This window comes from Bradyrhizobium sp. UFLA06-24 (genome assembly GCF_054967145.1).
Genome location: NZ_JADFUE010000025.1, coordinates 1 through 57513 on the forward strand (window position 1 = coordinate 1; position 57513 = coordinate 57513).

Below are 57513 nucleotides of genomic sequence, written 5' to 3' on the forward strand. Positions count from 1 at the left end.
AGGAACCGCCGAGCACGCGGCCACGCGGCCAGACGATGGCGCGACCGCCGCTCCCTTCCGAGGGCTCGGTCCTGAACAGGCGCGAGAAGCGTTCGTTGTAGATGGTCCGGTAATAACCGACCGGAAGTTTGAGCCAGAAATTCCGATCCGATCCGCCGGCCTCCAGCAACAGCACGCGGCAGGACGGATCGGCCGACAGCCGGTTCGCAACGACGCAGCCGGACGAGCCCGCGCCAACGATGATGTAGTCATAACCCCGAGCTGACATCAGATCGTCCGGTATTGTTCAATTGAGGCGAGATCGGGCGTGATGCCGAGGCCTGCCTCGTCGCCGAGCGCGATCGTTCCGTCGCAGACGTCGAGCACCGGACCGCAGAAGCGGTCGCGCAGCGGGTTTTCATTGCAGTCGACTTCGAGCAGCCCATCGCCGCCGACGCCGGCGAGAAGATGCGCGGATGCCAGGAGACCGATGCCGGCGCCGAGATAGTGCGGGCAGAACATCTTTCCCGACGCAAGGATATCGCCCGCGATGCCAGCGCAAGCCGACAGTCCGCCCCATTTGGCGATGTCCGGCTGGACGACGCCGAGCACCGGCTCACGCAGCACCTCGGCAAAGCCGGCATGGCTCGCGATGTTCTCGCCGGCCGCGAGCGGAAAGCGGATGACCTCGCGCAATTGCGCCCATTCCCACCGGGGACGATCGGCGCGCATCGGCTCCTCGAGCCAGGCGAGACCGAAGTGCTCCAGTTGCGGCGCGAGTTCCAATGCCTGCGCAATGGTCCAGCCCTGATTGACGTCGGCGGCCAGCAGACCTTCGCCCACAACACGGCGCAGCGCGGCGAGATTGGCGCGATCACCCGCCGGATCGAAGCCGATCTTCAGCTTCAGCGCGCGATAGCCGCGCCCCAGGGCCGCTTCTGCCGTCCGTTCGGACCCGACCGGATTGATGCCGCTTGCGTAAACCTTGATCGTGCGACTCGCCCCGCCAAGCAGCCTCCACAGCGCGACGTTCCGTCGGTGCGCGTAAAGATCCCAGACGGCAAGATCGATGCCAGCAATCGACTGCGCAAACGGGCCGGCTTCTCCGGATTGCAGCGCGAGCACGGAAGTTCCCTGCGTGAGGCGCTCGAACGCGGCGGGCGGCTCAGGCGCGCTGAATCCGACGAGGGCCGGCGCGAGCACGTCGTTGACGAGCCGAACACGATGCTCGGCGCCTGGTGCCGGGAAATTGCACCACACTTCGCCCCAGCCGACATTTCCGTCGGTGTCTTCGACGCGCACGAAGACAGCAGGCCGATCCTTCATCCGCCCAAAGGACGTGATGACGGGCGCGGTCAGCGGGTAGCGATAGCCAAAGGCCTGGACGCTTCGGATGGTGAAATGCGGCGATGTCATGCGGGAAAGCCTGCGACGCCTAAGACCAAAGGCGCCACTTGTATGGTCATCCTATTTATAATATGACCTCTGAAAACATCAACCGCAATCTGGGTGGACGCGTCGAATGAACGGAGCTGGCCTGAGACGCCTCGGTCTCGGATTGATACCGTGGCTCGGTGCAATCCTGCTCTGGTACGCCGTGCGCTGGAGCGGCTTCGTCAACGTCTCGCTGATCCCCGCGCCGCACCAGGTCGCCGCAAAATTCTTCGAGCTTCTCACCAAGGAAGGCCTGCTGATCGACATCTTCGCCTCGACTAGGCGCGTCTTTCTCGGCGTCGCGCTCGGCATCCTCGTGGCCGTGCCGGTCGGATTTCTGCTCGGGTGGTATCGTCCCGCCCGCACCTTCGCCGACCCCATGATCAACTTCTTTCGTGCGCTGCCGCCGATCGCGCTGATCCCGCTGGTGATCGTCTATTTCGGCGTCGACGAGCTCGCAAAGCTCGTCATCCTGTTCTACGCTTCGTTCTTCTCCGGCGTGATCGTGATGTATGAGGGCGTCTCCCAGATCACGCCGCTCTACATCCGCGTGGCGCAGACGCTCGGCGCCAACCAGACCGAGATCTTTCGCAAGGTCATCATTCCCCTCACCGTCCCGCACATTCTCACGGCCCTGCGCGTGGCGCTGGGCGTCGCCTGGGCGACGCTGGTCGCATCTGAGCTGATCGCGGCGCAGCGCGGGCTCGGCGCCATGATCCAGAATGCCTCGACCTACTTCCTGCTCGACGTCATCTATGTCGGCATCATCTGCATCGGCCTGATCGCGCTGATCATGGATTTGATCCTGCGCAAGATCACCGCGCGGCTGTTGGTCTGGCAGGATCGGGCCATCGCATGAACAAGCGCGCGCAGTTCGACAAGGTGTCGCTGTCCTTCGAGACGCCGAAGGGGCGTCTCAACGTCGTCGAGAACGTCAGCTACGACATCAACGACGGCGACTTCATCGCGCTGATCGGGCCGTCCGGCTGCGGCAAGACCACGATGATGAGCATGCTCGCCGGCTTCCAGAAGCCGACGACCGGCAAGGTCCTGTTCGACGGCCGTCCCGTCGCCGGTCCCGGCCCCGAGCGCGGTGTCATCTTCCAGGAATATGGCGTCTTCCCCTGGTTGACGGTGAAGCAGAACATCGCCTTCGGCCTGACGCTCAACGCCAACCACGTCCCAACCGCCGAGCGCGACGCGATCTGCGATCACTATCTCGGCCTGATGGGCCTGTCCGACTTCGCCAATTCGTATCCGAAGCATCTGTCCGGCGGCATGCGACAACGCCTCGCAATCGCGCGTGCCTATGCGGTGAAGCCCCAGTTTCTCCTGATGGACGAGCCGTTCGGGGCGCTCGACGCCCAGACCCGCTCGAACATGCAGAACCTGCTGCTCAAGGTGCTGGAGACCGAAGGCAAGACCGTCATGCTGATCACTCACTCTGTAGAGGAGGCGATCTACCTCGCGTCTCGCATCGTGGTGGTGACGGCGCGGCCGGCGCGGATCAAGGAGGTTATCGACGTTCCCTTCGCCTACCCGCGCGACGAGTCGATCCAGGAGCGTCCGGAATTCACCGAGCTGCGAAGCCATATCAGGCAGCTCGTGATGGACGAATATCGTGCCCAGCAGGCGCAGATGCGCCCCGCCTCATTCTCAGAATAACAAGCAAAACGGAGGAAACATCATGGATCGGCGGCAATTTCTGACCACGACGGCGGGCCTTGCGCTCGGTACCTTCACGGCCTCGGCACCGGCGATCGCACAAGCGAAAACCAAAGTTCGCGTCGGCTACCTCCACACCGTCGCCGTCGACGGCCAGATCTGGACCGGCATGGATCGCGGCTCCTTCGAAAAGCAGGGCCTCGAGCTCGAGCTGCGGCAGTTCAACACTGGCCTGGAAATTTTCCAGGCCTTGATCGGCGGCAGCCTCGACGTGCTGGCGACCGGCGCTGTCCTCTCGAACTTCCCGGCGCGCGGCCAGGGCAAGGTATTTCTTATCAACGACATCGAGGTCGCGACGGCGCAGCTCTGGGTTCGCGGCGATCAGGGCATCAAGTCGTTCGCGGACCTGAAAGGCAAGCGCATCGCGACCGCGACCGGCACGACGGCGCACGTGTTCCTCGACACCGCGCTCCGGGCCAACAAGGTCGATCCAAAGGAGGTCGAGCTCGTCAACCAGACCATGCCGGCGGCCGTGACCGCCTTCATCTCCGGCGCAGTGCCTGCCGTAGCGCTCTGGGTGCCTTTCAACGTCACGGTCCGCGACAAGGTCCCCGGCGCGACCATGCTCGCGGATGCGTCAGCCTACTATCCAAAGGCAGCAATCATTGGTGGCTGGGCCGCTGCAAACGACTATTACGAGCCTAACAAGGAGACTCTGGCCAAACTGATCCGTGGCTGGGCGGATGCCAACGACTATATCGTCGCGAACAGCACCGAGGCGATGGAGAAGCTGCAAAAGGGGCATTACAGCCAGACGCCACTGTCCGACATCAACGAGTCATTCAAAGCGCAAAAGATGTTCACGTCCAAGGACTGGAAGCGGATGTACTCGGACGGGACCGTCACCAACTGGCTGCAGCAGTCGACAGACTTCTTCATGGCTAATGCGGGCATCAAGGACTTCACGCCGGCGAGCAAATACTTCGATCCGGGCCTGTATTTGAAGACGATCGCTTAGATACCAAAGCACTGAGGGACTAGGTGTTCGCGCCGGACGCTTCATCTGTGCGGCGCGATCCAGTTGTCTTCAATCCGGCCCATGATTTGCTGACGTACCAAGCATGTATTGAGCACCGAAGCGAACACCTGTCCCTTCCGCACGCTCAACTGCGCTTCTGCACTTCCCTGCTCAGAGCGGTATGGACTGTCGCTCCAAACAGGCTAAGCTCGTCAAGGTCCCTTCGTCGCAGTCTCTTGGAGGCGAGAGACATTCCTAAGCCTACGCCAAGCTACGCGTTAGCTGCCTGCAGCACTACTCCCACTCTATCATTTCGAACCACGCTTCGCCGGTGGTCTGCAAGCACAATTTCTCCTGTCTGACGGACAAACGCCGACGGTATACCCGCCGCAATTATTCGGTCTTAAATTCACAGAAAATTCGAGCCGCTTGCGATGCAAGCTATTCCGCCAACTATCGGAGTCAATCGACTAATCAGGGCTGCCTGCGTAGCCAGGAGATGCCCGTTCAAGTGCAGAGCCGCTTCAAACCGTCACAGATCAGGACGCGCTGATACGTTCTTGGCGAACGCCTGGCGGTATTCGCGACCACATGTAGCGCATGCGGCTTTCGAGCTCAGACAACCTTAGGACCTGTTGAAGGCTCTCGTCTCGCGTCAGCGGACTGACGAAAGCAGCCAGTGCAGCAGCGAATACGGCCGCTCCGGATGGGGATGGTGCTCGAAAACGCCTTCCACATCCGCGCCGATGGACACCACCTGCGCGGGATCGCCGAGCAGGTTGCCGACCATCCTGATGCCGCCGGCGTGCGAGATTTCCACGAGCACGGCAAGATAGGGCCCCTGCTGCGTCAAGGCGGCGTGGGAGGGGTGCCAGACCCGCTCCCAGCTAAAGATGCGCCCGAGCGGCGCGATCTCCGTCCAGTCCGGATCGAGGGCATGGCAACGATGACAGATCCATTCCGGGCCAAACTGCCATGTGGCGCAATGGCGGCAGCGCTGCACCAAGAGGCGGTTCTGGCGCAGCCCCTGCCAGTAGGGCGCCGACAGGCCGTCGGCCTCGGCGACTGGGATCGGCAACTCCTGCGGAAGGTAGGTTCGGCCCGCCTCGCCGCTCACAGCGTCGCCTCCGAGCCGAGAAGGAGATTGCTAACCGGCGTGACCATGGGTCCGCCGATCACCATGGCCACATCGCTGCGCTTCGCTTGGCTCGTGGACGTTCCGCGCACCTGACGCACGGCCTCCAGCACGAGTTCGAATCCATGCATGTAGCACTCGGCCAGATTGCCGCCGCTGGTGTTCAGCGGAAGTCGCCCCGATGGCGCAATGAGGTTGTCGAAGGCGAGATAGTCGTTGGCCTCCTCTGGCGCGAAGAAGCCGTGCTCCGCGAGCGCCATCACGACGCCGCCGGTGAAGTTCTCGTAACACTGGACGACGTTGACTTCGGATGGACCGATTCCAGCCATCGCATAGAGATTGGCCGCAACGGTTTCGAAGCCGGCGCTCGCGTAATGCGGCGAATTGTGCGGGATCGCGCCCGCGCGATATCCGGATCCAACGGCGGCCCCCAGCACATAGGCCGGCTTGTTGCGAAATTCCGTCGCGCGCTCGGCAGCCACCAGCACGAGCGCGGCAGCGCCGTCGTTCTCCATGCAGCAATCGTAGAGGTGAAACGGCTCGGCGATCCAGCGAGAGGCGTCATACTTGGCCGCGTCCAGCGGCTTGCCGTGCATGACGGCCCGCGGGTTGGCCTGCGCATGATGATAGGAGGCCAGTGCGATCGCCCGCAGCGCCTCCTGCGTGACGCCGTGCTCATGCATGTAGCGGCGCACGCGCATGGCGAAGCGCTGCGGCGGCGCCAGCACACCGTAAGGCATCAGATACGCTTTCTCGCCAGAAATCGTGTCGATGCCCGTTGTCTGCCCGAACCGGCCGTATTGCCCCTGCGCGAGCGAGCGAAACACGACGACACAATCCGCAAGGCCCGCGACGATCGAAGCCGCCGCATTGGCAACAGCCGCGCAGCAGCCGCCGCCTCCTCCGCCCATTGCATGGTCGCGGCACGAAGCCTGCGCGTGCCGAGCGCTGCGGCAAGCCTGGACGCTTCGCTCCGCTCCTCGCTGTAGGAGGCAAAGCCATCGATGTCGCGCGGATCGATGCCGGCATCGTTGCACGCCGCCAGGATCGCCTTCAGCGCCAGCTTGAATTCCGGATCGGGCGACGCGCCGTGCCGGTAATAGTCGGTCTCGCCGATCCCGACGACGGCGACGCGGCCTCTGAGCGTGCGATCGGCGGGCGCCTTCGCGCTCACGGTCGTCCCTCCTTTACCGGCGCTGCCGCGGTCTCGCCGAAGACGCCGGCCTCGGCGAGCTGCGCCAGACGTGCATCGTCGTAACCGAGCAGGTCCTGCAGCACGGTCTCGGTATGCTGGCCGACCGCGGGCGCAGCCACGGGATCCACGACGGGCGTCGCGGCATAACGGATCGGCAAGCTGACATTCGGAATCCAGCCCAGCGTGTTGTGCGGAATACGGGTGACGAGACCGCGCTCCCGCGCTTCGGGTGACCGGATCGCCTCCCCGACCGTGCGGACCTGCCCGCACGGAACCCCTGCCACTCGCATCCGCGCTTGCCAATGGCTCCACGGCCGGTGCGCAAAGGCCTCGCCGAGGATCGCAAACAGGTCATCCCGCCGCTGGATGCGATCGGGGCCGGTCGCATATATCTCGGCAGCGGCCAGGTCGGCGCGGTCGAGCACCTGAGACATCAAGCGCTGGAAGATCTTGTCGTTTCCGCAATTGATGTAGAAGGCGCAATCCTGCGCCTGGAACACGCCCGAGGGACAAGTATCGGGGCTGGTGTTGCCGTGCCGCCGCGGATCGGCGCCGGTGAAGAGATGTTGCATCGTGGCGTAGCCGGTCATCAGCACGGCATTGTCGAACAGGGACACCTCCACCGACTGTCCGAGCCCGCTGCGCTCGCGGGCGACCAGCGCGCCGAGGATGGCGTTGGAGGCCATCATCGCCGTACTGATGTCCATCACCGGCGACAGCGCCCGCACGCCCTCGCGGTCCGCATAGCCGTTCATGGACACGAACCCGCTCTCGACCTGCGCGATCGGATCGAAGCCGAGCCGGTCCGCGAAGGTCCCCTCGCGTCCATAGGCTGACACCGAGCAGTAGATGACATCCGGCTTGATCGCGCGACATGCCGCATAGTCGAGCCCGAACCGCTCCATGACGCCGGTGGAGAAATTCTCGACGACGACGTCCGCCGTCGCGATCAACTCCCGCACCACCGCGACGCCCTCCGGCGACTTGAGGTCCAGGGCCACGCTTCGCTTGTTGCGATTGGTCCAGACGAACGGCGCCCCGGCCTTGAGTTCGGGGTGCACCGGCGGGTAGCGCCGGAGATCGTCGCCGCGGCCCGGCGCTTCGATCTTGATGACCTCGGCGCCCATATCGGCCAGGATCATCGTGGCGAAGGGGCCCGCAATGAAGTGGGAGAAATCCACGACCCGGATCCCCGCGAGCGCCCGCGGCGCATCGGAAGGCCGCGGCGCGTAGGCGGGGAAGTCGGCTTCGATGTTGTCCAGCATGGTGCATCCATCATGTTTTGCGCGGCAGCTCTGGCGGACCAGGTCGCAACCGCCGTCAATTGCCCCTGGCCTGCTCGACCATCGAACATCCGCCCTGGTGGATCGGGCGGAATGCCTCGGGCCCGCTCAGGACGCCGACGTTGTCGAGCAGATCCCACTTGCCTTTCGACGCCTTCGGCTCCTTGACCTCGAAGATGTACATGTTGTGGATGGCGCGGCCGTCCGCCCGCACCACGACCGGGCCGAACAGCGCGTCATCGATCGGCTGCTCCTTCATCTTGCGGATCACCGCCTGCGCGTCGTTGGTTCCCGCGGCCAATGCGGCATTCAGATAGGCCAGCACCGACGAATAGACGCCGGCGTGAAACGCGGTCGGCGACTGATCATGCTGGCGCGCGCTGAACTTCGCCGACCAAGCCCGGCTGGCCTCGTTGAGGTCCCAATAAAACGGCTGGGTGATGATCAGGCCCTGCCCGACCGTCAGGCCGCTGGCCTCCACGTCGCTGGTCGTCGTCAGCATCGCGGCAAAGGTCCGACCCTTCTGTTTCAAGCCAAACTCTGCGGACTGCTTGATCAGGCTGACGGTATCGCCGCCGGCCGTGGCGAAAGCGATCACGTCGGCACCGGAGGCATCCGCCTGCAGGATGAACGAGGCGTAGTCGGCATTGTTGATGGGAACGTTGACCGATCCGAGCACGGCACCGCCGCCCGAATTGATGACGGACGTTCCGTCGCGGACCATGGACTTGCCGAGCGCATTGTCGGTGGCGATGAAGTACCATTTCTTGCCGCCGTGACGGACCAGGTAGTTGCCGATCGTGTGCGACGCCGCCCAGGTGTCGAACGTCCACTGGATCGTGTTGGGCGAGCAGTATTTTCCGGTCAGGTCGGATGATGCCGCGCTAGAGGCGATCAGGGCCGCCTTGCCGCCGCGAACTACCTCGTTGACGGCGAGGCCGACCGCGGAGTTCGGCACGTCGGCGACGGCGTCGACCTTCTCCTGTTCGATCCAGCGACGGGCGATCGCCGCCCCGACATCCGCCTTATTCTGGTGATCCGCCGAGATGATCTCCACCTTGAAGTCGGGATGCTGCGCCATGAAGTCCTCGGCCGCCATCTTCGCCGCGGTGACGGAGCCCTCGCCGGCATTGTCGGAATAGGGGCCCGAAGCATCATTGAGGACGCCGATCTTCATGGTGCGCGTTGCGGCCGCCCATACGGGCGAACCCAGGCCGGCGAGGAGCAAGGCTATTCCGGCAACGCGTAAAGCGACTTTCATGTTTTCTACCCTGTTACGAACTTTTCTGTTGTTAGAGGTCCAGCACCAGCGCGCCTGACTTCGCGCCGGAGCAGCAGATCATCATCGTCTTGTTGGATGCCTGCTCGTCCTTGCTGAGAAACTGATCGCGATGATCCGGGATGCCTTCGAGCACGCGCGTTTCGCAGGTACCGCAGACTCCTTCCGAGCAGGCATGGTTGGCCGCGATCCCGGCATCGAGCAGCGCTTCGAGGATGGTCTTGCCGGCTTCGACCGCAATCGTCCGGTTACTGCGCGCGAGCCTCACCTCGAACCCGCCAGCGGTTGCAGGAACTTCGGTCGCCTGGAAGTACTCGACGTGTACGTGATCGGCCGGACGACTGGCGGCCGCGGTTTCGAAGGCTTCGAGCATCGGCTGCGGCCCACAGCAATAGAGATGAGCCTGGGCCGGCGCCCGGTCGATGACGGCCCCAAGGTCGAACAGGCGCCCGGAACGCTGGTCATCAAAATCCAGGCGTACCTTGAAGCGCCCCTTCGCCGCGAGCACCTGGAGCTCGTCGAGGAATGCCGCCGCACGCGGCGCCCTCGCCGCATAGAACAGCTCGCAGGACCGTCCGAGGGCATCGAGGCGACGGGCCATGGACAGCAACGGCGTGATCCCGATGCCGCCTGCGATCAGGACCGAATGCTCCGCCTGTTCGCAGAGCGCAAAATTGTTGCGGGGCCGCGACACCCTGACGATGTCGCCCGCCCTCAGATTGTCGTGCAGGAAACATGAGCCACCCCGCCCGGCCGTGTCCTTGTTGATCGCAATCACGTAGCGATGGTGCTCGCGCTGATCGTTGACCAGGGAATAGCTGCGGACCATGCCGTTCGGCAGATGCAGATCGATATGCCCGCCGGCCGTGAAGGGATCGAGATCGCGGCCGGTCGGCGAGATCAGTTCGTAGGAATTGACCCCGTCCGCCTCGTAACTGATGCGCTTGACGCGAACGTCGAACAAGCCATTGCTCATGGCGCACGCCTCCGCGGGGCTGGCATCGAACGGCTCACATCTCGTATCCGAAATCGGCACCGAGCTTGGCACGCATGAAGGGCGCGCCGATATCGACCCACGACTCATCCGGCGGCAGCCGCATCGACACCGCGCGGACCATGAACACGTCGGGATCGGTCACGCCTTTCGGCTTAGTTCCGTGGTCGCGATAGGCCCCGAGCGCCTCCAGGATGAATCGCCGCGTCATCGCGATGCCGGTGTCGCTGGAACAGAGATTTTCCTTGGTCCGGTCGAAGATCGGCGATACGCCGCTCTGGCAGGCGCCATCCTGCACCCACAAGCCGGGCAGGCCCGAGAACCAGGTCGTCTGCTGCGCCTGATAGTCGAACTGGAAGCCGTTCTGCGGATTGTACTTCGTCCAGTACCCGGCATAAGGCACCGTCACCGGCTGCTCGACCAGCGCATGGCGGCTGGCATGCCCGCTCTCGCGACCGTTGTGTCCTTCGGAGAAGACCTGCCGGGTTTTCGGAAGCAAGGGTTGCGAGGGGTGATACGAGAACATGATGCAGAGCGTGTTTTCATCGTCGATCGGCACCCAGGCATGGCCGCTAAGATCCGGGAATGGCATCAATGGCGGGACCAGCGTGTAGAACGGCAGCATGAACTGATTGACGCGCCAGTACAGCGTATTGGCATCATAGTTGCGCCGCGCCGCGATGCTCATGCCGAAGTCCTGCTTGATGCATTCGAATGTCGGACGCAGATCGCGTTTCTGGATCCAAGTGCTCGTTGTGCCCTGTGCATCGAGGCGCCCGTGCAGCAGCGGCGCGTGGGCGGAATCGATCTCACCCTCGACCGCCTGAAGCCAATTGCACTCCTGCACGCGCAGCGAGATGTGCACCTGTTCCTGCGGCACCAGATTCCATTCGACGTTCGGCAGCGGCGGAAGATCGGCTTGATCGGGCCCCATATAGGTCCAGATCATCCCGTTGCGCTCCCGGCACGGATACGCCTTGATCCTCACGCGCTCCTTCAGGCGGCTGCGGACCGGCTCGGCCGGCATATCCGTCGTGGCGCCCGTGACGTCGAATTTCCAGCCATGGTAGACGCATCGCAGGCCGCAATCCTCGTTCCTCGCAAACACCATCGGCGCGCCGCGATGCGGACAGGCCTGGTCGACCAGCCCGACGTGTCCCTCCGAATCCCTGAATGCGACAAGGTCCTCTCCGAGAAGCCTGATCCGCTTCGGCTGGCCGTCTTTGGTCAGATCCGCCGACGGAAGGAACGGAATCCAATAGAGGCGGAACAGGTCTCCGAGCGGCGTGCCCTTGCCGACCCTGACGAGCCGTTCATTGTCTTCGCGTGAGAGCACGTGCTTCCTCCTTCAATGGCAACCCGTCGCCGCCTTGCTCTGTGGCAGTTCCCAGCAGCGCTGTGACACGCGCCGACAGCCCGAGATCGCGTGCGGTCCAGAGCGGATCGGCCGAAGCCAGTGGCTGCCGTGGCATGGGCGGCATTGCGCCGGCCTCGAAGAGGCTGAGGATCGTCTCGACCCGGCGTCGCTCGAGATCCCGCAGGACGTCCTCGACCACCGCGCCTTCCGCGCTGCAGCCGGGCAGCTCGGGATAGATCAGGCGCACGAGCCATCGGCCGGGTTCGGTTTCGACCGCCTCGGCTTCGAGAAGATAGGGAATCGACAGGAGCTCACGCAGATCCAAGCAGTCCTCCCCGGCAGCGCAGTTCAGCGCCCTTCTTGATACGTATACGTACTATCTGAGCGAATGGTTTGCAATAGCAAATCTGGTCTCGCCGGCATTTCCGGGCGCAGCGCTCACAAACGCGCATTCCGCCAAGGGGTTGAGAGCCGTCGGGCAAGCTGCTAACGCCTGAGCCGTTCTCGGAGAATTCAGGTCAACGACGCCATGTCAGCGCCCAAGGGAAAGAGTGCGAGCGCGGTGGAGATCGCGCGCAACTGGCGCCTCGAAGGGGGCGTTGGATTTCTGCTTCGACTGCTCGAGGCCCGCTATGACCTGCTCTACCAGGACTTGACCGGCCAGAGCGACATCACGCCAAGGCAGTTCGGCGTGTTGATCGCGCTCTATCAGGATGGCCCCCTCACCCCGTCCGCCCTCGCCGTGCGAATCAGCAGCGACCGCAACACGCTCAGCGAGATGCTTAAGCGCATGACGGCGCGCAAGCTGATCGCGAAACGAAGCAACGCGGAAGACCGGCGGTCGATCCAGGTCCAGATCACCGCCAAGGGCGAGGAAGCCCTTCTCGGGGTCATCCCCGCCGCGGCCGAGCTTCAGAATACCCTGCTTGCGCCCCTGAGCAAGGAAGACCGCGTCCACTTCCTCAACTGCATGCTCGCGATCGCCAAGGCCGCGGCGCCCTCGTCCTCCGGGACCTGACTCTGTCCCTGTCTTCGAGGGCGCTCCCCGCGCCGCGATGCTGCCCTATCGCACCGAATAGCGGACCGGCAGGCGTTTCACGCCGCCGAGAAACGAAGTTTCGGTCCACGCCGGGGCGCCCGCGAGCTCGACCCGCTCGATCCTGCCGAGGAATTCCCGGAAGAAGGCCACGATCTCAGCCTTGGCGAGATGACGGCCGATGCAGGCGTGAATGCCGAAGCCGTAGCCGAGATGCCGGTTGGGCGACCGATCGGGAATGAACTGAAAGGGCCGATCGAAGGCCTCCTCGTCCCGATTGCCTGAGGGATAGCTGAGGAGGATGCTGTCGCCGGCCCTGATCGTCTTGCCGCGAATGTCGTAGTCGGCCGTGGCGGTGCGGAAGAAGTGTTTGACCGGAGACACCAAGCGCACCATCTCCTCCGCGGCGTCCGAAAGGAGCTCGGGTTCGCGCTGCAGGCGGGCCATGCTCTCGGGGTTCTCGATCAAGGCAAGCAGACCGCCGGCGATCGTCGCGCTCGTCGTGTCGTGTCCCGCGCTCGCGAGCGCAACGTAGTACGAATAGGCCTCGAAATCCTCGATCGGCCGGCCGTCGATCTCGGACGTTGCGATCACCGTCGCGACATCGTCCTGCGGGTTCTTCCGTCTCTCCCGCGCGACGTCCTTGAAATAGTCGACATAGGCGATCGTGGCGTCGATCAGGTCGGAGCCCTTCTGCATCTCCGGATCGCCGCCGCCGAAATAGGCCTGGGTGATCTTGAGCAGGCGTTCCTCGTCGCTGCGCGGCAGGCCGAGGATGGCCATCAGGACCCGCAACGGATAGTAGATCGCGATATCGTTGTAGAAATCGCACTGGTTGCCCATCGCCACGAGACGATCGACGCTCTCCTTCGCCAGCGCCGCCATGCGCTCGGACAACGTCCGGATGTGCCGGGGCTGAAACCACGCGTGGGTCAGCTTTTGATACTTGCCGTGATCGGGATTATCCATCTGCGGCAAGGCCCGGACCAGCATGGGCTTGCCGCTCATCGCCTCCCTCACCTTGCTTTCGAATTCGATGCTGAGAAGCTTCGTTCGCGGCGCGTTGATGAAGCGATCGGCCTGGCGCTCGATCTCGATGATGTCGGCGTATTTGGTGATGGTCCAGAACGGACGGTACCCTTGAGGTTGCGTCCAATGGACCGGATCGTCGCGCCGCAGCTCGCCGAACAGCCTGTGCTGCAGACCGACATTGCCGTAGGTTCTGTGATCGGCGATGGCATTATCCGTTGCGATGTCGAGCATCGTTTCTCCTCCCTGCTTGTTTATGTCTTGTTAGGCGCTCCCAATCCCCGCCATGGTCAGAACGGGCTTGACCACGCGGCCGCTGCCCAGGTCTTCAACGGCCTCGTTAATCCTCGCGAGCGGGTAGGTCTTGACGAATTTGTCGAGCGGCAACCGGCCCTCGCGGAAGAAGCCGATCAAGCGCGGAATGAACAGCTGGGGATTTGCATCGCCCTCGACCACGCCGCGGATGGAGATTCCCCGCCCGACCAGGACACTGGCTTCAGCCGCGTACATCGTTCCCCGAGGCGGGGCCGCGACCTGCGCGCTGACGCCTCGCGCGCGGAGGCAATTGACCGAGCTTGCCACGGCCGCCGGCACGCCCGTCGTGTCGAGCGAGACATGCGCACCGCCCTGCGTGAGCTCGGCGATCTCCGCTGCGGGGTTCTCCGCGCGGCCGGACACCGCATGCGTCGCGCCCAGCTCGCGCGCAACGCGCAGCCGTTCCGGCACGACATCCACGGCGATGACGGTCGAGCAGCCGACGATCCGCGCGGCGATGATGGCGGACAGGCCGACCGCGCCGACGCCGAACACCGCGATCGAGGTCCCGGCTTGCGGCCGCAGCACGTTCATGACCGATCCCATGCCGGTCTGGATGCCGCATCCGAGCGGCGCAAGAAGATCCAGCGGCAGATCGGCATCGACCTTGACGATGTTCCTGGTGGTGGCGATCGCGTGGGTCGCGAAGGCGGATTGCGCGAAGAAATGACCGCCGAGCTCGCTCCCGCCGCGTGACAGCGCCGAGCCGCCAGACCTGTTTCCGAACAGGTTGATGGCCCGAAAATGGTCGCAATATCCGAGCGCGCCGGCGCAACAATTCGAGCATTCGCCGCAGGAGCCGAAGCTCATGAGCACGTGGTCGCCGGGCCGGAACGACGTCACGCCGGGGCCAACCTGTTCGATCACGCCCGCGCCTTCATGGCCCAGAACCTTCGGCATCTGCACCGGGATGTGTCCGTACTTGACCGCCAGATCGGTGTGACAGATACCGCACGCGTGCACCCGCACCAGGACTTCGCCGGCGCGCGGCGCCGAGAGTTCGCAAGGGACGATCTCGAAGGGATCGCGCGGCCCATTTGCTATCGCAGCGATGATCTTCATGGACGGTTGCCCTCCGGCGCGCTGATGTGAACTAACCTTTCGCCTGGGCGCTGGCGCTTCCAAACACCCCGGCGTCAGCGAGGCCGGCGATGGCCTCGCTTGACAGGCCGAGGACCCGGGTCAGCAATTCATCCCGGTGCGCCCCGACCGCGGGAATCTCCCGCCGCATGGCAGTCGATCCGCCCGACATCTTCCAGGGCGCATTGACGCCCAGGAATTCCCCCGCGCTATCGGCGATCCTCGCGAATGCGCCCCGCTGAAGGAGGTGCGGGTCGGTCAAGGCGGCTCCCGGGTCGCGATATTCGGCACTGGGAACGCCGGCCTTGTCGAGGGCAGCCATGCACTCGCGCACCGTATGCTGCTCGGACCATTTCTCGACGACCTGCATCATCGCGGTCCAGTTGGCCGCGCGGCCCGGCACCGTCTTGAATCGCGGGTCGTTCGCGAGGTCGCCCTGTCCTGTCACCTCGCACAGTGCGGCGAAGTTTCGCGGCGTGATCGGCGCAACCAGGATGTCGCCGTCGGAAGCCCGGACCGGGCCATAGGCGGCGCGCGGCGCCTGCGGCGGAAACTGCGCTTCCTGCAATTCGTAGACGAGCAGATTGAGCATGCAGTCCATCAAGGCGACATCGATCCGCTGGCCCGCCCCCGTTCGCGCGCGCTGGACCATGGCGGTCTGGATCGCCGAATAGCCGAAGATTCCGCCGAGCACGTCCGCGACGAAAACGGCCCCCGCCGCCGGCCGATCGCGATCGCCCGCATACCGCATCAGCGAGCGGTCGAAGCCGCTCTCGGCGTGAACAATCATGGCATAGGCGGCGCGCTCCGCAGCCGGCCCCGTTTGCCCGTAGCCCGAGATCGAGCAGTAGATCAGGCGTGGATTGATCACGTGCAACGCCTCGTAGCCGAGGCCGAGCCGATCCATCACCCCGGGCCGGAAGTTCTCGACCAGGATATCGGTCTCCTTGACCAGCCGGCGCACCAGTTCGATCGCCTCGTGATTTTTCAGATCGAGCGCAAGGCTGCGCTTGCCCGCATTGAGCTGGCCGAAATAGGCACTCTGGCCCTCCCGCAACGGGGCCCGCAGACGCATGTCGTCGCCCTCGGGCGGCTCGATCTTGATGACCTCGGCGCCGGCATCAGCGAGTAGCCTCGCACAATAGGGACCGGCCAGCATGATCGAGAAGTCGAGCACACGGACGCCCTCGAGCGGCAAATTCGTGGTCTCCTGCGTTTGCATGCGATCACTCCTATCTGGGCAATCCAAGCGCCCGTTGTGCGATGAGGCTGCGCTGGATCTCGTTGGTGCCGATGCTGATCACCCACATCAGCGAATGACGCAGGTTCTGCTCGAAACGGCCATTGTCGATCGCCCCCGGCATCTGCTCCGACAGTGCCGCCCTCGTGCCGAGGATGTCGAGCGCCGCCTCGCCGAAACGCTCCATCAACTCCCCGGAGAAGACCTTGCTGATCGCGCCGTATTCCGGTGGCGTCATGCCGTCCGCGGCAAGCTCGGCGCAATGCATCATCAACTGACGGCCGATCTCGATCTCGGCGGCCAGCGTCGCCATCCTGTCGCGCACGATGGGATCGTCGCTGAGCGCCATTCCCGCAGCGTCCCTCTGCATGACCTGCCCGCGCAGCTGCTCGAAGGCATGAGCGACCTTTAGGACGATGCCCCCGCCAACCAGCCCGCGCTCGAAGGCGAGCGCGCCGATCAGGACCTTCCAGCCCCCGTTGATCTCGCCGACGAGGTTCTCCAGGGGAATACGGACATTGTCGTAGAAGATGTTGGCGAAGGAGCCGTCATACATCGTAGTCGCCGGCCGGACCGTGACCCCCTCGGCGTTCATGGGTACGATGAACATGCTGATGCCGGCGTGCGGCGGCCGGGCGTCCTTGTCGGTGCGCGCGGCCAGGAACATGTATTTGCCCCACCAGGTGGTGGTCCAGATCTTCTGGCCGTTGATGACCCAGTGATCGCCATCGCGCACCGCGCTGGTCCGCAGCGCTGCGAGATCCGAGCCCGCCTGCGGTTCGCTGTAGCCCATCCCGTGCATGGCCTCGCCGCGCAGGATTTCAGGCAGATAGCGTTGCTGCTGCTCGGGCGTTCCGAACATCATCAGGGCATTGGCCTGGATCGCGGCGCCGATGCGCGGCGCCTCGCCTCGCTCCATCGTCTCCATGAATGCGATCTGCTCGAGTGGCGAACGGGCCTGGCCGCCGAATTGCCGGGACCAGCCGAGGGCGATCCAGCCGGTCTCGCCGATCTCCCGCGCGAAATCGGCATCGAACTCGCGTTTGGCGAAGGGCTTGCGATCGAATTCGGCCTTCCTGTCTCCCGACCAGTGCTGCTCCAGCCAATCCTTCACCTGCTGCCGCAGCGCATTGCCGGCCGGGCCCAGATCATATTCGGGCAGGCCCAAACTGCCCGGCACCAACAACGAGGATGCCAGCCATTTCTTCGCCGGCGCCGCCCCACCCAGCATGATGGTGTCGAGATGCACCCTTTTGAAATGCAGCGGGGCCTCGTGCTCGTCGGCATAGCCGATCGCCCCGAATGCGTGATGCGTTTCCAGCGAGACGCGCCGCAAGGCATCGCTCGCGAAGGCGACGGCCGCATGGGCGAAGTAGCGCCAATCGCGATTCCCGAGATCGTGAAGCCTCGCCGCATGATTCACGATCAGCCGCACCCCTTCCAGGGCGATGAAGCCATTGGCGAGCTTGTGCTGGATAGCCTGGAACCGGCCGATCGGCTGACCGAATTGATGCCGCTCCTTGGCGTAGTCAGTGACAAGCTCGAAACCACGCTGCGCGGCGCCGTGCGCCCGCGCCATCAGCGCCAGCTTTCCGCGAAGCAAGAGATCGTCGAGTAGGCCTGCCCCGATCGCGACGAGGCTGATCGGTGCCGAACTGAGGCGCACTTCGCAGGCGCCCCAGGCGCCCATGGCCCGCGTGCGGACAATTGTGACGCCGGTGGCATCCAGCGCCACGAGACCCAGGAGCGCAGGGTCGATGACGACAAGCAGGTGCGTGCAGCTGTCCGCCGCTTCCACGAGCCGAAGCAGCCCGTCCGCCCGCCCGTCCCGAACCTGAATCCCGCCTGCGCCCGGATCTGGATCGAGCGCTCCGAACGAGAAGGCGAGCCGAGCCGAACCCTCTTGCAGCTTCCCCAGACAATCGGCGGCCAGTTCCGACTTCACCGTCGAAAGCGCGAAATTGGCCAGCGCAGCAGACCACATGGGCGCCGGACAAGCCGCGCGGCCGAGTTCGGCGAGCACGACCGCGATCTCGCGCAAGCCCCCGTCCTCGGGCGCGGAGCCGAGACCGGCAACGCCTTGGCCAACGAGCTTGGTCCATATCGCCGCAATGTCTTGCGGCTTGGTGCCAAGCCTGAGGCAATCGGCATCCCATTGCTCGCCGAGAAACCCTCGCAGGGAGTGCCGGAGCATCTGCCTGACTTGGTCGTTCGGAAGCTCGGTAGCGCCCATGGGCCGACTAGCCCTGGCCAAACCTGGGCTTGCGCTTTTCCTTGAACGAGCTTGTCGCTTCCTTGTGGTCGGCGGTCTCGAATGTCACTTGCTCGAGCGCCATCGAGGCTTCGAGCAGCATGTTCACGCGGTCCTTGACGATCTGGTTGATCGACAGCTTGGTCCAGCGGATGGCCCAGGTGGGACCGTTCGCGAGCTCCATTGCGATCTCCCGGGCCTTGGCCAGCACCTCCGCCCGGGGCGCGACGTGATTGACGAGGCCGATCCGCTCGGCTTCCTTGCCCTTCAACAGGGTACCGCGAATGAGGAATTCCTTGGCCTTGTTGATGCCGACGAGCAACGGCCAGATCACGGTGCCGCCGTCGCCGGCGACCAAGCCGACCCGCGAGACGTGAGTGTCGCCGATGCGCGCATCCTCTGCCATGACGGTGATGTCACAGAGCAGCGCGTGGGTCGCGGCAAGACCGATGGCATCGCCGTTGATGGCGGCGATGATGGGCTTGTCGAGTTCGAGCTGACGGGTCACACCGCGGCGGCTGATCATGGGATCGTGGACCTCCCCTTCCTCCAGCACGTCGCCGCCCGGCCGCTCCGACATCGCCTTGACGTCGCCGCCGACGCTGAAGAATTCTCCCGCCCCGGTCAGCACGACGACACTGACGGCGTGGTCGTCGGCAAGATCGTCCCAGATCGTGCGGAGCTCCCGGATCAGCTTCTGATTGATGGCATTGCGCGCCTGCGGCCGATTCAAGGTCACCGTCGCGACCTTATCGATGACATCCACGGTCAGGCACTCGTACTTCGCATATCTGGACACATCTTCCTCCGTTCGTTTTTCTTGATTCAGTGCCGGCGTTCGGCCGGACCTGCGATTTCGTCACTTCATGCCGGAATTGATCTCCGCCAGGGCGATCTGAAGCGACATGGCGCCGGGATCCTGCTCGAGCATCTTTTGAACCGCACCCAGGTGGCTGCGCATAAACCGGGCCGCGGCGACGGCATTTCGCTCCCGCAGCGCCGCCAGGAATTGCCGGCGCCGCTCGCCCAGCCGCGCCATCGCAACGCCGCTGGACGCGACCTTGGCGTAAACGAACCGCATGTGGATCTCGGTGACTGCATCGGTGATCATGGCGATCACCTTGTTGCCGCAGGCAAGCCCGAGCAGCTTGTAGAACTCCCGCGCGCATTCGACCCGCTCCAGCAGCCGGCCCTCGCGGGTAAAGAGCTCCGTTCGCTCGACGTTGGCCTGCAACGCCTCGAAATCCGCCTGCCGCGCATTTACGCAGGCAAGGCGCACCACGAGGTCGAGCACCTGAACGCGCGCTTCCGACAATTCGCGGATCGAGATCGTCCCGAGGCTCAGCATGTCGCGCATGACCACGTTCATGCGGCTAGTATCGCCCTCCTGGACGAAAGCGCCACCTTTGACTCCCTTCTGCAGCCGCAGCACGCCCGCCATCTCCAGACTGCGAAGCGCTTCCCGAAGGACGTTGCGGCTGACGCCGAGCTGCCGCGCCAGATCGCGCTCAGGCGGCAACTTGTCGCCCGGCTTGAGCGCTCCGCGCGCGAGCTGCTCGCGAATGCGGTCGCAGATTTCCTCGAAGGCGCGCCGCGTATGGATCGGGCGAAACGCCACGGGGGCCGGCGCCCCCGCCAGGCGATGATCCGAAGCTCGCTCGCGACGCGGGGATGGCGCAGCGCGCCCGCTGCCGGTTTTGTGGGGGCTTGACTTGGTCGACATGGGATGGATTATTAAATGGATCACCCATTCAATGGAAGCCCCTTTTTGGGCGTCCCAACGAAAAAACCTACGGAGACGTTCATGAGCTTCAGCGAAGAGCAGATCGCCTTTCGCGACAGCATCCGCAAAATGGCTGCCAGGCACGTGGCGCCGATCGCAGCCGAAATCGACGAGACAGATCGCTTCCCCCTGGAGCTCGTGAAGCTGTTTGGCGAGATGGGACTGATGCAGCTCTGGGTCCCCGAGCAGTATGGCGGGCCGAACGGCAACCTCACCTTGGCCTGCATCGCCCGCGAGGAGATCTCGCGATTCTCTCCGGCCTGCGCATCGATCGCGGCGCTGAACACCATGTTCATCATGCCCCTGCTCCACTTCGGGTCCGAGGAGCAGCGCAAGAAGTACTTGCCGATCATCGCCAAGGGCGGCATCGTAACGGCGATCGCGATCTCGGAGCCGCAGGCCGGCTCGGATGTCACCGCGATCAACACCCGCGCGAAGAAGGACGGCGATTGCTACGTCCTCAACGGCCGCAAGCAATGGTGCAGCTACGGCGTGGCGGCGGACTATATCGTCGTGATGGCACGCACGAGCGACAGCCCTGGCGCGGACGGCATCAGCGCTTTCATCGTCGAACCCAAGAATATGCCGGGCATCACGTTCGGCCGGCACGAACGCAAGATGGGCTTCCGCGGCGCGCCGAACACGCCGATCTTCTTCGATAACGTGCGGGTTCCCGTGGAAAACCTCGTCGGCGAGGAAGGCAAGGGTTTTCGCGCCTCGATGCGCGCGCTCGACCTCAACCGCCCGACGATCGGCGCGCAATCCGTCGGCCTCGCCCAGGGCGCGCTCGATGCCTGCCTCGCCTATGCGAAGGAGCGCAAGCAGTTCAAGAAATCGATCTCGGAATTCCAGGGCGTGCAGTTCATGCTTGCCGACATGGCGATGCAGATCGAGGCGGCGCGCGCCCTCGTCTATGAATGCGCGCGCGCGGGCGATGCCGGTGACTGGAAGCGGCTGAACCTGCTGGCCAGCATGGCCAAGTGCATCGGTAGCGACATGGCCATGAAGGTGACGACCGACGCCGTGCAGATCTTCGGCGGCTACGGCTACACCATGGACTATCCGGTCGAGCGCATGATGCGCGACGCCAAGTTGACGCAGATCTTCGAGGGCACCAACCAGATCCAGAGAATGGTCATCGTCCGCGAACTTCTACGATAAAAATCTGAAAAACAAACAAATCGGGAGGACCTCACCTTGAACAGCCATTTCGCGCGCGCCCTCGGCGTGATCGCCGCGTCAGCCATGCTGGCATCGACACCGCTCCACGCGCAAAAAGCCTACGGACCGGGCGTCAGCGATACCGAGATCAAGCTCGGGCAATCGACCCCGCTGAGCGGTCCCGCATCAGCGTTCGGCGCCGGCGCGGGACGCGCCGTCGTCGGCTATTTCGAGATGCTCAACGAGCAGGGCGGAATCAACGGACGCAAGATCAACTTCACGCAGCTCGACAATGCCTACAGCGCCCCGAAGGCCGTCGAGCAGTCGCGCAAGCTCGTCGAGGATGTCGGCGTGCTCGCGGAAGTCGGCACCATCGGCACAGCGCCGAACGTCGCCATTCAGAAATATTTGAACTCCAAGCAGGTCCCGCAGCTGTTCATCACCGCCGGCGGGCGTCGCTTCAACGACCCCAAGAACTTCCGCTGGACCGTGCCGCTCTATCCCGATTTCGAGACAGAGGGACGCGTCATCGCCAAGTATTTGCTAAAGACCCGGCCGCAGACCAAGATCGGCGTCCTCTACCAGAACGACGACTACGGAAAAGATTATCTGAAAGGCCTTCGCGCCGGTCTCGGCGACAAGGCATCGCAGATCGCGATCGAGGCATCCTACGAGCTCGCCGATCCCACGATCGATTCGCAGATCGTCCAACTCAAGTCCGCCGGCATCGACACGCTGGTCGAGCAGTCGTCCTCGAAGGCGGCGGCGCAGTCGATCCGCAAGGTCCATGAACTCAACTGGAGCCCGTTGCACATCATCGGGGGATCGACGGCCTCCGTCGAGACGATCTTGAAGCCCGCAGGCCTCGACGCCTCGAAGGGCCTCGTGACCACGCAGTTCCTCAAGCAGCCCGGCGACCCCGCCTGGGCCAATGACGACGAGGTCAAGGCTTACAAGGCCTTCCTCAAAAAGTACGCCGCGTCAGTCAATCCGGACGATTATTCGGTCCTCGTGGCCTACATGAACGTCCATGCCGTCGAACTCGTGCTGAAGAAGTGCGGCGACGACCTCACGCGGGAAAACCTGATCCGTCAGGCGACGTCCTTGCACGGGGAACGCCTGCCGATGATGCTGCCGGGCATCTCGATCAGCACCAAACCCGACGATTATGGAGCGTTCAAGACTCTGCGGATCGCCGTTTTCGACGGCGAAAGCTGGAGCGTCTCCGGCGATCCCATGTCGGCTGAATGAGCGGTTCGCCGTATCGAAGCGACGGGAGACTCAGCTCCCGCCTACCGGCAGCTCACTCGCCCTTAGTCGTTCTGTCAATCACAACGAAGTCTCGTCGAGCTCGACCGTGCCGCCGACGGGCCTTCGATTGGCGCCGTCGGCGCGCGTGATCCGCAGATGTCACGGTGGCGACTTGTTGGAACGTTGATACAGCTCGGTCCAAAGCTTTGGCTTTGGGCACCCGCCCTTCTGTACGATTTGATACGCTGCAATCCTCAGCTAATAAGCACGCCATCGACTTCATGCCTCGACTTGCGATAAGTAGCTCTCACTATCTCGCTCAGCTGATTGATTTGAAGGGAACGACACGCACTCTGCTAGACTACGCTAAGCCGCGCGATTCCAACCAACAGCACTACTCCCACTCAATCATTACGCCCAGGGTATCGTCGTTGATTTGCAAGCACAATTCTTCAAGTCAGACGGACAAATCCCGACGGTATACCCGCCGAAATTTTCTGGTCTTGAATTCACAGGAAATTTGAGCCGTTCGCGCTCTTGGCGATTCCATTACTTATCGGAGTCAATCGACTGATCAGCACCGAGGGCGTGGTCAGGACCGCCGTTATGGCCTTGGTGGGCGTACGTTCAAATACCGTCAGAGCTCAGGAGCGCGCCGTTCCGGTCCTTCGACGGCCCGCACCCGCCGTCCCTGCCCTAGCGCGACCGGAACGCGATCAGTTGCTGCAGGTTATCTTCTTAGTTTTCGGCTGAGGACCGCGTACCCCATGCGCCGCTCAAGCGGCTTTGGGTAGATCGCGGTTCATTTAGGTCCGCTCATTGGCTGCCTTGCCTCCCGAAATGAGGCGACGTTGATCGTAATCGGCAATGAACCCCAAGCGCCGTTGCGCGTGCGAAAGGTCATACAACGGCGCAAACGGCTGCCGTCTGTAGACCTCGGGACCGCGAATCTCGACGGCGTTCCCGTGCAGACGACGTAACCGATCAAGCGTTGGCTCGGGTGACAGCGTGACCTGCGACGAGAGATAGAATTTCTCGAAGCCCCCTTTCGGCATGCTCATTTCCATTGCGAGACGGAATGCGCGGGCGAGATCACGCGCATCGATGTGATGGTAAAGCGGGCCTCCGCCAGCCGACGACGGCCCCCCGGCCGCTGGTCCATGGTAGTTCTCCGGATCCTTGGCACGGGCGACAATCTCCGGTGCCATCTCAGGGTAGGCGACAAAGACCGTTCGGAGAGCCACGACCGACATCCCACGCAATGCATAAGCCCGGGAGAGATCTTCGCCCAGTATTTTGCTGACGGCGTAGGGATCGGTGGCCAGCAGCGGATGTTCGAGATCAAGTGGCGCATAGAGTGGTTGCAGCATGCGGCCCTCGCGAACCGTATAGCCCGCTACCGAATCGCTGGAACAGAATACGAAGCGCTCGATCCGGGCGGCCTCGGCAGCCTCGAGCACCGTGTAGGTACCTTGCACGTTGACACGCATGATGGTCTGCCCGTCCCCCGACCAGATATTCGGCACGGCGGCGATATGGAGAACAGCCGAGACGCCCCTGACCGCGTCGGCGACCGCAACTGCATCCGTGACATCCGCGACACGCCAATCGATATCAGCATTGCCACGCCGGCGATCGAAGCCGCGGACGCAATATCCACTGGACAATAATTCGTCGACGACAAACCGGCCGAGGAGTCCGGCCGCCCCGGTAACCAGCACTAGCTTTGTCATGACGCACGTCCGGTCGATCGTGGTGGAAAGCCAAATTTTGCCAAAAGGTCATGGCTCTGAGGGATCGCTGTCCCCGGATCATCCGCGAGTATCTCCAGCATCGTTGGCCCGTGGTAGCCGATCTCCTCGAGGGCGGCGGCGAGCTCAGCGAACGGTACCGTGCCTTTGCCGACGGGATCGTGACGCCAAATTTTCCTCGTCGTGTCGGAGACGTGCACGATGCGCAGGATATCAGCAAGCTGCCGAATTCCCTCGGCGGGCGACTCGCCGATGAAATGGGCGTTCGCGGCATCGTAAGTTGCGCCGAGGTCTTCGGAATTGAAACTGCGGACGAATGTCCCGAGAGCATTCGCATCGGGGAACGATGCCATCGGGACGTTCTCGATAGCCAGCTTGATGCCCTTCGCCCGAGCATAGGGGAGCAGCTTTTCGATCGAGCCACGCATCCAGTTCGTACGGTCTTCGATGGTGGGCGGCGCCAGCGGACTCATTCGGCCGGGCACGGTCACCACCCAATGCACATTGATGTCCGACGCCAGATCGATCGTCTGCTTGAACATCTCGATCGAAGCCGCCCGCACCTCGGGCCATGGACTTGCCAGATTGTGATCGAGGCTCGGAAGGTTCATCGCGCAATCGACGGCCTTCACCTCGTCCAGCAACGCCGCGAGTTCGCGCCTCGAAGGCCGAGCGAAGTCGGCAAGCGGGAGATGAGGCGGGTGAATCAGGAACTCGAATGTCCGGTAATTGAGATCCGCGAGCTGGCGCACGCAATCGATGACAGGCGTCGTCCAGGCGTAGGCGTAAGTGTTGATGCCCATCGTGATCATGACCAGCTCTCCTTCAGAGGCATTACTCGCTCGGGGCTAACGCGGCATCCTGTTGCGACTTGACCGCTTCCTTGCCGGCGATCCATCCGAACACCAGAGCCGGCCCCAACGTAATTCCCGGCCCCGGATAGGCCCCCTCCATGACTGACGCCATGTCGTTGCCGCAGGCGTAGAGGCCCGGTATGGCCGTCCCGTCCGGTCTGAGAACCCGCGTCGAGGCATCGGTCACGATGCCCGCCGACATGCCGAGATCGGCCGGCACGACCTTGACGGCGAAGAACGGCGCCTGCTTAATTGGTCCGACGCACGGATTTGGCTTCACGTCGGCGTCCCCGAGCGAGCGCTGATAGACATCACCGCCGCGACCAAACTCCGGATCTTGCCCCTTCTCTGCCCCGGCGTTGAACTTGCGCACAGTCTCATCCAGGGCCGCGGCCGGCACACCGATCTGCTTGGCGAGGTCCGCAAAGGATGCAGCCTCGATGAGATAGCCCGACGCGATATCGCCTTTGATCGATGTCGAAAACGGCTTGATCTTGCCGAGACCGTATTTCCAAAGGAAGCCGCGGTCGCAGATCAGCCAGGCCGGGATCGCACTGTTGGCGTGCGAGAGCTGTGCATGAACGAACTCGTGGTAGGACAGCGCCTCGTTGACGAACCGCTGGCCATTGCAGTCAACGGCGATCAGGCCGGGCTTGGCGCGGTCGGTGACCGTGTGAGGAAAAACGCCTGTGCTGCCGTCCGCGCGAATGAATGTGGAGGCGGGAACCCAGAAAGCCCCTTCCGTCGTCGACGACGACAGGCCGGCGCCCAAGGCGCTTGCGAGGACGGCTCCTCGCGGCTGCGGACCTGATTTGACCGTTGCGGTCAGAGTTCCCGCAGCTTCGGGGACATAGTTGCGGCGGATCTCGGGCTGATGCGAGATTCCGCCGGTGGCGAGAATGATACTGCGGCGCGATGCAAGCCGGGATGATCGTCCCTGCGCATCTCGAACGACGACCGATGAAGCACGGCCATCCGGTCCCAGTTCGAGGCTTTCGACGCCGACGCTGGTCCGTATCTCCACCTTGAGATCGAGTGCGGACCGAAGCAGGCGCGCGACCAACGCGTTGCCGAGATACAACGACGTGCCACGCCGCGCCTTGAGGCGCTGGAGGAAATAGTCCAGCAGAAGCCGCGTGACGCGCAGGGTCGAGGGCAGCGATTTCATCGCGCGGCGAAAATGCGGAATGTCCTTTCGGCTGACCATCATGCCGCCGAACAGCGTGAACTCCGGCAGAGGATCCCGCACGAGCTCGAACGCGCGGCCCAACTGCCTGCCGTCGAACGGCACAGGCTCGAGAACGCGTCCGCCCGCCGTTCCGCCCGGCAGGTCCGGATAGTAATCCGGATAGGTCAGCACGGGCTGGAATCGAAGCAAGGTCGTCGCCTCCAGATCCCGCAGCGCGTCGTCGGCCCGTGCCAGAAAGGTCTCAAGGTTGTCCCGCTGCTTGCCGGGTACAGTGGCGCCCAGATAGGTCCGCGCGGCCTCGATACTATCGGGTCGGCCGGCTTCAGCCATCTTGTGGTTTACCGGCAGCCAGACCATCCCTCCCGAGATCGCGGTCGTGCCTCCCACGACGTCCGCCTGCTCGAGCACGAGCACGGACTTTCCCGCGGCGGCGGCCGTACAGGCCGCGGTCAGGCCAGCCGCTCCCGCGCCGATTACGATGGCGTCCCAGGCATCGGCCGCCGCAGGGATCATATCATGCCGCCGTTGGGCCGGATGATCTGCCCCGTGATCCACGAAGCGTTTGGCGAGGCCGCGAACAGCACCACCTCTGCAATCTCTTCCGCACGGCCGATGCGGTTCAGCGGGCTCATTGCAGCCGATCGTTGCTTGGCTTCTTCCGTCTTGCCCGCGCGGAACAGGTCGGTATCGACCGGCCCGGGAGCGACCGCGTTGACGCGGACTTCGCGCACCGCCAATTCCTTCGACATCGACCGCACGAGACTCTCGACCGCCGCTTTCGTCGCGGTATAGGGGCCGCCCCCGGGAATGCCCAGACCGGTCATCGATGTGGTCAATGCCACGATCGAGCCGCCTTTCTGTACGCGCCGCGCGGCCTCGGAGAGAACGTTGAACGCGCCGACGATGTTGACGTCGACAAGCTCCTGAAAATCCGCCAATGGGAATTCCGCCACCGGACGGGGTGGCCGGTTGATACCGGCGTTGACCACGACGGCCATCGGCGAAGCGCCGAAATCCGCCGTCACGCGCTCGAAGACTTCGGCCACTCCCCCGGCATCGCGGATATCGACCTTATATGCACGCCCGACCGGTTTTGCGGGCGCCTCAGCCGTATAGGTGCTGGCCACTTGCCAGCCCGCGTCATGGAACGCGTTGCAGCAAGCGGCGCCGATGCCGCGCGAGCCGCCGAAAATCAAAACCACAGGTGAAGGCTTGTTCATGTCTGTCCTCGAAACTCTTGCTTAGCGCAGCGTCGCGCGAGTTGCGGCAATGGTCGCCGCGATACCCTTCTTGATGTCGTATTTCGGCTCGTAGCCGAGTTCGGCGCGCGCACGGCTGATGTCGAGCGCGCCTTTGACGGCGGTAGGAACGACGCCGCCGTGGCGGTAGACGCCGCTGTCGCCGACCGTGATGCGGGCACCCGGAACGGCCTGATTGACCGCATCCGCCGTATCTCGGAGCGTCGGAGCCTCGCCCGTTGCAACGTTGTAGGCATCAAAACGGTGCTTCTCCTTGTCGAGCGCGAGCAGAGTCCCGTCTACCGTGTCGTCGATAAAGACTTGGTCGACGGCCAGACTTGCACCCTCTGCCTGATGATAGGGCTCGCCCCGAAGCGCGGCTTCGATGAATGTGCGGGGCAAACGGAGGCGCGGCAGGTGCGGACCGTAGACCCAGCACGTGCGTACGGCGATGCACTCGAGGCCGTGATCGCGCGAATAGACCCGACCGTAATGCTCGGCTGCCAGCTTGGTAAGGCCATAGATGCTGGTCGGCTTCTGTGGATGTTCCTCGTCGATCTTGGGCGCCTGGAAATCGCCGTACGTCTCCTCGGTCGAGATGTGCACAACACGCCGAACCTTGCTCAATCTCATCGCCTCGAAGACGTTGATCGAACCTTCTACGTTGATACGCAGCGTCTTGATCGGAGCGTCCGCCGCGAAGACAACGCCCACGATCGCCGCCGTGTGCACGACCGCATCGAACGGATGCTTTTCGAACAACCGCACGACTTGATGCCATTCGCCAACATCGACCACCTCGGCCGACAGACGGGAATTGCTCGCGGAGAGCGCGGTCATCGCTGGCGAAACCGCTATATCCGCTGCAACGACCGTATCACCCCGGTCCAGCAGCGCCCTGGCGATGGCGCTGCCCAACCAGCCGCAGCCACCCGTTACGAGAACCTTCTTGCTCACGGCTTTCGCTCTCAACGCGGCTTTGGCTCTTCATCAGTCGGCGGGCTCGTAATCACGAGGAACACCAGAGGGTCGATACCCGTATTGTGAAACTCATGCACGACGCCCGGCGGAATGTAGGTCACGTCGTTGGAGCGCACCACGCGACGCTCGCCGTCCACGACCAGCAGGCCTTCGCCGGCGAGCACGTGGTAAATTTGCTCCTGCACCTTGTGAACGTGGGATTCCACATGCGCACCTGCCTCGTAAGTCGAAATGCGGTGATCGAAGAACCTGCTGCCCGTGGTTTCGGGCGTGACGATCGCCTTCGACAGAGCCTGGTTGAAGTGACCTGGATACTGGATCCATTGCAGTTCGGCCAGGTTACGAGTCACCGCGTATTTTTCCTTTTCCGCATCCGCGAATGCGTTTGGGGCGGGTGCCACGATCGTCATGTGTCGTCTCCAGTCGTTGATCGGTTCGAATTTCACATCGTCGCAGGGGTGCGCTGCGCTACCTCATCGGCTTGGACAACGCCGAGCAGCCGCTCGCACAGCGCCTTGTCCATCGCCAAGCTGCTTGCAGCACCACCGTAGGCCACACGCCCATTCACGAGCACATAGGCACGGTCGGCCATCGCGAGGACGCTTTCCGCATGGTGCTCGACGATGATCATGCTCGCCCTCGTCGACAGTCGTCCAACGGCGTCGCGCACTTCCTGGACCACGGCGGGCGCCAAGCCTTCGAACGGCTCGTCAAGCAGGATGAGCTTGGATGGCACCATCAGGGCGCGCGCAATCGCAACCATCTGCTGCTCTCCGCCGGATAGGTTTTCACCGCGCGAACGAATTCGAGCTCCGACCTTTGGGAACAGATCGAATATCTCCTCCATCGACGCCCCCCCCGGCCGCGCGGCAAGCCTGAGATTTTCCTGTACTGTCAGGTTCGGAAACAGCCGCCGCCCCTCGGGCACCAGCGAGATGCCAAGTCTGTTGATGTCGCTGGGCCGCAGCTTCGAGATATCGCGCCCTTCAAACGACATTTGTCCTTCCGACGGGTGCAAAACACCCGTAATCGCGCGCAGCAGCGTGGTCTTGCCGACGCCATTACGCCCGAGCAGGGCGACGACCTCGCCCTTGTGAACGGCCAGATCAACTTTTTCGAGCACGATGCTGCCGCCATAGCCAGCGCTTATTCCTTTGAGCTCGAGGAGTGGGGCTTGATCGGCTGGCACGGCCGCGCCGCCCTTCCTCGTCGGAAGAACAACGATCTGGCCGCTCTCTTGCACATGATGAGTATCGCCGAGATATGCCGCAACCACTTCCGGATGCCGTGCGACCTCCGCCGGCTTGCCGTCTGCAATCAGCCGGCCTTGATGCAGAACCGTAATCCGGTCCGACATTGCCAGGACGCGATCGATGTCATGCTCGATCAGAAGGACGGCGTGGGATTGCGCCAGACGGCGAATGAGTTCCCCAACGACCCGACGATCGGATTCCGCCAAGCCCGCCAGCGGTTCGTCGAGGAGCAGCAGCTTGGCGTCGATCGCGAGCGAGACCGCGATCTCGAGAAGGCGCTTTTCGCCATGAGACAGAGAGATGCAGAGCTTGGCCGCCCGTTCCGTCAGGCCGACGGCCTCCAGGAGACTCCATACGCGCGCATTGACGCTTTCCGAGGCATGCGCATCGTCCCATAGGCTGAAATAGATCCTGTTGGACGCCTGCACCGCAATCCGCACGTTTTCGAATGCCGTCAGATTGGGAAAGACGCTGAGGATCTGGAACGACCGCGCAATCCCCAGCCGCGCCCGCTTATGGGGCGGCAGGCTGTTGATCGATTTGCCTTCGAAGAGTATCTCGCCGGCGTTCGGCTTGTAGCGGCCGGTCAAGAGGTTGAAGAAGGTGGTTTTGCCCGCGCCATTCGGTCCGATCAGGGAGTGCAGACCTATCCGGCTCATCTCGAGCGAGATATCGTTCTGGGTGATGATGTTGCCGAAGCGCTTCGAAAGGTTTCGGACCTGAAGGATCGGCACGCCTCCGTCCCCTGCTCCTTTCCCGGCGGCCGGCGTATACGGCACGATCCTCGCGGGACGCGGCGGAATACCATCGCGCGTCAGCGTCCAGCGCTCGCGTCTGACGAGGCGCTGGAAGATGCCTTGCACGCCTTCATGCGACAACAGAGCGAATGCGATGATAATGGGCGCAAAGAACAGCCACCAGTTCTCGGTCAGGGCGCTGAGGCGATCTTCGAGTACAATGAAAATGATCGAACCCCAGAGAGGTCCGAGGAAGTGATGAACTCCGCCCAGAGCCGCCATCAACACCGGATCGCCGGCGTGCTGCCAGCTCAGATTGTTGGCGTAAGCTCCCTGCAGCAATAGCACCATCAGACCGCCGGCGATCCCGATCGCCCCGCCAGCGATGATGAGGGCGACGAGTTTCGTCTGATACGTGTTGTAGCCAAGACTGGCGACACGCTCCTCGTTGTCGCGCAGCGCCTGCATCATCCGGCCAAACGGGCTATGAGCGATCCGCCACAACAGCCACAACATGCCGAGGACGACGACGAGCGCGAACCAGTGAAACTCGAGCGCCGAGGTAAACAGGGGCCGCGCTACATCCTGGATACCGTTCTCTCCACCAGTGACGTCCGTCCACTTGAACGCGATCTCGAAGGCGATCTGTGAGCAGGCGAGCGTGAGCAGTGAAAAGTAGAGGCCTCGCCGGCGGAGGATGACCGCACCGACCGTCAGCGCCAGCAGCATCGAAAAACCGGCTGCGACCAGAACGTCGCCCAGTTCGTTCCCGCCGAGAAGACGCGTTCCGATCAGCGCCACGGCGTAACCTGCAGTCCCGAAGAAGAACGATGCGCCGAACGGGACCAGGCCCAGATACCCGATCAGGAAGTTCACCCCGGCCGCATAAAGAGTGTAGATCGCAATCTGAGTTACTCTTGCAACCGGCATGCCGATGCCAAGCGCAATGGCCGAGGCAACAAGCAATACGGCGGCAATGATCGCAATGGGATGGCGCGACACACGCGCGAGCAACGCCCCTTTCATTCGAAGCGCTCCCAGCGTTCACCAAACAAGCCGCGAGGGCGCAGAAGCATGATCGCGAACATCAGCACGTACATCGAGGCCGTTGACGCCGCCGGCCAGAACTGGATGGTCAGAGCGGTCACGACACCAACGGCGAGCCCCGCCACCACGGCGCCCCGTAACGACCCAAGCCCACCAATTGCAACAATTACAAACGCGGGCATAACTGCATTCGCCGCCATCGACGGAGAGACGGTCCAGAGCGGGGCTGCAAGCAGCCCCGCGATCGCGGCAAGCCCGCAGCCCAGGCCGAATACCGCCGTAAGGACGCGCGGCAGCTTGATGCCGAGCAGCTCAACCATCTCGGGATCACGGCTTCCGGCACGCAGAATCCGTCCATAAGGCGTCCAGGACAGGAAGGCCCAGAGGCCGAGCAATGCCGTCGATGTCGCGGCCAGAACCGCCACTCGGTACTTGGTGATCAGCAATGGCCCAATCTCGACGATCCCTGCGAACAGCGGCGGCGGGTTGAATGGCTTGCCGTCCGCGCCCCAGATCGCGCGAATGAGGGCCTCGATCAACAAGGCCAGGGCGAATGTCACAATGAGGCTCAGAAGGGGCTCGCGTCCGTAAAGCCGACGGATCAGCAGAAACTCCGTCGCCATGCCGATGGCCGCCACGACGAGCGGGGCAAAAGCGACCGCTCCCCATCCAAACCAGCGAAAGAGCTGCCAAGCCACGTAAGCACCCAGCGCGAAGAACGCACCATGCGCGAAATTGATGACGCCAAGCAGACCGAACGTGATCGAGAGGCCGACCGCGATCAGCACGTAGAGAAAGCCCAGGACAAGGCCGTTGGCGACTTGCGAAATGATGATGTCGGTCATGTTTCCAACTCGCCAACGGTTGTTAGGCCAGAGGCAACTTCAGAGCGCCGGCATGTTGCAGCCGACTTCTTCCTTGGTTCCGAACGCCTTCTCAGTCTCTTCGGCCGTGGCGGAGGTGTCCTTGAGGACGTCGAAGAAATCCCACTTGTCGGTGATGGTCTTCTTGACCTGCACAATGACCGCGGGGCGGACCATCTGATGGTCCCATTCGCGGAAATAGTAAGGCAGCGCGCCTTCCGCGTTCTTCCACTTCTCGAGCGCGACGACAATGTCCTGGGCCTTGGTCGATTTCGCTGCCTCGATCGATTCCAGGAGCGCACGCATGGCGGTCCACCCCGACCAGGTCTTGTCCGACGGCGGCTGGCCGTACTTTTTCTGGAACGCCTCGGTCATCGCCTTCTCGTGCGGCGTGTTCTTGGGATTGTTGTAGTACCAAGGCTTGATGTAGATGCCGCTGGAGGCCTGCGCACCGACATCCCAGAAATCAGTATCGGTGACCGCGATGGCGCCGTACGGGATTTTCTCCTTCATCCCCATCTCATTCCACTGCTTGAGAAAGGTGGAGAAATCGCCGCCAACAAGGCCGCCGATGATCGCGTCCGGCTTGGCTTGCCGTATCTTGAGGATGTAAGATGAGTAGTCAGCCGTGTTGATCGGCACCTCATCGGAGCCCGCCTCGGTCAGCCCGGTCTTGCCCAGCAAGGCTCGCGACGAGCGCAGGATGTCCTGACCGAACGCATATGACGCCGTCAGGAAATAGACCTTCTTACCGATCGATGCGATGTAGGGCATCAGACCGGCCGTCTGCACGGGGACCGTTGCCTGGGTGCGGAAGACGTAGCGGCTGCAGCTCTTGCCCGTAATTTCGCTTGCGGCCGCTCCCGGCAGAATGAGTGGAATCTTTGCACGATTGGCCACGCTCATCATCGCGAGCGCGTTCGAACTATAGTTGCCGCCCACGACGGCAACGACCTTGTTCTCGTCCACCAGCCGCTGCATGTTCTGCTGGGACCCTTGCGGGTCCGATTCATCGAGCCAGATGAGTTCGATCTTCCGGCCGAGCACTTTTCCGCCGGCTTGTTCAACCGCCAGCTCGCTGCCGCGCTCCAGGAACTGGCCGATCGACGAGCCAGGGCCCTGCTTCGAATAAATCATGCCGATCCTGATCGGATCATCCGTTTGAGCACTGGCGCTACTTGGGATTGCCAGGCTCGCGATTGCCGCAGTCGTCACTCCGGCAAGCAATCTCAGGCAAGCACTATCCATCCGCCGCATCATGTTCTCCTCCCTTGTTGATTGACTTTTTGCTTCAGATCAGTCGCTGCGGCTTACCGAAGACCGGCTCCCTGTATGGAGTGGGCGGCAGTTGCCATGTACCTGTCGAGGGCGGACGCACTTCCGCATCGACATGCAGGTCGATCACGCAAGGCCGGCGATTCCTGATCGCCGTTTCCACGACACCGCGCAGATCCTCGCTCCTGGTGACCGTGTAGCCATCGGCTCCACAGGCACGCGCCCACGCTGCGAAATCCGGATTGTATCGTTCTCCGCCGGGCCCCTGATTGCCCTTGTAGAAGGCGGTCCCGAGCTCCCTGCCTCCGAACATTCCATATTGAATGTCGCGGATCGCACCCCAGGCGAAGTTGTTCCACACGATCCAGATGCAAGGCAGCGAATACTCGACTGCGGTCGCAACCACATGGGGCGCCATCATGAAGCCACCATCGCCAACGACCGCGACACAGGTGCGGTCAGGCGCCGCCAGCTGCGCGCCGAGAACGCCGCACACGCCGAAGCCCATGGATGAATAGCCCCAGCTATTGAGCATGCTTTGCGCCCTGCGAGGCTTCCAGAACTGCATGAACCAGTTGTGATGCACACCGGAGTCCAGCGACAGGATCACATCGTCCGGCAGGACGTCGGTCAGCGCATCGACCACATATTCCGGCCGGATCGGGGTCGTTACGTCCTTGAAGTGAGGACGGACAAACGCGTCCCATTCTGCCTGCCAACCGGCAACTTCGGTGCGCCATGGCTCGAAATTCTCCCGTCGAATGTCCTTCCGCTCGGCCATCCCGTCGAGTAATTGCGCCGCGAAGGTCTTGGCATCGGCGATGACGCCGAGAGTCGGCGGATAGTTGCGCCCGAGCTCGGCTGGATCGATGTCGGCCTGGATGAGCTTGGTCTTGGGGAAATTCCAGGAATAGCCCGGGTGCCATGACGACGACGAGCGGTCGTCGAAGCGCGTTCCGATGCAGATCACGAGATCGGCAAAACGGCCGGCCTGATTGGCCGGATAGGCACCGTTGCGCCCGATAAAGCCCAGCGTCAGTGGGTCGTCGGAGGGCACGAGACCCATGCCATTCGGAGACGTGATAACCGGGATGCCGTATTTCTGCTGAAGCGCCGTAATCTGGGGCCCGGCCTCGGACAGCGTCGTTCCCTGCCCGACAAAGAAAACCGGCTTTCTGGACGCGCTCAGCAGATCGAGCGCCTTTGCAATGTCCTCGGGGCAGGCACTGGGGCGATGCCCGCCGTGCACGTGTGACGGCGCTGGAAGTTCGACATCATCCTCCTCTTGGAAGACATTGTATGGGATATCCAGGTTCACGGGGCCGGGCCTGCCGGTCACCATCGTGTCGAAGCCCTGGCGTAACGCCAGGGGAAGCATGTCGACCCGCGTGGGCTGGAACGTCCGCTTGACCACCGGCCGCATGACTTGGGCAAAGTCGGCCTGATTGTGCGCGTAGAGCTCCTGGAAGGGTCCGCGATTGGCCTGCGACGTCGGCACGTTTGCCGTGATTGCCATGAACGCCGATGAGTCGGACAGGGCCGTGATTAGCGGCATCACGATGTTCGCTGAGCCCGGACCCGTTGACGTCAACGTCGCGACGGGGCTGTGCTTGACACGAAAGTAAGCATCAGCCATATGGCCGGCCGCCTGCTCGTGGCGCGGCGAAATCAAGCTGATCTTGTCCCGCACCTGGTAAAGTGCATCGAGGATGCCGACGTTACCATGGCCGCACACACCGAAAATGAACGGCACCTTCTGCTTGACGAGATACTCGGCGATGACCTCGCCACCCTTCATCTTGCTCATTTCTTATTCTTCTCCGGCTGCGTTTCTCGATCAGGCGAGGATCGTGACCATGCGCTCTTCGCTCATTTCCCGGATTGCATAGTGCGGGCCTTCCCTGCCAAAACCGCTATCCTTCGAGCCGCCATAGGGCATGAGATCGACGCGGGAGCTGGGAGTCTCGTTGATGTGTACGCCTCCGACCTGGAGCTTCCGCGCCGCCTCGAGCGCATTGCCGATGTGCTGCGTGAAGATTCCGGTTGCCAGACCGTAGGGCGTTGCGTTGACTCGCTCGATCGCCTCGTCGAACGAGTCGAACGGCGCGATCGTCAGGACAGGTCCGAAAACCTCCTGACATCCCAGCGGAGTTGTCGTTGGGACGTCGGCCAATAGCGCGGGATGAACGACCGAGCCACTGCGCCCGCCGCCGACCAGAAGACGCGCGCCGCTTTCGACCGCCTGCGCGATCCAGGATTCGACTCGGACGGCAGCCGCTTCGCTGATGACTGGACCAACAACGGTATTTTCGTTTGCCGGGTCGCCAAACGGCAGCGCGGAAACGAGTTCCGCTAGACGATGCTCGACCTTATCGACGAGCGATCTGTCGACCAGGAGCACTTGGATCGACGTGCAGACCTGACCGGCCTTGCGATAGCTCGCGCTTATGACTTTCGGCAAGGCGACGTTCAGATCGGCGTCATCGCACAGAACGCAGTGAGCGATGGAGCCCAGTTCCATCTGGGTCCGGCGCAGACCGACCCGCTGCTGTATAGCGCGACCAACCTGCGTGCTGCCGGTGAACGCGTAGAAATGAATGTTCCTTTCGTTGATCAACCATTCCGCGACCTCCGCCTCGCCGTGGAGGACCGACAGCAGACCGGGCGGCAGGCCTGCCTCGAGCAGACACTCCGCCATGATGCAGGATGTCATCGGCGTATGAAGCGACGGCTTCAGAATCGCCGCATTGCCGGCCGCGAGTGCCGGGCAGACTTTGTGCGCAACGGTATTCAGGGGCGCGTTGAACGGCGTGATCGCGCAAACCACCCCAAGAGGCATTCTGAGCGTAAATCCGATCCGACCTGCCTGCCCTGCTGCCGACTCCAGCGGAATCATGTCACCCGAGAGGCGTCGCGCCTCCTCAGCGGAGAGCCGGAACGTCACTGCACATCGCTGCACCTCGCCCAGTGCATCGCGCCGAGGAAATCCCGCCTCCTGACGCAGCACCTCAACGAGCTGGTCTGCACGCGCCTCGAGCCCTGCCGCTGCACGATCAAGAATGGCGCCTCGCTCGTAAGGAGAGAGCGTACTGGCCTTGAAGGCCGAAAAAGCAGCCTCCACGCACACACTAACCTGTTCGGCGCTCGGAAGTTGCGCCACCATCGCAGGACGATTGTGAAACTTATCGAGGACGTTTACTTCGCTCGCGCCAGACTGCCATTTCCCGGCGATCAGGAGCCTGCAGGCGGGTAACTCCCTGGTCGACAGTCGCTGCGCGCCGATGGCTACCACCCCGTGCTCCTTCTTGTTCATTCAAGGGGTGCAAGCTAGAGCAGGTTTGACAATTGCAAAAATAGGGTTTTCCATTGATGGCTATAAGCGCGCCGTATAGCCAACTGGCGGCGCTTCCGGGATGAGGCTTCCATGGACCTTCGTCAGCTTCGCTATTTCGCTCAAATCGTTGAAAGCGGAAGTCTGTCCAAGGCATCCCGGTGCCTTTTCGTCGCCCAACCGGCGCTCAGCCAGCAGCTCGCCAAGCTTGAAGACGAAGTCGGGAAGCCGCTGCTTCAGCGCTCCTCGCGCGGCGTCGTCCCGACAGAAAACGGACTGGCCCTCTATCATCATGCCCGCTTTATGCTGCGTCAAATGGACCAGGCGCTGTCGATTGCGAGAAAGGATGTCACCGACCTGCAGGGCATGGTTTCAATAGGTCTGCCTCCGACTACCCAGCGAGCCATCGGGCTTCCGCTGATGAAGCGCATCCGAAACCGATATCCGGGCATCTTGCTCAATGTCGTCGAAGGGATGAGCGGTCATGTCGCTCAGATGATACGCCTTGGGCAATTGGACATCGCTATACTATTTTCCGATGACGTCTCGTCCAAGCTTTGCGCCGAGCCCCTTTTGGAGGAAGAGCTTTTCGTGATCTTCCCCGAAAAGAGCGGCTATATCCCTCACAATCGAAAATCTGTTTCGATCTCCGAGCTCGCCCAGATCCCCTTGATCCTGCCAACCAGCTCTCACGGTCTTCGCCGACGCGTAGTGGCCGAGTTCGAACAGCGAAAGATGAAGCCGAACGTGAGCGTCGAAATCGATTCCCTGACGCTTCTTATGCAGTGCGTGAGCGAGGGGATGGGCGCCACGATCAAACCGATGTCCGCATTGCGCGAGGCCGACGAGGCGTTGGGCAGATGGCGTGCACTTTCGATCAGCGACGCTCCCATCACGCGGACAAACTATCTTTATTCGCTATCCGCAGAACTGATGACGGACGCTGCCCGAGCGGTTCTAGGAGAGACGCGGGACGTTGCCCGCGAATTGATCGAAGGGCGAAAGTGGAAAGGCGTTCAATTCATCGAGCCACGAGAGGCCGCCTGACGAAGTTGGTTCGAAGCGCCTGAACTTCATGAATACGCCCTCAGTAAGTGCCGCGTGGCAATCGTCCGTGGGGTGTGGGGGCGGTGATCTGCAAGCAGTCTGCCCGGCTTTGCGCTAGACCTGCAGTTGCTCGGAGCTGTAGCTTTTGACGCCCTGCCCTTCTGTACGACCAAGCACGTTGCAGTACTCCGTAAGCCTAAACGCCGTGGCTGCTCGACCTCGACCAAGATTAAGTCAAGCTCGCAACTACGGTCAGAGCTCTAACGGTAAAGGGACAACACGACCAGCTACGCTACACTGCGCGATCGCAGCCGGCCACACTACTCCCACTCTATCATTTAGGAAGACGCTATCGCGTTGATTTCCAAACACAACTCCTCAACGCTAACGGCCTAACGCCGACGGTATACCTGCCCAAATTTTTTGGTCTTGAGTTCACAGGAAAATTTGCGAGGCTTTGAGGGTTGGCACCTTCAGCAAGTATCGAGATCAATCGACGCACCAGGCGTACACCAAGTTGGAAGGGCCTCCTCCTGGGCTTTCGCCAACTTCCAGCCGATACCGTCAGCGGCCCCTCGGACAGGCCATTGATGGCCCGGCTTGCGCCGATAGCAGTCAAGCTCCTGCCGGACCGCATAACGTTCGATCATGTGGGTTTGAAAATGTTGCCGTCCTACTCCTCAATTAATGGCAGCCACTCCTCAAGAGTTACCTCGAATGTAATGCAAATCGGGTTGGAGCCGGCAACGAAAGCCCCACCGAATACGTTTCCGTCAGTATCTGCCACCACACCGGAGAGTGATGCTCTCACAGAGCCGTCGATCCGCGATCTCACCTCTCCCGCGATGCTGACAATTTCAACTGCGGGACCCTTGATATGATGGTATCTTTCCTCTCCGGCGGCCAAACATCCGTCGACGAGACTACCTAGAGCGCCACGCACGAACGCATTTCGAAAGCCCTCGGCGAGACATAGCTTCTCTACACCCTGCACCAGGTCCTCGTTCGGGGCGATTCGAGCATAGGCCACGCGCCCCATAGACCCGCTTTCGATCATGTTCATGCTAGTCATTGGTCTGCCCGTGCGGTTGGAGAAGGGAGATATTCGTCTCTGGATCGAATACTTGACGCAATTCAAAACCGTCGAGCGACGTCACAAGGACCGGGATCGGATGTGATCCTACGGTGCACGTTTCGGTCAGGATGTGACCGCCCTTGATCTCGCCACTTTCCGTTCGAATGGCAGCGTGGCAATGCACCATCGGCAGACTCTGCAAGTTCTTGCCAAGCGTCGCATTGCCGAAGATGATATAGGCTCGTCCGGCGCCGATGGGATCTGCATAAGCGATCACGGCTTGCCTTGAGGGGTCGGGGGGCGCTACGCAGTAGTGAAGTCGCTCGAAATAGCCGCCCAGGATCGTCATGGACGCGCTATGTACGCCCACTTTCGCTAATGGTTGGACCAGAGCGTCGAAAAGGCTGATGCCGGGCTCCAACGCCAGCCGAAAATGTCGCGCGGATTGAGACCGCATGCTCTGAATTCTCACGGGATTGAACCGCCCGGGGTGAATGAGAGTCCTCGGACGAGGTATCGCCGATGATGCTCTAGCCGTCATGATTGGCTCTTTGGTGCTTCCAGCATTCATGCTCATCTCGTGACCGGCGCCGATGCGGTACCTGCATGGTCAGCCTAGCAAGCCGCCAGCGGTGAACCCGCCATCGACAGCGAGCACTTGTCCCGTGACAAAGCTCGACTGGCGCTGATCAAGCAGGAAAATCGCCGCGCCCGCCAGTTCGTCCGGCGTCCCATAACGACCTTGGGGAACGCGACTGATCCATTCCGACCGCGATGTCGCCGAATGCATCTCCTTCACCAAGGGCGTTTCGATCGGCCCCGGCGCGATTGCATTGACACGAACGCCGCGCGGCGCAAACTCGACGGCCATGATCTGCGTCATCATGATGACGCCGGCCTTTGATGCACCATAGGCAACGCGACGCGCGTTGCCCCGGATTCCAGAGACGGACGCGATGTTTACGATCGCACCGCAGCCGCGAGACTGCATTCGCCGCGCTGCCTCGCGTGCCGTTACGAAGCTTCCCACAAGATTGATGTCGACGATCTTGCGAAACAGTTCGGCGCTGGTCTCCAATGCCGGAAGCTCGCGGCCGATGCCGGCGGAGTTCACCACACCATCAAGGACGCCGAACTCCCTTTCGCACCCGTCGATCGCTGCCGCGACGGCGGTCTCGTCTGCCACGTCAAACTTCTCGAACCTGGTACGGCCGACAAATGGCTCGAATCTGGCCCGGGCTTGATCGAGGCTGCCATCGGCGACGTCGGCTATCACCGCACGCCAACCTGCCGCGAGAACGGCTTCGGCGATCGCTAGTCCGATGCCCGAGGCTCCGCCCGTGATCAGAATTGTCTGCTGCATTCGTCGGTCCTGCTCTCTTCAATGATCAATGGCGATCAACGGCCAGTCGAAAGACGGTGAACCACCACGCACGCCTCCCACAATCAGGAGTTCGCTCATCCAACCGTCTGCGGAAATCGCTCGGGCTCCAGAACGCCGCGCGCGCGGAGCTCCTCCTTGATGATTTTCTTTGTGGTCTTTCCGTAGCCGGACTTCGGCAGTTCCGCCCAGAAGACGACCTGCTTCGGAATTTTGTAGCGAGCGACTTTACCTTCTGCCCAGGCGAGCAGATCGGATTCGGTGAGTGCCGTGCCTGGTGCGAGCACACAGACGGCCACCCCGACCTCGCCCCAGGTCTGGTCAGGCACTCCTACCACCGCCACTTCAGCAATTGCCGGGTGCGTCAGCAGTTTCTCTTCAATTTCGCGGGGATAGACGTTCGAGCCCCCCGAGATGTACATGTCGGATGCCCGGCCCGTAATATACAAAAAGCCTTCATCATCCATGTGGCCGAGATCGCCCGTCCGAAACCAGCCGTCGCGGAACGCTTTCGCATTGGCTTCGGCATTGTCGTAGTACCCCGCGAAAACCGCCGGCCCGCAGACACAAATCTCACCGGTCGAGCCGGCAGGCAGTTCGCGCCCGTCATCGCCCTGAATTGAGATCTGCATGCCAGTGCGCTCGTAACCGCAAGTGCCGATCCGCGCGCCGGCGTGATCCTCGGGGTCGTGGAGCTCCGGCGGCAACACGGTGATGTTGCCGGTAACCTCACCCAGCCCGAAGTATTGCACCAGGACCTTGCCAAGCCTGCGCAGCGCGAGCTTCTGATCCTCGCGGTACATGGGGGCGCCCGCGTAGATGACGTAGCGCAGCGACGAGTGATCATGCGAAACCACGGACGAATGCTCCACCAGCATCTTCAGGATGGTCGGGACGGTGAACATGTTCGTGACGCGCCAGCGTTCGACCAGTTGCCAAGCCTCCTCGACATCGAAGCGATCGCCCGTCAAGAGGATCGTCTTCGCGCCGCGCGCGGTCTGCACCAATTGATGGATACCCGCGCCGTGCGACAGCGGTGCCACGACCAGCGAGGCATCCTGCGAGGTCGTGCCTGGCATCAGGTCGCAGAGATGATTGGTGATGACGAACGCCATTTGGCCGTGGGTCAGCACAGCCGCCTTCGGCCGCCCCGTCGTGCCGGAGGTGAAGAAGAACCAGCAGGGATCATCGTGCTCGACCGCAGCTTCGGTGACGGCATTGCCCTCGTGGCGGCGCACGAGATCGTCATAGTCGTCGCCGATGTCCGACGGTCCGATCGACACCACGAATCGGATGCTCGGCGCTGCAGCACGTGCCGCCGCCGCATGATCGGGAAAATCCCGATGGCAGATCATTGCGGCCGCCCCACTCGCTTTCCCGAGATAAGCAACCTCCTCCGGAGTCTGCCGAAAGTTCGTCGGGACCCACACCGCGCCGAGACGAAAGCAGGCAAACATCGACTCAAACATCTGGTTGCAGTTCTTCGATTGCACCAGCACCCGGTCGCCCTTGCCCACCCCTCGGGCAGAGAGGGCCGCGGCCATCGCGGCAATCCGGCGGTCGAGCTCGGACCAAGTCCAGGTGGCCTCGCCCCAAACGAGCCCGATCCCCGTTGGCAGACGGCGCGCCGCCTGCCGCACGAGATGAGCCAGGTTCATCACCCGCTTCAACGCCGGCGCGACGCCACCAAGCGGCGCGAACACATTCATCATTTTACGCGCTCCAAGATCGAGACGTAGTTGGCGACGGCGGCGCCGCCCATATTGAACACGCCGGCGAGATCGGCGCCGTCGACCTGCATGTCCCCAGCCTCATTCGTCAGCTGCAGGCACGCCATCACATGCATGGAAACGCCCGTCGCGCCGACTGGATGTCCTTTCGACTTCAATCCCCCGGAAGGATTGACGGGCAGTCGTCCGCCCTTCTCTGCAATTCCCTCGCGCACGACGCGAAATCCTTCGCCCGGTGCGGCGAGCCCCATCGCCTCATATTCAATGAGCTCGGCGATGGTGAAGCAGTCGTGGGTCTCCACGAGGCTGAGATCGTCGAGCGTCGCGCCCGCCTCCCCCCGCGCCTTTTCCCAGGCGAGCCGCGCCCCCTGGAATGCTGTCGGATCGCGCCGCGACAACGGCAGAATGTCGTTAACCTGTTGCCGCGCGCGAAAACGAACGGCGCGCGCAAGCCTTGCGGCGGTCTCCTCGTCCGCGACCACCAGCGCCGCCGCGCCATCCGAAATCAGCGAGCAGTCGGTGCGCCGCAACGGCGCCGCCACTAGAGGATTCTTGTCGCTGACCGTGTTGCAGAAAGCGTAGCCAAAGTCGCGACGCATTTGCGCAAAGGGATTGAGCACGCCATTCTTGTGGTTCTTGGCGGCGATGTGAGCGAGTTCCTCGCTACGATCGCCGTAGCGCTGGAAGTAGTTCTGCGCGATGCGGCCAAATACCCCCGCAAAACCGCCGGCGATATCGGCCTCCTCCTTGCGGTAGGAGGCGCCGAGCAGAATATCGCCGGTCTCCGCCGTCGGCTTGGCCGTCATCTTTTCGGCGCCGACGACGAGCGCGATGCGGCCACGGCCGGCGTCAACGAAATCCAAAGCAGCGTAAAGCGCCGCCGAACCGGTGGCGCAGGCGTTCTCGACATGCGTAGCGGGCACATGCGCGAGCTCCGGAAGCGCCAACGCCACCTGTGCCCCCTCGAATCCTTGCTTGGAGAATCCGTTGTTCATGACCCCGACGAAAATGCCGTCGACATCGCTGGCGGCGAGTTCCGCATGATCGAGCGCGGCACCCGAGACGCGCGCGATCAGGCTTTCCACGTCCGGATCCTCCAGCCTTCCGAATGGCGTGTGGGTCCAGCCTACGATACAGGCGCGCGTCATGATTGTTTTCCGTAGATTAATGAGACGATCGTCATTTGAGGAATCCGATGGAGATCCAGGGCACCGCGGCTACAACAGCGGTCCCGACCAAGAGCGCCAGCATGTAGCCCCAGATCGGTTTCATGCCTTCGTGCGGATCGATGCGGGCAATCGCGCAGGCGGCGTAGTACCCGACGCCGAACGGCGGCGCGAAGAGGCCAATTCCCATGGCCAGGATGACCACCATCGCGTAGTGCACCTCGTGAATGCCCACGGTCTTGGCGATGGGAAACAGCAGAGGACCGAACAGCACGATGGCCGGAATGCCCTCCAACACCGAGCCGAGCACGACGAATGCGAAGATCGACACGACCATGAAGGTCGTGGCGCCGCCGGGAAGACCCGTCATTGCCGTGGCGAGCGAGTGCGAAAATCCGGACTGGGTGAGTCCCCACGCCATACCGGTCGCGGTGCCGATAATCAGCAGAATCGCTCCCGAAAGGCAGGCGGTGTCAACCAGCATCGGCCGAAGCCGGCTCCAATCGAACTGCCGATAGATCAGAAGACCCACAGCCACCGAGTAGACGACCCCGATGGTCGACACCTCGGTTGCGGTCGCAATCCCCTCCACCACCGCCGCGCGGATGACGAACGGCAGCGCCAGCGCGGGCAGCGCCACGACGAAGGCGCGGCCGATCTCCCGCCAGCCCGGACGTTTCACCGAGCCCGGGTCTTCGCCGCGATAACGGCGATGGACCACAAAGCCAAGCGCCATGGCGAGCACGATACCGGGCAGCAAGCCGCCGGTGAACAACGCCGCGATTGAGATTCCGGTGACGGAGCCGATCGTAATAAGCACGAGGCTGGGCGGCACGGTTTCGGTTTGCGCCCCGGTGGTCGACAGCAACGCGACCAGGTCGCCGGGCCTGGCACCGCGCTTGATCATCTCCGGAAACAGCACGGGAGCCACCGCCGCCATGTCGGCTGCCTTGGAGCCGGAGATGCCGGAGACCAGATACATGGCTCCTATCAGGACGTAGTGCAGTCCGCCCCGGACATGGCCCAGGAGGGTTGCGAGGAACGCCACCATTGCCCGCGCCATGCCGGTCATCTCCATGAGCAGACCAAGAAACACGAACAGCGGCACCGCCAACAGGATCAGATGCGACATCCCTTCGTCCATGCGGCCGACAAGGACCATCGGGGGCGTGTGTGTCGTCAACACGAGATAGCCGAACACGGCCAGCCCGAACGCAAATGCGATCGGCACGCCGGCGAAAACCGCGGCCATGACGACACCCACGAAGAATATGATCAGGTTGAGATTTCCGAGCTGCCGAAACAGCGGTTCAGAAAGCCAGAAGGCCCCGACGATCAGGGCGACAGCGCCGAGCGCCGCCGCGACCGTCCCCGGCGACCCCGCCTTTGCAAGTCGAAGCAGCGCGAACATCGCCATGAGAGCGATGCCGAACGGCAACGCGGCCGCGCGCCAGGAATTGGCGATCTCTAGGGCAGGCGTCGTGATATATGCCTCTTCCAGGGCATATTCGTAGGCCGGCCTAGCCACCATGAGCAGGAAGGCCAGAGCCGCTCCGATCGCGAAGACGTCCAGAAACGCGCGTTGCTTGGCCGCCATCTTGTTGACAAGCGCGGTCATGCGCATGTGCTCGTTGCGGCGGAAGGCGATCACCGATCCGAGCATCGCGAGCCAGAGAAACAAGATTGACGCGAGTTCGTCGGACCAGACCAGCGGCCGCTGAATGCCGTATCTGGCAACCACGCCCGCGAACAGGATCACTATCTCGGCAAGCACCAGCAGTGCCGCTACGAGCTCCACCGCGCCCCCGAGTAGTGCCTCGAGGACGCCCGACCGCGGCGGCCTGACCGTACATCCTCGCACCGCCACGCCGCTTGCAGCATCGTCCGTCTGGATCATCGCACTCAAGAGAGCCGCCCGACCGATTTTTCCAGGATCTCCCAAGCCTCGTTCCCGAAAGCGGCCTTCCATTTGGAATAGAAGCCGGCCTTCGTCAGGACTTCGCGAAAGGCAGAGGCAGAAGTCGTGTTAAAGGACATGCCCTTCTTCTCGAGATCTTGCCTCAGGCTATCGTTGAGCCGTTCGGTGTCGGCTCGCTCATCCATGATCGCCTTCGTGATCTCCTCGCGGACGATATCCTGCAGCGGAGCGGGCAAGCGCTGCCACGCGGCCCGATTTCCGATCATCCAGAATCCGTCCCACATGTGATTGGTCAGCGAGCAATATTTCTGAACTTCGTAGATTCGCGACGTGAATAGAGTGGCCAGCGCGTTCTCCATTCCGTCGACAATCTTCGTCTGTAACGCGCCGTAGACCTCGTTGAAGTTGATGCTCGCCGGCGAGGCGCCAAGCGCCTCGAAGAGTGACGTCCAAAGCTTCGCGACCGGGACGCGAATCTTGAAACCAGCGAAATCTGCCGGCGTCGCGATCGGCTTTGTGCCCGCGGTCGTCTGGCGGAAGCCGTTGTCCCAGACGCGATCGAATGCAACAAGGCCGGACTTTTCGATGGCAGCCTTGATGTGCTGGCCCAGCGCACCATCCATCGCGCCCCATACCTGCTCGTAGTCTGCGAATGCGAAGCCAACGCCGCTGATGGCAGCCACCGGCACGAACCCGCCCAGGATCACGCCCGACATCGCAACGAACTCCGTCGCGCCGCTGCGCACTTGAGAGATCATATCGGTCTGACCGCCAAGTTGGTTGCTCGGAAAGACGGCGAACTCCACGCGCCCCGATGACCTTTCCGAAATGCGTTTTGCCGCCTCCAGCGCCCGCACATTCATGGGATGATCAGGCGTCAAGTCATGACCGAATTTGATATTGAACTCCGCCGCACGCGCCCGACTGGATAAGACCATCGGACCCAAAGCGGCGGTCGACGCAAGCGAGCCCAGAACTATTCTACGATTCAACATGACGCTCTCCCTGTTCCGACGAGTTGTTCTCGTTGGTTTTCTTTGAAAAATGCCCGGAATGCCTTGACCAGCTGCTCCGGCTGTTCTTCGGGTATCCAATGGCCCGCTCCCTCAACGACTCCGCCTCGGACATCGCGAGCAACTCGCCGTAGAGACTGGACGACTTCCAGCCCGCGCCCCCATGAGCAGGCTCCGCCAAGAGCCAGCACCGGCATCGGAAGCTGCGGATTATTGCGGTTATCGAGGCTGTCGCGTTCGAGCGCGCGGTAGTATTCAAACCCGGCGCGCAGCGCTCCCGGCATGCGGTAGGTCCTGAGGTACTCTGCGACGTCGTCCGGAGAAACAGCAGTCGGCGTTGCGCCGAAGTTTCGGAAGAACCACTCGAGATAGACGTCCTCCCGCCCCGCGATCAGCGTTTCGGGCAGATCTCTTGTCGCGTGAAAGCCGTGATGCCAGCGCTTGCCCGACTGACTGAAGCTCGCGGTCCCATCGCCCGGAATCGTCACATCGAGAATAGCAAGACGACTTACCGCGTCCGGATGCGCAACGGCGAGCGCGTAGGCGACAGGCCCTCCCCAATCGTGGCCGACCAGATAGAAGGTCCGCAATTCGAGGTCACGGCTGACAACCCGCCAGATATCGTCGGCAATTGTCCGCTTGTCATATCCAGAGTCCGGTCGGGACGAATCTCCGAGACCGCGAAGGTCCGGGGCGACGATGAAATACTGGTCAGCCAACTCCTCGATCACATGTCGCCACGTGTACCAGGTCTGCGGCCATCCATGCAGCAGGACCAAAGTGGGCCCCGACCCAGCCGTGACATAGTGGATGCGGACGTCTCCCAGCTCCGCTTCATGATGTGTCACGTCCGCCACTGCCCGCTCCCTGAATGTCCATTCCGACTGCCGTTGCAGTCCCGCGGAAAGGCCGCATTATTTATAATGTTTTTATAACATGTCACAAAAAAAGATGGAGTCAACTGCCTTTTTGGGCTGAGACCTTGGCCGCGCGGGAAGCGAGATCGACGAGCCTTTCGCCAGTCTCGCGAATTCTTGAGATATCGCTTGAAAAAGGCAAATCTGGAGAATGTGGATGAAATCGCGGGCGCCGCTGGGTCCTGAGAGAACCAAGGTGTCCAATATCGCTGTTGCGAGCACTAGCCTTTTTGTGACATATCATACTGCTTGAGACGCATTTTGAATTTCCTCTTGCGAAGGCACCAGCATTGACCCGAGGTCGTAAGAGCGCTTCCGAACGGCGGGCGCTGACAGGCGCCGCCACCGATGGCCTCACCATTCCTGCACCAAAGGATTCCCGGGCGATGCGTCCGGGCTTCGCCCGACCACGATCCGAGTCGCATCAAGCGGAAGAGGCCCGTCAAAGACTTGAGGAAATGATCGTCACACTGGAGTTGAAGCCAGGGACCGTGTGGTCTGAAACTGAGTTGAGCGAAAAGCTGGAGCTCGGCCGCACTCCGGTGCGCGAGGCGCTAAAGCGCCTCGAGGCCGAACATCTCGTCGAGATTGTTCCGCGAAGCGGGGCAAAAGTGACGCAAGTCGACGTTATGCAACAACTTCTGATGCTGGAAATGCGTCGAGAACTGGAGCGACTTATCGCTGTATCCGCTTCGCGGCGGGCAACTCCGGAGGAGCGCAACAAGTGTGTCCAGATTGCGCGCTATTTCGAGGGAATGCGCGATATCAACGTCATGGAATTCTTGCGTTATCACTATGACGCGAAGCGGTTTCTCGCGGAATGCGCGCGGAATCCGTTTGCGGCGGCAGCGATCATACCCTGCCACGCGATGTCACGTCGCTTCTACTATCTCCACAATCGGGTCATTCATGACGTCCCTGTAGCGGCCAAACTCCACGCCAATGTGTTCGAAGCTGTGGCACTGGGGGACGAACAGCGCGCAGCCGAAGCTTCCGACAAGCTGATGGACTATGCCGAGGAATTAACCCGGCGGACGGTGCTGACTCGCTCCTGAAATCCGAAACAGCAAGGATTGCTCGGCAATGACCAATATTGTGTTTGTTCCCGGGGGGTGGCAGGGCGGCTGGCGCAATACAGCGGTTGCGCAAAGGCTTCGGGCGCAGGGCTGCCAGGTCTTTACGCCAACGCTGACGGGCTTGGGGGAAAGGATTCACCTTGCGAATTCGAACATCAATCTGGACACACACATCGAGGACATCGCGAATGTTCTTCGATTTGAAGATCTGACGGACGTTATCCTTTGCGGGCACAGTTATGCGGGGATGGTCATCAGCGGGGTCGCCGACAAGCTATCCGAACGGATTTCCGCTCTCGTGTACATCGATGCTTTCGTACCGCAAGATGGAGAGTCCTGGTGGGATCTGGCCGGAGACAGCTATCGGAGTCTCGCACTTGAAAGATCGGAACTGGATGGATTTCGGGTTACGGCGCCTGCGCACATGGATCCGCGATGTACCCCCCATCCGCTCGCCTCCTTTCGCCAGGCGATACGCCTGGGAGGTCGATGGAAGAGCGTGAAGGAGAAAGTCTTCATCTATGCCACCGGGTGGAAGGATACTCCGTTTACTCCGACCTACGAAGCTCTCCTCGCGGATCCGGACTGGGTGGTCAGATCGTTCACTTGCGGGCACAATATTGTCAGAGAGGATCCGGAGCAGCTTGTTTCGCTGATAACTGGCCTGAGGGCTTGTCAGGCTTCAAACGCAAGCTGAAAGCGAACGATCAGGGCGAAAATAGACTGCATTCATCATCGCACCTCCCCTGGGTCGTTTTGCTATGGTCGGAATATCTTGCCGGGATTGAACGAACCGTCCTTGTCGAGCGCCACCTTGATCCGGCGCATGAGATCGAGCTCGACCGGATCTCTCCTGGTTTGAAGCAGGTCGACCTTGGTCCGACCGATGCCGTGTTCGGCCGAAAACGTCCCGCCCAGGGAGAGCACGATATCGTAGATCGCCTGGCTGATCTGCTCACCCTGCTCGGCGGCCCGCTCGCCACCGAGCGCGGCCGGCAAGACGACGTTCAGGTGGATGCTACCGTCACCCACGTGACCGAACGGAACAACCGTGACGTCCGGGAATCCGGCTTCAATATCGGCCCGGCTTCGGCGCAGCAGCTCGGGCACCTGCGCGACCGGCACCGCGACGTCGTGCTTGAAGTCGCGTCCCGCCTTCTTCTGAAACTCGGTCTGGTCTTCCCGCAGGCGCCAGATCTGCTTCTGCTGCTCACCGCTCTGGGCGAGCGCGGCGTCGGCGATGGTGCCGTCCTGGAGCCTGTCCGCTAGAAATGCCTCTAGCATGTCCCTCAGGCGGGCATCCGCACGACTCGAGGTCAATTCAACGAGAACATAGTGGTCCGCGTTCTCGACTGGCGAGCGGAGTCCTTCTCGCTTCGCCAGCTCCACGCATGAGCCCGAGAGGTATTCGATCGCGCGCACATTCCCCTCGGCCGCGGCGCGCAGCTTGATCCAGAAATCCAGCACCTGGTCCTCAGTCTCGACCGCGCAGAAGGCCACCTCGCAGCCGACCGGCAGAGGTGCGAGCTTCATCGCCGCGGCCGTGATGATGCCCAGCGTGCCCTCCGATCCGGCGAAGAGGTGCTTGAGGGCGTAGCCAGTGTTGTCCTTCCGCAGCGTTCGCAGGCCGTTCCAGATGCGACCGTCGGGCAGCACGACCTCCATTCCCAGCAAGAGGTCTCTCGCACTCCCGTACCTCACGGCAGAGATGCCGCCTGCGTTCGTCGCTAGCGCTCCACCGAGCGTGGCGGTTCCCTCCGAGGCAAAAGACAAGGGAAAGAGCACGCCCGCGTCCGCTGCCGCGCTCTGGAGCTCCGCGATCGTTGCGCCCGCTTCCGCCACGATGGACATATCCACCGGGTCGACCGTTCGGATCTTCTTCATGGCGCCGGTGCTGATCACGACCTGCAGGCCGGTTTCGTTCGGCGTCGCGCCGCCGACGAGTCCTGTGTTGCCGCCTTGAGGAACGACGCTGACGCCGGCTTCCCGACAAATGCGGACGCTCTGCGAAAGCAAGCTTGCCGATCTGGGCCGTAGGACACAGGCTGCCTTACCGCGAAGTAGACCACGCCAGTCTGAGAGATATCCGTCCGCCAGCGCCGGATCGGTGATGCAATCGGAGCCAAACAGCTCCCTGAGCTTGGCGACAACTTCGTTCATAACTGCTTCCAGGTGGACGTCGCATGCGCGATCGTTTCTCCGGTGCCATCCTGGGCGGACGACTGCAGGAAGAAGGTATTGCGTCCCTTCTTCAGAAAACTGGCGCGGCAGGTCACCACGCCGGTTCGGACCGGGGCGAAATACTGGACCTTCATCTCGAGCGTCGCGCCGGCGCCGAACTGATGTTTAAGAAGATGTCCCATCGAGATGTCGAGGGCCGTCGCCAGCACGCCGCCGTGGAGCGAGCCCTGCGGATTGAACATGTAGGGCTTCACGTCGAGAGAGACGATGCAGGCGTCGGCCTCATAGGAGACCGTCATCCCGAAGAAGCGTGACAGGAAGAACGATCCGAATTCATGGCGGCCGTCGCCCATGGCTGCCACGACCAGTTCCCGAACCTGCGCCCCGTCCATCCGTTCTGCTCCCTATTCGGCCGACTGCTTCAGCGCGGCATCTCCGAAGGCCCCCTTGGAGGCGAGATCTAACACCTCCTTCCGCGTCCAACCGAGCCAGTGCTCGAACACCTCAACGGTGTGCTCGCCGAGAGTCGGCGGCGGCGTGGACGGCGCGGGAGCCTTGTCGTCGAAACGCAGCGGCCGGGCCACGAACTTGACTTCGCCGGCGACCCTGTGCGTCACGGTCTGGACCATGTCGCGCTGAACGAGCTGCGGCGCTTCGCAGACCTCGCCGACCGTCCTGATCGCGCCGCACGGAATGCCGGCTCCGCCGAAGATCTCGAGCCAACGGTCGCGCGGCTCGGACTTGAAGATCGGGCACAGAATCCCGGCGAGCGCGGCGCGGTTCGCCGCCCGCTTGGGTGCCGTGTCGAAGCGGGGGTCGGCTTCGAGGTCCTTGCGACCGATGACGGCGCAGAACAGCAACCAGAACTTGTCGTTGGCCACACCGAGGTTGAACCAGCCGTCGATCGCCTCGAAGGTTTCGTAGGGACTGATGGTGGGGTGAACGTTGCCGCGACGCTTCGGGCTTTCTCCGGATGCGAAGTACATGCCGGCGTTGAACGTCAGCAGCGAGGCCATGGCGTCCAGCATGGAGACGTCGACACGTCCGCCGACGCCGCTCCTCTCGCGCTTCATGAGCGCTGCGAGCACCGCCTGCGATGCATAGAGCCCGGTGACCAGGTCGGCGATGGACGTGCCCACCTTCATGGGCGGACCGCCCGGATCTCCGGTGATGTCCATGACGCCGGACTCGCCCTGCAAGATCAGGTCGTAGCCCGGCCGGCTCGCATCTGGTCCGGTCCGGCCGAAGCCGGAGATGCTGCACTGGATGAGCTTGGGATTGTGGGCGCTCATCGCTTCGTAGGACAGGCCCCATTTGTCGAGGGTCCCTGGCCTGAAGTTGTCGATCACGACGTCGGCGGCCCTGGCGAGCGCGATCACCGCGTCCTGCCCCGCCGGCGACCTCAGATCGATCGCGCAGCTTCGCTTGTTGCGATTGACCGACAGAAAGTACGAACTCTCCCCGTTGACAAACGGAGGACCGTATCGGCGGCTCTCGTCGCCGATACGGGGATCTTCGATCTTCACGACGTCCGCACCGAGATCGCCGAGATGCATCGTGGAGAAGGGGCCGGAGACGACGCGGCACAGGTCCAGGACCTTGATGCCGGAGAGAGCTTCCGTACTAGACGATCGCATCCGCCAGATCCTTCATCGTGGGGACGGTGATGTCGGGCTTGTGCGGCGTCTCTTCAAACGGCCGATCGCGGCGATTGATCATCGCAGTACGCATGCCGGCCGACTTCGCTCCGATGACGTCGAACGCGTGGTTGGCGACGAAGAGGATCTGATCCATCTTGAGGCCGAGGATCTCGGCGGCCTTCGTGTAGGTCGCCACGTGCGGCTTGAAGGAGTTCGCCTCGGCGACGGAGATCACGTTGTCGAACGGGATCTTGTGATACTTCCTGGCCGTCTCAAGCATGTCGCGGTCGCCGTTGGAGAGCACGACCAGCTTGTACCTGGTCTGCAGCTTTGCCAGCGCCGCCGGCACCTCGGGAAAGCATTCAAGCTTCTCGATCTCGCCCACCAGGTACTTCACCTCGTCCTTCGTGTACTTGATGCACGACCGGTCCATGACCTGGGAGACGGCGCGGTGACCGATCTCGCGATAGGGCGTGTGCTCGCGGTGGAGCAGCGCGTCGATCATCGAGTTCTCGAAGTGGGTGCGGCGCCACCAGGTGACGAAGGAGTTCGGGTTGCCCGTCCAGCCCTTCCCCTCGAGGAACGGCGTCGCGATCTTGACAAGGCCACCCTGCATGTCGACGACGGTGCCGTACTGGTCGAACATGCACACCTTCACCGTGTCCTTTAGTTTCTGGATGTTGGTCATTGCTTCTTCCCCTTGCTTGCTCATTGGCGGAATGGATGATCCGGATTTGACCGCATCCATCGTCATTTTTGAAATGGATTGTTCCTCTGCGTACATTCACGACGTGAATGCGAAGCGTTGGTGCACGCTTCAGGTCAGCCGCATGCGGAACGCCGTCTTCGCCGCGGCGACGGCTGCATCGACGTCCTGCGAGCCGCCGTCTGGAATCTCGCACCAGTTTTCGTTGTGATAGGGATCAAGGCTCGGCATCCACTTGCCGGACGCCGACGCAATCTTCTTGCCACCGATGAGGTTTTCGAATCCTCGCACTCGCTCTTCCTCCTGAAAGGTCGCATGGGCACCGTCATGGCGCCGGAAAGCATCAGGCTCGTGCTTGATCGGCAGCCAGGCTCCGCATGAAGCGCGAAGCGATGAGGGTCCCTTCCCGCTCCGGTACCGTGCGCGGCTGGTCCCCCGGCTTGATCTTGAGGACGCCGACTAGCGTGCCTGCCTTCGCGTGCAACTTGGGTTGCAGCGCCGCGATCTCCTCCTGGCGGGTGAGAACCGATGCGTTCTGGATCCCGCAGGCACGGGCGACCGCCACAAGGTCAGTGCCGAAGCCGGTCGCAGTCCTTTGCATCCCGGTCTCGGCGTATTGCTCGTTGTCGAGGACGAGGATCGAGAGATTGGCCGGTTGGTGCTGCGCGATGGTCGAAAACGCGCCGAGCCCCATCAGCATCTCGCCGTCGCCAGTAAACACGATGACGGGCCGTTCCGGACGCGACAGGGCGAGGCCCAGACCCACCATAGCGGCCGAGCCCATGGCGCCCCAGTCGTAGAAGTTCAGATCGTGATCGCCCTCAGCGAACACGTCGTAGACCGACGAGCCCAGGCCAGCGACTACAAGCGCATTCCCACGATCCTTGAGCAATTCCGCGACTGCTGGACGACGTTCGATCATCTTGAACCCTTGAATTCCCGGTTCGACCGGATCTTCGTCATTTCGACCAGTTCTTGCGGCCGATCAGTCGCTGCGAGAGCAGCACCGCCGTGCTTCGGCTGGAATAGAACGCCTGGTCGATCGCGCCGGAACAAATGTCGCCGACGGACTTCGCGTCCTCCGCACGGAAGACGTCAAAGCCCATCAGTTCCAGAGCGGCGCCGGCGCGCTTGCCCATCGGGATCTGCCAAGGCACGAACTCCGCGAACTCCCCGCGCATCGTCACCAGCAGAACGAGTGGCAGGCGGCAGTTTTCGGCGAGCGTGAAGAGGTTCAGGCAGTTGCCGACGCCGGAAGACTGCATCAACAACACGCTGCGCTGGCCTCCGAGGAAAAGCCCGGCCGCTAGGCCGACGCCTTCTTCCTCGGTCGTGAGCACTGTGGCTCCAATCTCTGGATCGTCCGCGCAGAGATCGATCAGCCCGCGGTGCCCGCCGTCCGGAACGTAGGATACGTGCTGGATGTTCGCAGCCTTGAACACCGAGTAGATGTCCCGTTGCCAAGGTCTGATCGCTTGATCTTGATCCGACATGTCCGATCCGCCATAAGTTTCGATTAGGCCTCGATGCCAACAACCTTCCGGCCGGAGGCCGTGGCTCCCGCGTCGGTCGGCGCACCTGACACTTCCTCGAGCGCGCGTCCCTTGGTCTCGAAGCCGAAGATCGCGAAGACCACCGCCTGGAAGAGGAGAATGCCCGCGAGCGTCACCAGCACCCCGACGAGCCCCTTCCATGCGAAGATCGCGATGACGGCGAACTGGACCATGGCGGTCGTTACGCGACCCGCGGTCGCGCAGATGGCCGTGCCGCGCAGTCTGTATCGGGTCGGGAAAAGCTCCGGCACGTGCATAGCAAAGCCGGTCGCCAGCATCACGTAGATCGCGGTGACGAGCATGAAGCCGACCGCGACGAGCGGAGCGCCGTCTGGCATGAACGGGTACGCCAACCCGAAGCCCGCCGCCGCGATCGACGACCCGATGATCGAAGGTCTACGACCGATCGCATCAGCCAGCGCTAGGCCGATCAGCGATCCGACCGGGCCGCCCAGAGACATGAAGGTCGTGTAGCCCAGCGACGAGACAACGCTATGGCCGCCCTTCACCATGAATGTCGGCAACCAGCCGATGAAGCCGTAGAGGCTGAAACCGACGACGATGTGCAGGAGGCTTCCGAGCAAGGTCCGGGCGAGGTAAGGGGGTGCGAACAGGCGCCAGACGGATCCGCCCTCGTCTTCCACGCGCTGCACGGTCGTAACCGGCAGCAGCGGCCCCTTCCTGGCAGCTTCCGCTTCGATGCGAGCGAGGATCGCCTCGGCTTCGTCGGCGCGGCCGTTAGCAGCCAGCCACCGGGGTGACTCGGGCATCGACTTTCGGAGGAACCACACGATCATCGCCAACACGCCAACGAGGCCGAACATGTAGCGCCATCCGAGGCCCGGAATGACCCACAGGCCGACCATCGACGAGACGAACAGGGAAAAGTTGGTGATCACGGCCAGGATACCGATCCATCGGCCGCGGGACGATGCAGGGACGAACTCGGTCAGCGTTGCGTAACCGACGACGATCTCGGCGCCCAGCCCGATCCCGATGACGAAGCGCGCGGCGATCAGTGCCTGCATGGACGGAGCAAGCGCGGCCGCCAGAGAGGCAAGGCCGAAGATTGCCAGATTGACCTGATAGGAGAAACGGCGACCATAGCGATCGCCCAGAATGCCCGAGAACCAGGCACCCAAAGTCATACCGATGAAGGTCGCGGTGACAAATGCCGCGTTGAGCTCGAGTGTCGACCACCCCTCCTTCAGCACGGCTCCGAGAACGCCGCCGGCAAGGTAGATGTCGAAGGCGTCGAGGAACATGCCCGCGCCGATCAGCGCAAGGATCCGCCAATGAAAGCCGCAAATCGGCAGCCGATCGAGGCGAGCGCCCGCGTTGACCGATGCCACCTGTACGTCCGAAATCGCTTGCATCCATCCCTCCCAAGGGTCGACCGAGATCGACCGAAATTGTTTGGGAGCAGCATGGCGATCGGGATGGCGGCGTCTAATCGGAATCCGCTATTCCATTATTTGGCAGACCAATAATCCTGCTGTTGCTGCGGATTATCGAAAGATGGTCAGTGAGCTGCCCTCTCTCAGTCGTTGTCGGGAAGGCCTCGCGTGGCATCGACGAAGATCGAACGCAACCAGTTCAGGTCCTGACTGGCATCGTGCCTTCGGTGCCAATACATCGACCATTCGAAGGGGTCGGACGCGAACGGCAGGTCTCTGATCGCAAGATCTTCCGCGACCATCGCGAAGGCCAGGCGCCGCGGCATGACCGACAACAGATCGGAATCCCGCAGCACGTGCGGGACCAACAGCCAATGGGGAACGTTGACCGCGACCCGGCGGGTCAGCCCTTGCCGGGCGAGCACGTCATCGACGAAACGGAGGTCTGTCGGCGACATCGAGACCTTGAGATGCGCCGCCTGGAGAAACGTCTCCATCGTAAGGGGTCGCTGTGCCAAAGGGTGGCCCTCGCGCATGACGCACACCATCCGGTCCTTCATCAGGACGACCGACTTGATCGAATTCGAATGCGCAAGACCCATCGAGATCGCAAGGTCGATTTCGTCCTTCTCCAAGGCCTCCACCGTATGCGTCGGTGAATAGTGCACGACGTCGAGCTGCGCGAAGGGGGCCGTCGTTTCCAACGTCTTGCCGACGGCGGGAAGAAGAAGACGGCTGAGAAGATCGGACAACCTCACGGAAAAGCTGCGTGTGGTGGTGGTCGGATCGAATGCGGATTCGCTGTCCAGAAGGCGCTCCAACTGTCGCAAAAGCCGCTTCACCGGCTCTGCCAATTCGATCGCACGCGGCGTGGCCTGCATGCCGTTGGCCGTCCGGACCAGAAGCTCGTCCTTAAAAATATGACGCAGCCTAGAAAGCGCATTGCTCATTGCGGGTTGACTAAGGCCAATCCTGTCGGCAGCCCGGGTTACGTGAAGGTCTGTTAGAAGAGCGTTCAGAGCGACCAGAAGATTGAGATCGACAGATCTGAGGTTCATGACATACCGTCATTGATATCGCGAATAGTGCAACGACTAAAATCCACAATACAAATCTGGATCAATGGGCGTCAATGCCAGCTCTCAGAGAGGTCCAGGTGACCAAATTTGGGACAATCGATCCGCGGCGATCGAGCAGCGCGCACCGGAACTCATAGAAGTCAGCTTCCATGAAGCACGGACTAATCGTTCCTCGCGCCAGCGCTGTTGCCGAGCAAACTCAGTTCGCAGGCGCAAAGCCAATCGCGGGCTGCCTCAATGAAGGCCTCGGCTCAGGCTGCTCCAACTCTTCTGCACGCTGCGGCTCGATTGGGTACTCCGCAAGCCAAAACGCGCTGGAGCGTCGAGCTCGTTCGAGTTAAGTCGAGAACAACAGCTCTCTTCGCATGTGAGTGAGACCAACACACCAAAGCTACGCTAAGCTGCGCATCCCCACCCGATTGCGCTACTCCCACTCAATCGTCCCCGGCGGCTTGCTGGTCACGTCATACACCACCCGGTTGACGCCCTTCACCTCGTTGATGATGCGCGTGGCGGTCTCGCCCAGAAACTTCATGTCGAACTGGTAGAAGTCCGCGGTCATGCCGTCGGTGGAGGTGACGGCGCGGAGGCCCACGACGTAGTCGTAGGTGCGGCCGTCGCCCATGACGC

Annotated in this window: 54 protein-coding genes (1 of these 54 only partly in view); 9 read left to right on the plus strand and 45 right to left on the minus strand. The window is 62.4% G+C overall.

What is annotated here, in order from left to right; translation table 11 throughout:
- Together IF809_RS20665 and IF809_RS20670 are read right to left on the minus strand one after the other, a co-directional pair.
- Positions 1–268, minus strand: a 268-nt coding sequence (locus tag IF809_RS20665) for an NAD(P)-binding protein (RefSeq protein ID WP_462838327.1), incomplete at its 3' end; no start/stop codon positions are given.
- Positions 268–1395, minus strand: a complete 1128-nt coding sequence (locus IF809_RS20670; protein WP_462838328.1) for a mandelate racemase/muconate lactonizing enzyme family protein — start codon at positions 1393–1395, stop codon at positions 268–270. The genes IF809_RS20670 and IF809_RS20665, both read right to left, overlap by 1 nt.
- Positions 1396–1501: 106 nt before the next feature.
- On the opposite strand from IF809_RS20670, the gene IF809_RS20675 reads away from it, so the two are divergent.
- The 3 genes from IF809_RS20675 to IF809_RS20685 are packed head-to-tail and all read left to right on the plus strand — an operon-like array spanning position 1502 to position 4096.
- On the plus strand, positions 1502–2272 hold the full coding sequence (locus tag IF809_RS20675) for an ABC transporter permease (RefSeq protein ID WP_462838329.1): 771 nt from the start codon (positions 1502–1504) through the stop codon (positions 2270–2272).
- The gene (locus tag IF809_RS20680) at positions 2269–3078 is read left to right on the plus strand and encodes an ABC transporter ATP-binding protein (protein ID WP_462838330.1); all 810 of its coding nucleotides are present in this window, start codon (positions 2269–2271) and stop codon (positions 3076–3078) included. The genes IF809_RS20675 and IF809_RS20680 overlap by 4 nt, the downstream gene beginning before the upstream one ends.
- 22 nt (positions 3079–3100) lie before the next feature.
- Complete coding sequence (locus IF809_RS20685; RefSeq protein WP_462838331.1) at positions 3101–4096, plus strand: ABC transporter substrate-binding protein; 996 nt, start codon at positions 3101–3103, stop codon at positions 4094–4096.
- Positions 4097–4751: 655 nt separating this feature from the next.
- On the opposite strand, the gene IF809_RS20690 is transcribed toward IF809_RS20685, so the two are convergent.
- From IF809_RS20690 to IF809_RS20725, 8 genes are read right to left on the minus strand one after another with little or no spacing between them, the layout of a single operon-like run.
- Entirely contained in the window at positions 4752–5213 is a 462-nt protein-coding gene (locus tag IF809_RS20690) for a Zn-ribbon domain-containing OB-fold protein (RefSeq protein WP_462838332.1), read from the minus strand.
- Positions 5210–6058, minus strand: a complete 849-nt coding sequence (locus tag IF809_RS20695) for a thiolase C-terminal domain-containing protein (RefSeq protein ID WP_462838333.1) — start codon at positions 6056–6058, stop codon at positions 5210–5212. The genes IF809_RS20690 and IF809_RS20695 overlap by 4 nt, the downstream gene beginning before the upstream one ends.
- Complete coding sequence (locus IF809_RS20700; protein ID WP_462838334.1) at positions 5971–6405, minus strand: hypothetical protein; 435 nt, start codon at positions 6403–6405, stop codon at positions 5971–5973. The genes IF809_RS20695 and IF809_RS20700 overlap by 88 nt, the downstream gene beginning before the upstream one ends.
- Positions 6402–7691, minus strand: coding sequence for a CaiB/BaiF CoA transferase family protein (locus tag IF809_RS20705; protein ID WP_462838335.1), 1290 nt, complete (start codon positions 7689–7691; stop codon positions 6402–6404). Before IF809_RS20705 ends, IF809_RS20700 begins: the two co-directional genes overlap by 4 nt.
- Before the next feature lie 55 nt (positions 7692–7746).
- Positions 7747–8970 (minus strand): ABC transporter substrate-binding protein, encoded by a 1224-nt coding sequence (locus tag IF809_RS20710; protein WP_462838336.1) that lies wholly within the window; start codon positions 8968–8970, stop codon positions 7747–7749.
- Between the two features lie 31 nt (positions 8971–9001).
- Positions 9002–9964: a PDR/VanB family oxidoreductase gene (locus tag IF809_RS20715; RefSeq protein ID WP_462838337.1), complete on the minus strand. Its 963-nt coding sequence runs from the start codon at positions 9962–9964 to the stop codon at positions 9002–9004.
- A 34-nt stretch (positions 9965–9998) separates the two neighbouring features.
- Positions 9999–11318: a Rieske 2Fe-2S domain-containing protein gene (locus IF809_RS20720; RefSeq protein ID WP_462838338.1), complete on the minus strand. Its 1320-nt coding sequence runs from the start codon at positions 11316–11318 to the stop codon at positions 9999–10001.
- Positions 11296–11664, minus strand: a complete 369-nt coding sequence (locus tag IF809_RS20725; protein WP_462838339.1) for a hypothetical protein — start codon at positions 11662–11664, stop codon at positions 11296–11298. The genes IF809_RS20720 and IF809_RS20725 overlap by 23 nt, the downstream gene beginning before the upstream one ends.
- 204 nt (positions 11665–11868) lie before the next feature.
- On the opposite strand from IF809_RS20725, the gene IF809_RS20730 reads away from it, so the two are divergent.
- Positions 11869–12357 (plus strand): MarR family winged helix-turn-helix transcriptional regulator, encoded by a 489-nt coding sequence (locus IF809_RS20730; protein ID WP_462838340.1) that lies wholly within the window; start codon positions 11869–11871, stop codon positions 12355–12357.
- A gap of 45 nt (positions 12358–12402) precedes the next feature.
- On the opposite strand, the gene IF809_RS20735 is transcribed toward IF809_RS20730, so the two are convergent.
- From IF809_RS20735 to IF809_RS20760, 6 genes are read right to left on the minus strand one after another with little or no spacing between them, the layout of a single operon-like run.
- The gene (locus tag IF809_RS20735; protein WP_462838341.1) at positions 12403–13638 is read right to left on the minus strand and encodes a cytochrome P450; all 1236 of its coding nucleotides are present in this window, start codon (positions 13636–13638) and stop codon (positions 12403–12405) included.
- 30 nt (positions 13639–13668) lie between these two features.
- Positions 13669–14781, minus strand: a complete 1113-nt coding sequence (locus IF809_RS20740) for an NAD(P)-dependent alcohol dehydrogenase (RefSeq protein WP_462838342.1) — start codon at positions 14779–14781, stop codon at positions 13669–13671.
- Positions 14782–14812: 31 nt separating this feature from the next.
- The gene (locus IF809_RS20745) at positions 14813–16021 is read right to left on the minus strand and encodes a CaiB/BaiF CoA transferase family protein (protein ID WP_462838343.1); all 1209 of its coding nucleotides are present in this window, start codon (positions 16019–16021) and stop codon (positions 14813–14815) included.
- A gap of 10 nt (positions 16022–16031) precedes the next feature.
- Positions 16032–18272, minus strand: coding sequence for an acyl-CoA dehydrogenase (locus IF809_RS20750; protein WP_462838344.1), 2241 nt, complete (start codon positions 18270–18272; stop codon positions 16032–16034).
- A gap of 7 nt (positions 18273–18279) precedes the next feature.
- Entirely contained in the window at positions 18280–19089 is an 810-nt protein-coding gene (locus tag IF809_RS20755) for an enoyl-CoA hydratase/isomerase family protein (protein WP_462838345.1), read from the minus strand.
- A gap of 60 nt (positions 19090–19149) precedes the next feature.
- Positions 19150–20157, minus strand: a complete 1008-nt coding sequence (locus tag IF809_RS20760) for a FadR/GntR family transcriptional regulator (protein ID WP_462838346.1) — start codon at positions 20155–20157, stop codon at positions 19150–19152.
- On the opposite strand from IF809_RS20760, the gene IF809_RS20765 reads away from it, so the two are divergent.
- Entirely contained in the window at positions 20095–21234 is a 1140-nt protein-coding gene (locus IF809_RS20765) for an acyl-CoA dehydrogenase family protein (protein WP_462838347.1), read from the plus strand. The two genes, IF809_RS20760 and IF809_RS20765, sit on opposite strands and share 63 nt — an antisense overlap.
- A gap of 84 nt (positions 21235–21318) precedes the next feature.
- Positions 21319–22485 (plus strand): ABC transporter substrate-binding protein, encoded by a 1167-nt coding sequence (locus IF809_RS20770; protein WP_462838399.1) that lies wholly within the window; start codon positions 21319–21321, stop codon positions 22483–22485.
- An 806-nt stretch (positions 22486–23291) separates the two neighbouring features.
- On the opposite strand, the gene IF809_RS20775 is transcribed toward IF809_RS20770, so the two are convergent.
- The 11 genes from IF809_RS20775 to IF809_RS20825 all read right to left on the minus strand — a co-directional run bounded on the left by IF809_RS20775 (position 23292) and on the right by IF809_RS20825 (position 36986).
- Entirely contained in the window at positions 23292–24218 is a 927-nt protein-coding gene (locus tag IF809_RS20775) for an NAD-dependent epimerase/dehydratase family protein (RefSeq protein WP_462838348.1), read from the minus strand.
- Positions 24215–24988: a sugar phosphate isomerase/epimerase family protein gene (locus IF809_RS20780; RefSeq protein WP_462838349.1), complete on the minus strand. Its 774-nt coding sequence runs from the start codon at positions 24986–24988 to the stop codon at positions 24215–24217. Before IF809_RS20780 ends, IF809_RS20775 begins: the two co-directional genes overlap by 4 nt.
- An 82-nt stretch (positions 24989–25070) precedes the next feature.
- Positions 25071–26792: an FAD-dependent oxidoreductase gene (locus tag IF809_RS20785; RefSeq protein ID WP_462838350.1), complete on the minus strand. Its 1722-nt coding sequence runs from the start codon at positions 26790–26792 to the stop codon at positions 25071–25073.
- Entirely contained in the window at positions 26789–27499 is a 711-nt protein-coding gene (locus IF809_RS20790; RefSeq protein WP_462838351.1) for an SDR family NAD(P)-dependent oxidoreductase, read from the minus strand. Before IF809_RS20790 ends, IF809_RS20785 begins: the two co-directional genes overlap by 4 nt.
- A gap of 21 nt (positions 27500–27520) precedes the next feature.
- Positions 27521–28474, minus strand: coding sequence for an NAD-dependent epimerase/dehydratase family protein (locus IF809_RS20795; protein WP_462838352.1), 954 nt, complete (start codon positions 28472–28474; stop codon positions 27521–27523).
- Between the two features lie 11 nt (positions 28475–28485).
- A complete protein-coding gene (locus tag IF809_RS20800; RefSeq protein WP_462838353.1) occupies positions 28486–28908 on the minus strand; it encodes a cupin domain-containing protein in 423 nt (140 codons plus the stop codon).
- Positions 28909–28940: 32 nt separating this feature from the next.
- Positions 28941–31514 (minus strand): branched-chain amino acid ABC transporter ATP-binding protein/permease, encoded by a 2574-nt coding sequence (locus IF809_RS20805; protein WP_462838354.1) that lies wholly within the window; start codon positions 31512–31514, stop codon positions 28941–28943.
- Positions 31511–32380 carry a branched-chain amino acid ABC transporter permease gene (locus IF809_RS20810; RefSeq protein WP_462838355.1) on the minus strand — a complete coding sequence of 290 codons (870 nt, stop codon included), beginning with the start codon at positions 32378–32380 and terminating at the stop codon, positions 31511–31513. Before IF809_RS20810 ends, IF809_RS20805 begins: the two co-directional genes overlap by 4 nt.
- A 39-nt stretch (positions 32381–32419) precedes the next feature.
- A complete protein-coding gene (locus IF809_RS20815) occupies positions 32420–33658 on the minus strand; it encodes an ABC transporter substrate-binding protein (RefSeq protein ID WP_462838356.1) in 1239 nt (412 codons plus the stop codon).
- Between the two features lie 31 nt (positions 33659–33689).
- Positions 33690–35480 (minus strand): thiamine pyrophosphate-binding protein, encoded by a 1791-nt coding sequence (locus IF809_RS20820; RefSeq protein ID WP_462838357.1) that lies wholly within the window; start codon positions 35478–35480, stop codon positions 33690–33692.
- A 30-nt stretch (positions 35481–35510) separates the two neighbouring features.
- Positions 35511–36986 carry an aldehyde dehydrogenase family protein gene (locus IF809_RS20825; RefSeq protein WP_462838358.1) on the minus strand — a complete coding sequence of 492 codons (1476 nt, stop codon included), beginning with the start codon at positions 36984–36986 and terminating at the stop codon, positions 35511–35513.
- Between the two features lie 111 nt (positions 36987–37097).
- On the opposite strand from IF809_RS20825, the gene IF809_RS20830 reads away from it, so the two are divergent.
- Positions 37098–38051, plus strand: coding sequence for a LysR substrate-binding domain-containing protein (locus tag IF809_RS20830; protein ID WP_462838359.1), 954 nt, complete (start codon positions 37098–37100; stop codon positions 38049–38051).
- Between the two features lie 673 nt (positions 38052–38724).
- Here the strand turns inward: IF809_RS20830 and IF809_RS20835 are convergent.
- The 8 genes from IF809_RS20835 to IF809_RS20870 form a co-directional block, all read right to left on the minus strand.
- Positions 38725–39114: a PPC domain-containing DNA-binding protein gene (locus IF809_RS20835; RefSeq protein WP_462838360.1), complete on the minus strand. Its 390-nt coding sequence runs from the start codon at positions 39112–39114 to the stop codon at positions 38725–38727.
- Between the two features lies 1 nt (position 39115).
- Positions 39116–39583 carry a PPC domain-containing DNA-binding protein gene (locus IF809_RS20840; protein WP_462838361.1) on the minus strand — a complete coding sequence of 156 codons (468 nt, stop codon included), beginning with the start codon at positions 39581–39583 and terminating at the stop codon, positions 39116–39118.
- Positions 39584–39736: 153 nt separating this feature from the next.
- A complete protein-coding gene (locus tag IF809_RS20845; protein WP_462838362.1) occupies positions 39737–40489 on the minus strand; it encodes an SDR family NAD(P)-dependent oxidoreductase in 753 nt (250 codons plus the stop codon).
- Positions 40490–40584: 95 nt separating this feature from the next.
- A complete protein-coding gene (locus IF809_RS20850; RefSeq protein WP_462838363.1) occupies positions 40585–42219 on the minus strand; it encodes an acyl-CoA synthetase in 1635 nt (544 codons plus the stop codon).
- The gene (locus tag IF809_RS20855) at positions 42216–43385 is read right to left on the minus strand and encodes an acetyl-CoA acetyltransferase (protein ID WP_462838364.1); all 1170 of its coding nucleotides are present in this window, start codon (positions 43383–43385) and stop codon (positions 42216–42218) included. Before IF809_RS20855 ends, IF809_RS20850 begins: the two co-directional genes overlap by 4 nt.
- A gap of 31 nt (positions 43386–43416) precedes the next feature.
- A complete protein-coding gene (locus IF809_RS20860; protein ID WP_462838400.1) occupies positions 43417–45300 on the minus strand; it encodes a TRAP transporter large permease in 1884 nt (627 codons plus the stop codon).
- A 5-nt stretch (positions 45301–45305) separates the two neighbouring features.
- Positions 45306–46316, minus strand: a complete 1011-nt coding sequence (locus tag IF809_RS20865; protein WP_462838365.1) for a TRAP transporter substrate-binding protein — start codon at positions 46314–46316, stop codon at positions 45306–45308.
- Complete coding sequence (locus IF809_RS20870; RefSeq protein ID WP_462838366.1) at positions 46310–47191, minus strand: alpha/beta fold hydrolase; 882 nt, start codon at positions 47189–47191, stop codon at positions 46310–46312. The genes IF809_RS20865 and IF809_RS20870 overlap by 7 nt, the downstream gene beginning before the upstream one ends.
- A 446-nt stretch (positions 47192–47637) precedes the next feature.
- Here IF809_RS20870 and IF809_RS20875 point away from each other — a divergent pair, with 446 nt between their 5' ends.
- Positions 47638–48306: a GntR family transcriptional regulator gene (locus IF809_RS20875; RefSeq protein WP_462838401.1), complete on the plus strand. Its 669-nt coding sequence runs from the start codon at positions 47638–47640 to the stop codon at positions 48304–48306.
- 28 nt (positions 48307–48334) lie between these two features.
- On the plus strand, positions 48335–49024 hold the full coding sequence (locus IF809_RS20880; protein ID WP_462838367.1) for an alpha/beta fold hydrolase: 690 nt from the start codon (positions 48335–48337) through the stop codon (positions 49022–49024).
- Positions 49025–49086: 62 nt separating this feature from the next.
- On the opposite strand, the gene IF809_RS20885 is transcribed toward IF809_RS20880, so the two are convergent.
- The 10 genes from IF809_RS20885 to guaA all read right to left on the minus strand — a co-directional run.
- On the minus strand, positions 49087–50487 hold the full coding sequence (locus IF809_RS20885) for an FAD-binding oxidoreductase (RefSeq protein ID WP_462838368.1): 1401 nt from the start codon (positions 50485–50487) through the stop codon (positions 49087–49089).
- A complete protein-coding gene (locus IF809_RS20890; RefSeq protein WP_462838369.1) occupies positions 50484–50900 on the minus strand; it encodes a PaaI family thioesterase in 417 nt (138 codons plus the stop codon). The genes IF809_RS20885 and IF809_RS20890 overlap by 4 nt, the downstream gene beginning before the upstream one ends.
- A gap of 12 nt (positions 50901–50912) precedes the next feature.
- A complete protein-coding gene (locus IF809_RS20895; RefSeq protein WP_462838370.1) occupies positions 50913–52145 on the minus strand; it encodes a CaiB/BaiF CoA transferase family protein in 1233 nt (410 codons plus the stop codon).
- Positions 52132–52836 carry a haloacid dehalogenase type II gene (locus IF809_RS20900; protein WP_462838371.1) on the minus strand — a complete coding sequence of 235 codons (705 nt, stop codon included), beginning with the start codon at positions 52834–52836 and terminating at the stop codon, positions 52132–52134. Before IF809_RS20900 ends, IF809_RS20895 begins: the two co-directional genes overlap by 14 nt.
- A 129-nt stretch (positions 52837–52965) precedes the next feature.
- A complete protein-coding gene (locus tag IF809_RS20905; RefSeq protein ID WP_462838372.1) occupies positions 52966–53145 on the minus strand; it encodes an aldehyde dehydrogenase family protein in 180 nt (59 codons plus the stop codon).
- 52 nt (positions 53146–53197) lie between these two features.
- Entirely contained in the window at positions 53198–53776 is a 579-nt protein-coding gene (locus IF809_RS20910) for a thiamine pyrophosphate-dependent enzyme (RefSeq protein ID WP_462838373.1), read from the minus strand.
- Positions 53777–53813: 37 nt separating this feature from the next.
- Complete coding sequence (locus tag IF809_RS20915) at positions 53814–54347, minus strand: phosphonopyruvate decarboxylase (protein ID WP_462838374.1); 534 nt, start codon at positions 54345–54347, stop codon at positions 53814–53816.
- Positions 54348–54370: 23 nt separating this feature from the next.
- Complete coding sequence (locus IF809_RS20920) at positions 54371–55672, minus strand: MFS transporter (protein WP_462838375.1); 1302 nt, start codon at positions 55670–55672, stop codon at positions 54371–54373.
- Positions 55673–55947: 275 nt separating this feature from the next.
- Positions 55948–56862 (minus strand): LysR family transcriptional regulator, encoded by a 915-nt coding sequence (locus IF809_RS20925; RefSeq protein ID WP_462838376.1) that lies wholly within the window; start codon positions 56860–56862, stop codon positions 55948–55950.
- A gap of 445 nt (positions 56863–57307) precedes the next feature.
- Positions 57308–57513 carry the 3' portion of a glutamine-hydrolyzing GMP synthase gene (gene guaA, locus IF809_RS20930; RefSeq protein ID WP_462838377.1) on the minus strand. It continues 1393 nt past the right edge of the window, so the window shows 206 of its 1599 coding nt (coding positions 1394–1599); its start codon lies off the right edge, out of view; the stop codon is at positions 57308–57310.

Bases quoted from the DNA above. Each gene is read 5' to 3' on its own strand.
- IF809_RS20830 (WP_462838359.1), top strand. From the start codon at position 37,098: ATGGACCTTCGTCAGCTTCGCTATTTCGCTCAAATCGTTGAAAGCGGA.
- IF809_RS20765 (WP_462838347.1), top strand. From the start codon at position 20,095: ATGAGCTTCAGCGAAGAGCAGATCGCCTTTCGCGACAGCATCCGCAAA.
- IF809_RS20705 (WP_462838335.1), bottom strand. From the start codon at position 7,691: ATGCTGGACAACATCGAAGCCGACTTCCCCGCCTACGCGCCGCGGCCT.
- IF809_RS20860 (WP_462838400.1), bottom strand. From the start codon at position 45,300: ATGATCCAGACGGACGATGCTGCAAGCGGCGTGGCGGTGCGAGGATGT.
- IF809_RS20715 (WP_462838337.1), bottom strand. From the start codon at position 9,964: ATGAGCAATGGCTTGTTCGACGTTCGCGTCAAGCGCATCAGTTACGAG.
- IF809_RS20835 (WP_462838360.1), bottom strand. From the start codon at position 39,114: ATGAACATGATCGAAAGCGGGTCTATGGGGCGCGTGGCCTATGCTCGA.
- IF809_RS20865 (WP_462838365.1), bottom strand. From the start codon at position 46,316: ATGTTGAATCGTAGAATAGTTCTGGGCTCGCTTGCGTCGACCGCCGCT.
- IF809_RS20840 (WP_462838361.1), bottom strand. From the start codon at position 39,583: ATGCGGTCTCAATCCGCGCGACATTTTCGGCTGGCGTTGGAGCCCGGC.
- IF809_RS20670 (WP_462838328.1), bottom strand. From the start codon at position 1,395: ATGACATCGCCGCATTTCACCATCCGAAGCGTCCAGGCCTTTGGCTAT.
- IF809_RS20745 (WP_462838343.1), bottom strand. From the start codon at position 16,021: ATGCAAACGCAGGAGACCACGAATTTGCCGCTCGAGGGCGTCCGTGTG.
- IF809_RS20850 (WP_462838363.1), bottom strand. From the start codon at position 42,219: ATGATGAATGTGTTCGCGCCGCTTGGTGGCGTCGCGCCGGCGTTGAAG.
- IF809_RS20825 (WP_462838358.1), bottom strand. From the start codon at position 36,986: ATGAACAAGAAGGAGCACGGGGTGGTAGCCATCGGCGCGCAGCGACTG.
- IF809_RS20785 (WP_462838350.1), bottom strand. From the start codon at position 26,792: ATGATCCCTGCGGCGGCCGATGCCTGGGACGCCATCGTAATCGGCGCG.
- IF809_RS20845 (WP_462838362.1), bottom strand. From the start codon at position 40,489: ATGCAGCAGACAATTCTGATCACGGGCGGAGCCTCGGGCATCGGACTA.
- IF809_RS20920 (WP_462838375.1), bottom strand. From the start codon at position 55,672: ATGTTCCTCGACGCCTTCGACATCTACCTTGCCGGCGGCGTTCTCGGA.
- IF809_RS20890 (WP_462838369.1), bottom strand. From the start codon at position 50,900: ATGGACGGGGCGCAGGTTCGGGAACTGGTCGTGGCAGCCATGGGCGAC.
- IF809_RS20875 (WP_462838401.1), top strand. From the start codon at position 47,638: ATGCGTCCGGGCTTCGCCCGACCACGATCCGAGTCGCATCAAGCGGAA.
- IF809_RS20895 (WP_462838370.1), bottom strand. From the start codon at position 52,145: ATGCGATCGTCTAGTACGGAAGCTCTCTCCGGCATCAAGGTCCTGGAC.
- IF809_RS20805 (WP_462838354.1), bottom strand. From the start codon at position 31,514: ATGAAAGGGGCGTTGCTCGCGCGTGTGTCGCGCCATCCCATTGCGATC.
- IF809_RS20855 (WP_462838364.1), bottom strand. From the start codon at position 43,385: ATGACGCGCGCCTGTATCGTAGGCTGGACCCACACGCCATTCGGAAGG.
- IF809_RS20750 (WP_462838344.1), bottom strand. From the start codon at position 18,272: ATGGGCGCTACCGAGCTTCCGAACGACCAAGTCAGGCAGATGCTCCGG.
- IF809_RS20810 (WP_462838355.1), bottom strand. From the start codon at position 32,380: ATGACCGACATCATCATTTCGCAAGTCGCCAACGGCCTTGTCCTGGGC.
- IF809_RS20925 (WP_462838376.1), bottom strand. From the start codon at position 56,862: ATGAACCTCAGATCTGTCGATCTCAATCTTCTGGTCGCTCTGAACGCT.
- IF809_RS20735 (WP_462838341.1), bottom strand. From the start codon at position 13,638: ATGCTCGACATCGCAACGGATAATGCCATCGCCGATCACAGAACCTAC.
- IF809_RS20815 (WP_462838356.1), bottom strand. From the start codon at position 33,658: ATGATGCGGCGGATGGATAGTGCTTGCCTGAGATTGCTTGCCGGAGTG.
- IF809_RS20885 (WP_462838368.1), bottom strand. From the start codon at position 50,487: ATGAACGAAGTTGTCGCCAAGCTCAGGGAGCTGTTTGGCTCCGATTGC.
- IF809_RS20820 (WP_462838357.1), bottom strand. From the start codon at position 35,480: ATGAGCAAGATGAAGGGTGGCGAGGTCATCGCCGAGTATCTCGTCAAG.
- IF809_RS20685 (WP_462838331.1), top strand. From the start codon at position 3,101: ATGGATCGGCGGCAATTTCTGACCACGACGGCGGGCCTTGCGCTCGGT.
- IF809_RS20915 (WP_462838374.1), bottom strand. From the start codon at position 54,347: ATGTCGGATCAAGATCAAGCGATCAGACCTTGGCAACGGGACATCTAC.
- IF809_RS20910 (WP_462838373.1), bottom strand. From the start codon at position 53,776: ATGATCGAACGTCGTCCAGCAGTCGCGGAATTGCTCAAGGATCGTGGG.
- IF809_RS20730 (WP_462838340.1), top strand. From the start codon at position 11,869: ATGTCAGCGCCCAAGGGAAAGAGTGCGAGCGCGGTGGAGATCGCGCGC.
- IF809_RS20680 (WP_462838330.1), top strand. From the start codon at position 2,269: ATGAACAAGCGCGCGCAGTTCGACAAGGTGTCGCTGTCCTTCGAGACG.
- IF809_RS20880 (WP_462838367.1), top strand. From the start codon at position 48,335: ATGACCAATATTGTGTTTGTTCCCGGGGGGTGGCAGGGCGGCTGGCGC.
- IF809_RS20770 (WP_462838399.1), top strand. From the start codon at position 21,319: ATGCTGGCATCGACACCGCTCCACGCGCAAAAAGCCTACGGACCGGGC.
- IF809_RS20775 (WP_462838348.1), bottom strand. From the start codon at position 24,218: ATGACAAAGCTAGTGCTGGTTACCGGGGCGGCCGGACTCCTCGGCCGG.
- IF809_RS20740 (WP_462838342.1), bottom strand. From the start codon at position 14,781: ATGAAGATCATCGCTGCGATAGCAAATGGGCCGCGCGATCCCTTCGAG.
- IF809_RS20900 (WP_462838371.1), bottom strand. From the start codon at position 52,836: ATGACCAACATCCAGAAACTAAAGGACACGGTGAAGGTGTGCATGTTC.
- IF809_RS20800 (WP_462838353.1), bottom strand. From the start codon at position 28,908: ATGACGATCGTGGCACCCGCCCCAAACGCATTCGCGGATGCGGAAAAG.
- IF809_RS20710 (WP_462838336.1), bottom strand. From the start codon at position 8,970: ATGAAAGTCGCTTTACGCGTTGCCGGAATAGCCTTGCTCCTCGCCGGC.
- IF809_RS20675 (WP_462838329.1), top strand. From the start codon at position 1,502: ATGAACGGAGCTGGCCTGAGACGCCTCGGTCTCGGATTGATACCGTGG.
- IF809_RS20790 (WP_462838351.1), bottom strand. From the start codon at position 27,499: ATGAACAAGCCTTCACCTGTGGTTTTGATTTTCGGCGGCTCGCGCGGC.